Genomic DNA, 57,671 nt, shown 5'->3' on the forward strand with positions numbered 1-57,671 from the left:
GTGTGGAGCGTGGGACCTGATTCCGTAGTAGTCAAGCGATGGGGTGACGCAGGAAGGCAGCTCTGCCAGGCGATGGTTGTCCTGGTGTAAGCGTGTAGGCCGNNANNNAGGCAAATCCGNNTNNCANNAGGCTGAGACGTGATGCGTAGCCGTTTGAGGTGAAGCGAGTGATCCTATGCTGCCGAGAAAAGCCTCTAGTGAGTGCATGCACGGCCCGTACCCCAAACCAACACAGGTGGTCAGGTAGAGAATACCAAGGCGATCGGGTGAACTGTGGTTAAGGAACTCGGCAAAATGCCCCCGTAACTTCGGGAGAAGGGGGGCCAAGCGCGGTGATACCCCTTTGCGGGTGGAGCTGTGGTTGGCCGCAGAGACCAGCGGAAAGCGACTGTTTACTAAAAACACAGGTCCATGCGAAGTCGCAAGACGATGTATATGGACTGACGCCTGCCCGGTGCTGGAACGTTAAGAGGACCGGTTAACTCATTTCGGTGGGTGAAGCTGAGAATTTAAGCGCCAGTAAACGGCGGTGGTAACTATAACCATCCTAAGGTAGCGAAATTCCTTGTCGGGTAAGTTCCGACCTGCACGAATGGCGTAACGACTTTCCGGCTGTCTCGACCACAGGCCCGGCGAAATTGCATTACGAGTAAAGATGCTCGTTACGCGCGGCAGGACGGAAAGACCCCGGGACCTTTACTATAGTTTGGTATTGGTTTTCGGTTCGGCTTGTGTAGGATAGGTGGGAGACTGTGAAGCTCGGACGCTAGTTCGGGTGGAGTCGTTGTTGAAATACCACTCTGGTCGGATTGGGAATCTGAACCTCGGACCGTGATCCGGTTCAGGGACAGTGCCTGATGGGTAGTTTAACTGGGGCGGTTGCCTCCTAAAGAGTAACGGAGGCGCCCAAAGGTTCCCTCAGCCTGGTTGGCAATCAGGTGTCGAGTGCAAGTGCACAAGGGAGCTTGACTGTGAGACAGACATGTCGAGCAGGGACGAAAGTCGGGACTAGTGATCCGGCACCTCCTGGTGGAAGGGGTGTCGCTCAACGGATAAAAGGTACCCCGGGGATAACAGGCTGATCTTGCCCAAGAGTCCATATCGACGGCATGGTTTGGCACCTCGATGTCGGCTCGTCGCATCCTGGGGCCGGAGTAGGTCCCAAGGGTTGGGCTGTTCGCCCATTAAAGCGGCACGCGAGCTGGGTTTAGAACGTCGTGAGACAGTTCGGTCCCTATCCGCCGCGCGCGCAGGATACTTGAGGAAGGCTGTCCCTAGTACGAGAGGACCGGGACGGACGGACCTCTGGTGTGCCAGTTGTCACGCCAGTGGCATGGCTGGTTGGCTATGTTCGGAAGGGATAACCGCTGAAGGCATCTAAGCGGGAAGCCTGTTCCAAGATGAGGTATCCCACCCCTTTGTGGGTTAAGGCCCCCAAGAGACGATTGGGTTGATAGGCCAGAGATGGAAGCACAGTAATGTGTTGTCGAGTCGACTGGTACTAATAGGCCGAGGACTTGCCTACGAAGATGTTGCGCATCCACTCTACGGTTCTGAAACACCACACCGGCTGTCACCGGATACCGGGTGGCGGGTGTGTGTTGTTTCGGAGTGTTTCGGTGGTTTTAGCGTCAGGGAAACGCCCGGTCCCATTCCGAACCCGGAAGCTAAGCCTGATTGCGCCGATGGTACTGCAACCGAAGGGTTGTGGGAGAGTAGGACACCGCCGAACTCAACCAACAGGCTGGGTCCCGGTCGAGAACCCCCAACAGGTTCTCCCGGGGCCCAGCTTTTTTTCGCATCCACGAAACAGTGGCTGAGCAGGCACAAGCCTGATTCAGAAGCCAACGACTGACCAGGTGCCGCCGTGCGGCGGGCACTGGACGGTACACGCATCCACGTGAATAAGCGAGGCCCGGCCCCAACTTGGGAGACCGGGCCTCAGTCGTCTTGGGCAGTTAGCCGGGAACCGCTCACCGTCGTCATAGGGGAGTCGGCCGGGAACCGCTCACCACTGTCCGAAGTGGACGGTCTCGGCGAGCGGCTTTCGCTTGCGGGTGGCCGGCGAGGCGCCTTCGGAGACCTTCGCGTCGGCGTCGTGCCCGATCGCGATCGCGCCGATCGGTACGTGGCTCTCGGGTACGCCGAACTCGGTGCGCAGCTTGCCGAAGTCCTCCTCGCCGATGCCGAAGTACACCGCGCCGAGGCCCTCGTCTACGACCGTCTGGAGAATCAGCAGGACTGCCATTCCGGTGTCGATGTACCAGAACGGCACCGGCCAGTGTGCCTCGCTGCGGTCGGTCCAGCCCTTGTCCTTTTCGGCGTAGCGGTCCAGGTAGACGTCCTTGACCGCGAAGGGAATCACAACCACGGGCGCGTCCTTGGCGGTGTCGGACGTCCAGTACTGGACGGTGTCGGCGAACCGCTTCACGTCGTCGCCCTGCAGCACCAGGAACGCCTGGCCCTGCGAGAAGCCGGCGGATGGGCCGCGGAGAGCATTGCGCATAATGCGCTGGAGGCTTTCCTCGGACACCGATTCGTCGGTGAACTTCCGCACCATCCGCCTGCGCCGCACGACATCCTGGAACTCCACAGTGACCCCCTGTGTTCAGGTGTTTTCGGCGAGTGTATCTCGATCGGGTGGGGTGCCAACCCGTTCGCCAGGCAGTGCTCCGCTCCTGCGCCGGCCGGTGCTTCGCCGGCACCGATGATCGGGCGGCAGCAGCCGCGGCAGGTCGGGCGGTACCGGAGCTGCGCACCAGGCGGTCGTGACGCGGAAACCAGATCGCCAGATGGAAATACCCTGCCCGGCCGCTGTGGCGGAGCGGGGAAGGTCGGATTTTGTGAACGACGCGGCAACCGGGCACGGGCCGTGCCGTCGCCGCGGGGTGATGTGCCGGGGCTCGAGTGCGCGCCCGAACCTGCTAGCCCGCCTCGCCCGACTTCGCCGCCCAGATTCCCCGCACGTGCCCGATGTGCGCCCGCATCAACGCCTCGGCGCGGTCCGCGTCCCGGGCCTCGATCAGGTCCACCAGTACCGCGTGTTCGTGTGACGACGGGATCAGCTGGTCGTGTTCGGCGAGTGCCTTCAGCCCGTAGATCCGCGATCGCGCGCGCAGCGACTGGGCGATCTCCACCAGGTGCTCGTTCCCGGCGAGCCGCAGCAGCGTGGTGTGGAATTCCATGTCGATCGTGACGTGCGCGATGAAGTCGTGCTCGACGGCGGCGCGTTCGATGCCCTCGGCCAATTCGCGCAGCCGCTTCAGTGCGGCCGGGTCGGCTCCCCGTTCGGCGATCCGCCGGACGGTCGGGACTTCGATCAGGCTGCGGATCTCGGCGAAGTTGTCGAGTTCCTGGTCGCTCGGCTCGACGACCCGGAACCCCTTGTTGCGGATCGTCTCCACCAAGCCCTCTTTGACCAGGTCGAGCATCGCCTCGCGAACCGGGGTGGCGGACACGCCGAACTGTTCGCCCAGCGACGGCGCGGAGTACACCGTGCCAGGGCGCAGTTCGCCGGAAATTACTGCGCCGCGCAGGGTTTCGATGATCTCGTCGCGCATGTTCCGGCGTCCGCCGAAGGTGGGCAGGCCCGTCATCGCGCGGCCGTCCGCTGTCATTGTCGGTCCCCTTCAGCCGGTCTCGCCGGCGGTCGCGGTGTCGTTCGTCCTGCCCTGCGCGCGCCGCTCAGTACAATGTTACCGGCTGTTCGCGATGGCGCTCGGAAGCCCTTGCCCTATCAGTGCCATGTGACATACTACTGTGCATGGCACTCAGCGACGTCGTCGTGATCGGCGGCGGCATGGTCGGCGCCGCGTGCGCGTATTCCTGCGCTCGGGCCGGATTGCGGGTCACCGTCGTGGAACGGGGCAGCCCGGGCAGTGGAACCACCTCCGCGTGCGAGGGCAACATCCTGTTGTCGGACAAGGAACCTGGTCCCGAGCTGGACCTCGCTCTCTGGTCGTCCCGGCTGTGGCGGGAGCTGGCGGACCGGCACGGCGCGGACGCGTTCGAATACCAGGCCAAGGGCGGTGTCGTCGTCGCGACCACCGAAGCGTCCGCGGCCGGGTTGACCGGGCTGACGACCGGGCAACGCGCGTCCGGCGTGGAGGCGGTCGACGTGTCCGCGGCCGAGTTGCGCGAACTGGAACCGAACATCACGCCGGCCGCGGTCGGCGGGGCGTTTTACCCGCAAGACAGCCAGGTCCAGCCGATGCTCGCGGCGGCGCGGCTGCTGCAGCTCGTGCGGGCGCTGGGCGGACGGGTGCTGACCGGTGTGTCGGTGACCGGATTCCTCCGCGGGCCGGGCGACACGGTGCTGGGCGTGCGCACCGATTCGGCCGGGGACGTGCCCGGCAAGCACGTCGTGAACGCGGCGGGAACGTGGAGCGGGCAGGTCGCGGAGCTGGCCGGCACGCCGGTTCCGATCCTGCCGCGCAAGGGGTTCATCCTGGTGACCGAGCCGCTGCCGCGGGTCGTGCGGCACAAGGTGTACACCGCCGAGTATGTCGCGAACGTGGCCAGCAGCGACGAAGGACTGGAGACGTCAGTCGTCGTGGAGGGCACCCGGGCCGGCACGGTACTGATCGGAGCGAGCCGGGAACGCGTCGGGTTCGATCGGTCGTTTTCGCTGCCGGTGGTGCGCAAACTCGCCGCGCAGGCGATCGACGTGTTCCCGTTCCTGGAAGACGTCTCGCTGCTCCGCGCTTACCTCGGTTTCCGGCCGTACTGCCCGGATCACCTGCCCGTCATCGGGGCGGACCCGCGTGCGCCGGGGCTGTTCCACGCGACCGGCCACGAGGGGGCGGGAATCGGGCTGTCCCCGGCGACGGGGGAGCTGATCGCACAGCTGATCACCGGGGCGAGCCCGGAGATCGACCCGGCGCCGTTCCGTCCGCATCGGTTCGAGGAGGCAGCGGCATGAGCGTGCAGTTCCAGTTCGACGGCGAGGCGGTGACCGCTGAGCCTGGCCAGAGCGTCGGCGCCGCGCTGATCGCCGCCGGCCGTCGTTCGTGGCGCACGACGCGGCGGAGCGGGGAGCCGCGCGGGGTGTTCTGCGGCATCGGGATTTGCTTCGACTGCCTCGTCACCGTTAACGGGGAGCCGAACCGGCGGGCCTGTCTCACCGAGGCGCGCGCCGGTGACGTGGTCACACCTCAAGAAGGAGCTGGTCGTGCCGACCTCGCCTGCTGAACTTCGCTACGACGTCGTCGTGCTCGGCGCGGGCCCGGCAGGCCTCGCCGCGGCGGCGAGCGCGTCCCGGGCGGGGGCGCGGGTCGCGTTGCTCGACTCGGCGGCCCGGCCGGGCGGGCAGTACTGGCGGAACCGCGGTGGTGCCGACACCGGAAAGCTGCCTCACGACTGGTCCGTTTTCCTCGCGCTGCAAGAGGAAATCCGCGGCCAGGTCGACCAGTTCCCGGGGCATTCGGTCTGGCGGGCCGAGCCGGGTGTCTTGCGTGCGACCAGCGAGGGGACCGAACGGACCTTCCGCGCGGCGGCGCTGATCGTCGCGACTGGTGCCTACGATCGGCAGATTCCGTTCCCGGGCTGGACGCTTCCCGGCGTGTTCACCGCGGGCGGCGTGCAGGCGCTGCTCAAGGGGCACGGGGTAGTCGCCGGGCGGCGCATCGCGGTGGCCGGGACCGGGCCGTTCCTGCTCGCGGTCGCGGCGGGGCTGGCGGAGACCGGCGCGGACGTCGTCGGCGTGTACGAGGCGGGGCATCCGGGCGGATTCGCGCGGTTCCCCGGTGCACTCGCCCGCAATGCCGCGAAACTCACCGAAGGCGCGGGGTTCCTGGCGACCCTGGCGAAACACCGCATCCCGTACCACTGGCGCACGGCGGTCGTCGCGGCGCATGGAGAAGGAGAACTCCAGCACGTCACCACTGCCAAGCTGACAAACGACTGGCAGGTCATTCCCGGCACCGAGTCCGAAATGGACTGTGACACGCTCGCCGTCGGCTACGGGTTCACCCCACAGCTGGAGATTCCGCTGCAGCTGGGTTGCGAAACCCGGCTGGATGTCGACGGCAGTCTGGTCGCGGTCGCGGATGCACGTCAGCGAAGCACGACGGAGCGGGTCTACCTGGCCGGGGAAGTATGCGGAGTCGGGGGCGCGGCAGCCTCGGTGGCGGAGGGTCATCTCGCCGGTCTCGCCGCGGCGGAAGACGTCCTGGGCCGGGCACCGGAGCCGCAGCGGTTGCGGAGCCTGCTGCGGCAGCGCCGGGCGTTGCGGTCGTTCGCGCGCGCGATGCACTCGACCTTCCCCGTTCCGGCGGGCTGGACCGGCTGGATGACGCCGGACACGACGGTTTGCCGCTGCGAGGAAGTCGACGCCCGGACCGTCGACGCCGCGATCGCCGACCTCGGCGCGGCCGATCCGCGTGCGGTGAAGCTCTTCGCCCGGCCCGGGATGGGGCTGTGCCAGGGGCGAGTGTGCGGGTACGCGACGGCCTGCTTGGTCGCCGCACGTGCCGGCCGCGCACCGACGGAGAACGATCTGCGCTCGGTCGCCGCTCGTCCGATCGCCAGCCCGGTCACGCTCGGCATGATCGCCGCCGGGCGGGACGCTTGACCCGCTCGTGAACCCTGGCTGGCGCGCGACCGTCAGCCCCGGCGATCGAAGCACCAGCTCTGTACAATGTCACATTGCATATGGCATCCTGAGGGCGCTGCCAGTGCGGGCAGATACGCGAACTTGGAGGACAGATGACGACTCGACAGTCGCCGTGGCACGGCGTCCTGGTGGCGACCGCGCTGCCGTTGCGAGACCGCGGCGCCGCGACGCTGGAGATCGACTTCGACGGTTTCGCCGACCACGTGAAGTGGCTGGCGGACAACGGGTGTGACGGCGCCACGCCGAACGGCTCGCTGGGCGAGTACCACAACCTCACCGTCGAGGAGCGCGCCCGCGTCGTCACTACCGCGATCGAGGCCGCGCCGGAAGGCTTCACGGTGATGCCCGGCGTCGCGGCCTACGGCGCGGACGAGGCGACCCGCTGGGCCGCGCAGGCCGCCGAAGCCGGTGCGCCCGCGGTGATGCTCTTGCCGCCGAACGCCTACCGGGCCGACCGGCGTGCGGTGGTCGCGCACTACCGGCAGGTCGCCCAGGTCGGCGTGCCGGTCGTCGCCTACAACAACCCGCACGACACCAAGGTCGACCTGACCCCGGATCTGCTGGCCGAGCTCTACCAGGAGGGCCTGATCCAGGGCGTCAAGGAGTTCACCGGCGACGTCCGGCGCTACTACCAGATCCAGGAACTCGCACCCGGCCTCGACGTGCTGGCCGGCACCGACGACCTGGCGTTCGAGTTCGCCGTCGCCGGCTCGCCTGGCTGGATCTCCGGCTACCCGAACGCGCTGCCGAAGTCCTCGCTGCAGCTGTGGCGCAGCGCCGCCGACGGCGATCTGGCCACCGCGCTGCCGCTGTACCGGTCGCTGCACCCGTTGCTGCGCTGGGATTCCAAGACCGAGTTCGTGCAGGCGATCAAGCTCAGCATGGACGTGGTCGGCCGCTACGGCGGGCCGTGCCGTCCGCCGCGCGTGCCGCTGACCGCGGAGCAGGAGGCCCAGGTGCGCAAGGACACCGAGCGCGTCGTGGCCGAGGGCCTGGCCTGACATGCGGAGCAAGCGGGTCTTCCACGCGGTCGACTCCCACACCGAGGGGATGCCGACCCGGGTCGTGACCGGCGGCGTCGGGACGATCCCCGGTGCCACCATGTTCGACCGTCGCCGCTACTTCATGGCGAACCTGGACCACATCCGGCAGCTGCTGATGAACGAGCCGCGCGGGCATTCCGCGATGAGCGGCGCGATCCTGCAACCGCCGACCCGGCCGGACGCCGACTACGGCGTGCTCTACATCGAGGTGTCCGGCTGCCTGCCGATGTGCGGGCACGGCACCATCGGCGTGGCGACCGTGCTGGTCGAGACCGGAATGGTCGAGGTCGTCGAGCCGGTCACCACGATCTGGCTGGACACCCCGGCCGGGCTGGTGGTGGCCGAGGTGGCGGTCGAGGACGGGGTGGCGAAGAACGTCACGCTGACCAATGTGCCGTCGTTCGCGCTCGGGCTGGACCGGACCGTCGAGGTGCCCGGATGGGGCAGCGTCGGCTACGACCTGGCGTTCGGCGGGAACTTCTACGCGATCGTCGAGACCGAAAAGCTCGGCATCGCGTTCGACCGGGCCAACAAAACGCAGCTGCTCGACGCCGGGCTGGCGATCATGGCCGCGATCAACGAGCAGGACCGGCCGGTGCACCCGGGCAACCCGGAAATCGCCGGATGCCACCACGTGTACCTGCAGGCGCCCGGCTCCACCGCGGCGCACTCCCGGCACGCGATGGCGATCCACCCCGGCTGGTTCGACCGGTCGCCGTGCGGAACCGGGACCAGTGCGCGGATGGCGCAGCTGCACGCGCGCGGCGAGCTGGCGCTGAACACGGACTTCGTGAACGAGTCGTTCATCGGCACCCGGTTCGTCGGGCGGCTGATCGGCGAGGGCGAGCTGGCCGGGCTGACCACCGTCACGCCCACCGTGACCGGGCGTGCCTGGATCACCGGCACCGCGCAGTACCTGCTCGACCCGGAGGACCCGTTCCCGGCCGGTTTCGAGCTGTGAGACCGGAGCCGGGCGGCCGCCGTCCGCCCGGCTCCGCCGGATGTTTCCCCGATCCCCGCGGAGGGTGCCTGTGACGACCGTCGAGTTCGTGTCCGCCAAGGACATCGCCGAGACACTCAGCCCGGCCGGCGCGGTCGCCGCGCTCGAAGACGCGCTCCGTGCCGGGTTCGATCCGGCGGCCGACTTCCGCCGCGGCATTCTCGACGTCGCGGCCGGGCAGCTCTTGGTCATGCCGGCGCAGTCGCCGAGCGGGTGCGGGGTGAAGATCGCGAGCGTCGCGCCGGGCAATCCGGAACGAGGGCTGCCGCGGATCCAGGCGGTGTACGTCCTGTTCGACGGCGAGACACTCACGCCGCGCGCGTTGCTCGACGGGACCGCGTTGACCACCTTGCGTACGCCGGCGGTCTCGATCACCGCGGTCAAGCCGATCCTGCTGCAACGGACGGAACCCTTGCACGTCACCGTTTTCGGTGCCGGTCCGCAGGGGGCCGGACATGTCGCGACCATCGCGGACGTCCTGCGCCGGCCGTTCGCCTCGGTCACTCACGTCGTCCGGTCGCCTGAGGCGGTCACCGAAGAGCTGCACCCGCAGGCGCGGGTCGTCGCGGCCGGCTCGGCGGCGGCGGAGGACGCGGTGCGGCGGGCGCACGTGGTCGTCTGCGCCACCGGCTCCGCTGAACCGGTCTTCGATTCCGCGATGACCCGGCCCGGGGTCGTCGTACTTGCAGTGGGTTCGCACGAGCCCGACCGGCGCGAGGTGGACGCCGCGTTCCTCGGCCGCGCGCAGGTCGTGGTCGAGGACCGGGCCACGGCGGTCCGGGAAAGCGGGGACGTCGTCTTGGCGATCGCCGAAGGCGCGTTGAGCGAGGACGACCTGATCCCGATGGCCGACGTCGTAACCGGCCGGACCCAGCTGTCCGGACCGGTGCTGTTCAAGAGCTCCGGGATGTCCTGGGAAGACGTGGTGGTCGCCCAGGCCGTCGCGGACCGGCTCCAGCCCCCTTCCGAAAGGCAGCCATGAGCACCATCTCGGGGGTCGACCCCCGGACCGGGACGCCGCTGGCCCCGGTCGCCGAAGACACTTCCGCGGCCGCGGTCGCCCGGCACGCCGCGGCCGCCGCGGCATGCCCGGTTCCCGGCCGCGAGTTCCGGGCCGCGTTCCTGGACCGGATCGCCGACGAGGCCGAGCGGTCGCGTGCCGAGCTTGTCGCGATCGCGATGCGGGAGACCGGATTCGCCGACGCGAAGCTGCAGGGCGAGCTGACTCGAGCGGCGTTCCAGTTCCGGTTCTTCGCCGACGTCGTCCGCGAAGGCAGCTACCTCGAAGCCACTGTGGACCCGGCTGCCGACACTCCGATGGGACCGCGGCCGGACTTGCGCCGCATCCTGGTCCCGCTCGGTCCGGTGGCGGTGTTCGGGGCGAGCAACTTCCCGTTCGCGTTTTCCGTGCTGGGCGGCGACACCGCTTCCGCGCTCGCCGCGGGGAATCCGGTGATCCTGAAGGCGCACCCTTCGCACCCGGGCACCTCGCTGCTGTCGTACGAAGTGCTGCGGCGCGCGGTGACGGCGACCGGGGCGCCGGACGCGACGGTCGGCCTGGTGTTCGGCACCGAGGCCGGCGCGGCGCTGGTCGCGCAGCCGGAGATCAAGGCAGTCGGGTTCACCGGTTCGCTTTCCGGCGGACGGGCGCTGCTGGACGTCATCGCCGGCCGCGCCGAGCCGATCCCGTTCTACGGAGAACTGGCCAGCCTCAACCCGATCGCGGTCACCCCGGCCGCGGCCGCCGAACGGGCGGAAGAGATCGGCCGGGGACTGGTCGCGTCGATCACCGTCGGCGCGGGCCAGCTGTGCACGAAACCGGGCGTCGTGCTGGTGCCCGCCGGCGACGCGGGGGACCGGCTCGTGGCCGCCGCGCGCACGGCGATCGGCGAGGTACCCGGCCAGGTTTTGCTGAACGAGCGGATTTTCCGTTCCTACACCGAGGAAACCGAACGTTATGGCAGCGACGGCGGGATACGGGAGGCGGTCGGCAACTCGGCGGAAGGCGGGTTCGGCGTCGCCGCGCAGCTGTTCGAAACGACGGTCGCCGGGCTGGCACAGCATCCGGTCCAGGAGATCTTCGGTCCGGTCACCGTGATCGCCCGCTACGACGCTGCGAACGTGACCGGCGAAGTAGCGCGTGCGTTGGCTTCGCTGGGCAATTCGCTCACCGCGACGCTGCACACCGGCAGCGAGGAATCCGCGCTCGCCGCGGAGCTGACCGCAGCGGTGCAGCCCTATGCCGGCCGCATCGTGTACGACGGCTTTCCGACCGGCGTGGCGGTCTCCTGGGCGCAGCACCACGGCGGGCCCTGGCCGTCGACCAACTCGATCCACACGTCGGTGGGCGCCACCGCGATCCGGCGGTTCCTGCGGCCGGTGACCTACCAGAACGCGCCGGAATCCGTGCTGCCCGAGGAGCTGCGCGACGAATACCGCGGCATTCCGCGGCGGATCGACGGCGTGCTGCGCAGCGCCTGAGCGCAACCGAACAGCGGAGGAAGCCCACGAAGCGGCGGGCTTCCTCCGCGTCGTCGTGCGAGGGGACCGGGGCCGTGCTGGCTCGCGGTCCCTTCGGCATGCCGTCCACGGGGCCAGTCCGTGAAGGGAACCTTGAGGGAATCAGAGTCCCTCAAGGTTCCCTTCACGGAATCTGGGTCCCTCAAGGTTCCCTTCACGGACCGCTGGCGAGTTGCGAAAAGGGAGCTGTCCGCACCGCTTTCGTCGCTCAAAGTTGTCGTTGTCTTCTGCGTGTCAGGGTCGTAGCCTAGCCACTGCTATGTGACATTGCACAAACCGAGAACGGGCAACGGCGCCCGGGCCCAGGCCCCCGATCTCGCGAGGCAAGGGAAACACCCACCCCGGAAAACCAGCCGAGGCATCCTCGGCTGAGAGGAGCAGCGAGATGACCCTCCTTCGTCGTGGCGTCGCGGCAGCGGCCGCAGCGGTGCTCGGGTTCGGCCTCGCCGCCTGTGGCGGCAGCCTGTCCTCCGGCGGATCCGGCGGCGGCAACTCCGGCCCGGTCAAGCTCGGCATGCTCGCCCCGCTGACCGGCAGTTCGGCCGCGATCGGCCCGAACATGAAGAACGGCGCCCAGCTCGCGGTCGACGAGATCAACGCCAAGGGCGGGGTCAACGGCCGGAAGCTGGAGCTGACCGTCGAAGACGAGGCGTGCGACCCGAAGACCGCCGCGGCCGGTGCCGCGAAGCTGGTCACCGCGGGGATCGCGGTGTCGGTGGGCGGTTACTGCTCGTCGGCCACGCTGCCGACGCTGAGCATTTTCAACAAGGCGAACATTCCGATGATCATCCCGGCCGCGAACTCCGCCGACCTGGTCGCGCAGAAGCTGCCGAATGTCTTCCTGCTCAACGGAACCGGCATCCAGCAGGCCGAGTCCGCGGCGAAGTTCATCAAGGCGCAGGGGTCCAAGGCGGTCGCGCTGCTGGACGACAACACCTCCTACTCGACCGACATCGCCAAGCGCACCCAGCAGGACCTGCAGCAGGTCGGCGTCCCGGTCGTCAATCACCAGTCGGTGACCGCGGGCGAGTCGGACTACTCCGGCGCGGTCAACGCGGTCGTGCAGTCCAAGGCGGACTTCGTCTACTGGACCGGGTATTACCAGGAGGGCGGCCTGATCATCAAGCAGCTCAAGGCCGCCGGGTACCAGGGCAAGATCATGGTCGCGGACGGCTCGGTCGACCCGAAGCTGGTCGAGATCGCCGGGCAGCAGAACGCGCAGGGCGTGTTCGCGACGATGACCCAGACGCCGCAGACCATTCCCGGCGGCGAGGCGTGGGTCAAGAGCTACCAGGCGAAGTTCGGCGGCGCGCCCGGCCCGTACTCCACCCAGGCATACGACGCGGTCCGCGTCGCGGCGGAAGCGGTCAAGAACGCCGGCGGCACCGACGGCAAGGCCGTGATCAAGGCACTGGAAGGGATCAACGGATTCAAGATCTTCTCCGGCGACCTGAAGTTCACCCCGGAGCACACGCTGACCCAGGGCGGCTTCGACATCCTCGTGGTCAACGGCGCCGACTTCGCGCTGAACAAGTAACCCCGAACCGGGAAAGCGCATGGACTACTACCTCCAGCTCGTGCTGAACGGCTTGTTCGTCGGGTCGTTCTACGCCTTGGTGGCTCTCGGCTACTCGATGGTCTACGGGATCATCAAGCTGCTCAATTTCGCGCACGGCGACATCTACATGCTCGGCGCGTTCGTCGGCTTCACGGTGCTCAGCGTCGGAGCCGGCGCGCTCGGCGGCGGCTTCGTCGCGCTGATCGCGATCATGCTCGTGGCGATGCTCGCCACCGGCACCTTCGGCGTCGTGCTGGAGCGGGTGGCCTACCGCCCGCTCCGGCGCGCGCCGCGGCTCTCGGTGCTGATCACCGCGGTGGGCGCGAGTTTCGCGCTCGAGTACGGCATCGCGGTCGGCTTCGGGCCGAACCCGCAGGTGTACCCGATCGGCGTGGCCGGCGGGTCGATCAACGTTCTCGGCGGCCGGCTCACCTACGCGCAGCTGGCGATGATGGCGATCGCGGTGGCGCTGATGATCGCACTCGACACACTGGTCCGGAAAACCCGTTCCGGCCGGGCGATGCGGGCGATTTCGCAGGACCCGAAAGCCTGCCTGCTGATGGGCATCAACGTGGACCGGGTCATCTCGCGGACGTTCTTCATCGGCTCCGCGCTGGCCGGCGCGGCCGGCGTGATGGCGGGCGCCTACTACGGGAAGATCGACTTCCTGATGGGCTTCATCATCGGGCTCAAGGCGTTCACCGCGGCGGTCATCGGCGGCATCGGGAACCTGCGCGGAGCGGTGCTCGGCGCGATCGTGCTGGGCCTGCTCGAATCGTTCGGGGTCGCGTTCCTGGGCAGCCAGTGGCGGGACGTGTTCGCGTTCGGCTTCCTGATCGTTTTCCTGACCGTGCGGCCGACCGGGCTGCTGGGCGAGCGCGTGACGGAGCGTGTGTGATGAGCGAAGCGTCGTCCAGCCGTCCTGCCGAGGACGCCTCCGCCTACGTGCGGGCGGTCGAAGAGCGCGCCCCGGCGAACGTCGCGCTGGCCGGGAAGCCGGTGGGCAGCCCGAAGCCCGGCCGGCCGGCGATTTCCGAGGCGCTGTCCCGGTTCCTGTCCAGCAAATGGCTCGCGGCCGGGGTCGCGGTGCTCGCGCTCGCGTTGCCCTACCTCAATTCGAGCACCTACCTGATCCAGATCGCTACCGACGCACTGATCTTCGTCATGCTCTCGGTCGGGCTGAACGTCGTGGTCGGCTACTGCGGCCTGCTCGACCTCGGCTACGCGGCGTTCTTCGCCATCGGCGCCTACACCTCGGGCGTGCTGGCCACGAAGTTCAGCTGGCCGCTGCTGGCGACCATCCCGGTCGTCGTCGTCGCGGCCGTCGCGGGCGGCGTGGTGATCGGCGGCCCCACCCTGCGGCTGCGCAGCGACTACCTCGCCATCGTGACCCTCGGGTTCGGCGAGATCATCCGCATCACCGCGAACAATCTCGAGGTCACCGGCGGTCCGAACGGCCTCTACGGCATCCCGGACTTCGGCGACTTCGGGCTCCGCTCGGATGTCGCGATCTATTGGGTCACCGCGGTCGTCGTCTGCCTCGCCGTGCTGTTCTCCAGCCGGCTCGGACGCGGCCGGATGGGCCGGGCTTGGCGGTTCGTCCGCGAGGACGAGGACGCCGCCGAAGCGATGGGCATCCACACGTACAAGGTGAAGTTCGCCGCTTATATCGGCGGGGCGGTCTTCGGCGGCATCGCGGGCGTGCTGTTCGCGGCGCACCAGTCCGCGGTTTCTCCGCCGAGCTTCAACTTCCTGTGGTCGGCGCTGATCCTGATGGCGGTCGTGCTCGGCGGCATGGGCTCGACGCCGGGGGTGGTGGTCGGCGCGCTGGTGATCTCTCTGCTGCCGGAACTGTTGCGGGGCGCGGAAAACTGGCGCTATCTGATCTTCGGTGTGCTGCTGATCGTGATCATGGTGTTCCGGCCGCGGGGGCTGATCCCGTCCCGGGTGGGAGAACCGAGACGGCGCAAACGGCGTGCGTCGGCGACATCCGAGGGAGGTGCGTCGTGAGCGAGGTGCTGCTCGACGTGCGGGACATGGCGGTCTCGTTCGGCGGCGTGCGCGCCGTCGACGGGCTGAGCTTCCAGGTGCACGAGGGCGAAGTGCTGTCGGTGATCGGCCCGAACGGGGCCGGCAAGACGAGCGCGTTCAACTGCATCACCGGGTTCTACAAGCCGTCCGGGGGAACGGTGACGTTCGCCGGCGCCGAGATCACCGGGAAACGGCCCGCGGTGATCGCGGCGGCCGGCATCGCCCGGACCTTCCAGAACCTGCGGCTGTTCGGCGACCTGACAGTGCTGGACAATGTGCGGGCCGGGATGCATGTCCGGCTGCGGCAGAACGTTTTCGACGCGATGCTGCACACTCCGCGGTACTGGCGGGCGGAGGACCAGGCCACCGGCGAAGCCAACAAATGGCTCGATTTCGTCGACATGGAATACGACCGGACCGCGCAGGTGCGGAATCTGCCCTACGGCGAGCAGCGGCGGGTGGAGATCGCCCGGGCGCTGGCCCGCGAACCCAAGATGCTGCTGCTGGACGAGCCGGCCGCCGGGCTGAACCACGGCGAGAAGGCGCGGCTGCTGGACCTGCTGCGCCGGATCGCCGGTCTGGGCATCGCGGTGGTGCTGATCGAGCACGACATGGGCCTGGTGATGAAAGTGTCCGAGCGGATCGTGGTCCTGAGCTACGGCAAGGAGATCGCCGACGGCGCCCCGGCGGAGATCCGGGCCGATCCGGCGGTGATCGAGGCGTACCTCGGCGCCGAGGACGAGGACGCGCACGCCGAGGCGGAACGGATCGCCGCCACCCCGACGACGGAGGTACAGCCGTGAGCGCGGTGCTGGAAGTGCGCGGCCTGGAGGTCGCGTACGGCAAGGTGGAAGCGCTCACCGGGCTCGACTTGACGGTGGGGGAGAACGAGATCGTCGCGCTTCTCGGCAACAACGGCGCGGGCAAATCGACTACTGTCTCGGCGGTGTCCGGCGTGGTGCGGGCCCGAGCGGGCTCGATCACCGCGTACGGCGAGGACATCACCACCGCCAAGCCGTGGACGATCGTGGAACGCGGGATCGTCCAGGTGCCGGAAGGGCGGCGGATCTTCTCCCGGCTGACCGTGCACGAGAACCTCCAGCTCGGCGGCTACGCGGTGCGGGACAATTCGGTGATCGGCAAGCGGATCGACGAGGTCTACGACCTGTTCCCGCGGATGGCCGAACGCCGCGACCAGCAGGGCGGCACGCTGTCCGGCGGCGAACAGCAGATGCTCGCGATCGGCCGGGCGATGGTCGCCGGGCCGCGGCTGATCATGCTGGACGAACCGTCGATGGGGCTGGCCCCGCTGGTGGTGGCCCAGGTGATGGCGGCGGTCGTCGCGATCAACGAGGCCGGCACCTCGGTGCTGCTGATCGAGCAGAACGCACGGGCTGCGCTCAAGGTGGCGCACCGCGGGTACGTCATCGATGCCGGCCGGGTGACGGTGTCCGGGCCGGCCGCGCAGCTGAGCTCGGACCCGCAGGTCGTCGAGGCTTACCTCGGAGCGTGACCTCCGCAGGAGAACGAGGAGCAGGATGGACCCCATCGAGACGATTGACTGGCACACCGGCGGCGAGCCGTTCCGGATCGTGCCGACCGGTCCGCCCGCGGTGACCGGCGACGGGCTGACCGTCGCCGAACGGCGGGTGGTCGCGATCGGCGACGAGCAGGTGCAGTGGACCCGTGCGGTGTTGTGCAGCGAGCCGCGCGGGCACGCGGACATGTACGGCGGATTCCTGGTGCCGCCGGACGACGCCGGTGCGCACCTCGGGGTGCTGTTCTGGCACAAGGACGGGTTTTCCACCGCCTGCGGGCACGGCACGATCGCGCTGGGCGCGTGGGCGGTGGAGTCCGGACTGGTCGAAGCGCCGGAGGACGGGACGACGGACGTGGTGGTCGACGTCCCGTCCGGCCGGGTCTCGGCGCGGGTTCGCACAGCCGGCGGCGTCGTGCAGGACGTGACGTTCACGAACGTGGCCAGCTATGTGCACGCGCGGGGCGTGAAGGTGGAGACGTCGCGCGGGCCGGTGAGCGTGGACATCGCCTTCGGGGGCGCGATGTACGCGGTGCTGCCGGTGGCGTCGGTGGGCCTGCGGGTGCGGCCGCGGGACGTCACCGAGCTGATCGCGATCGGCCGCGAGATCCGCGACGCGCTCAACGCGGCGGACGCGGCGGTGCATCCGGACGACGAGCGGCTGTCCGGGATCTACGGGACCATCCTGACCGAGGAGGTCGAACCGCCGCGGACGCGCGCGGACGGGACCCGGCGGCTGAACCAGCGGAACATCACGGTGTTCTCCGACGGCGAGGTGGACCGGTCGCCGTGTGGTTCGGGGACTTCGGCGCGGGTCGCGTTGCTGGCCGGCACCGGCGAGCTGCGGCCCGGCGACGACCTGCGGCACGAGTCGGTGGTCGGGTCGGAATTTCGCGCGTGGATCGCGGAGCGGACCACGGTGCACGGGAAACCGGCGGTGGTGCCCGCGATGACCGGGACTGCCTACCAGGTGGGCACGTGCCGGTTCACCGTCGATCCGCGAGACCCGCTGGTTCCCGGGTTCGTGCTGCGATGACCGGCGAGGTGGGCCTGCCCGCGGTGCGGGGCCGGCAGTCGTTGCGCGAGCAGGTGCGGGAGTCGTTGCGGTCGTTGCTGATCGCCGGGCAGCTCTCGGCCGGCGAGGTCTACTCGGCGCCCGCGCTGGCCGCCGAGTTCGGCGTGTCGGCGACGCCGGTGCGGGAAGCGATGCTCGACCTGGTCCGCGAAGGGCTGGTCGAGACGGTGCGGAACAAGGGGTTCCGGGTCACCGAGGTCAGCGACGCGGAGCTGGACGCGATGACCGAGATCCGCGCGCTGATCGAGATCCCGACGATGGCGGCGGTCGCCCGGGCGTGCAGCGGCCAAGTCGCGGCGGGCGTGGCGGCGCTGCGCCCGCTCGCCGAGGAGATGGTGGAGGCGGCGGCCGCCGGCGACCTCGGCCGGTACATCACCCTGGACACGAACTACCACCTGGCGTTTCTGGCCCTGCACGGCAATTCGGCGCTGGTCGAGGTGGTGCGGAGCCTGCGGGCGCGAGCCCGGCTGTACGGGCTGCGTGCGCTGGCCGACGAGGGCACGTTGCCGCAGAACGCCGCCGAGCACCTGGACATCCTGCAGGCCGCGGTCGATCGCGACGGCGAGGAGATGACCCGGATCATGAGTGTCCATATCGGACACGTGCGGCGGCTGTGGGCGGCTCGGCCGTGACCGGGCTGGCGCTCAGCGCCGAGGAACAGGGGATGCTGGACGGGGCGGACGGGCCCGCGGTCGCGCTGGCGATGCGGGTGGTCGTCGCGCTGGCTCGGGCGCGCGGCGCGGAGCGGCTGGTCGAGGTCGTCCACGCGCACATCGACTCCTGCCTCTATCACGGGCCGGTCGGGCTGGACTTCGTACACCGGCTGCGGGAGCTGGGCGGGCGGGTGCGGGTGCCGACCACGCTCAATGTCGGCGCCGTCGACCTGGTGCATCCGGAGCTGGTCGAGCACGCGGCGGCGCGGGAGTTGATGGTCGCGTACGCCGACCTCGGGGCGGCGCCGACTTACACCTGCGCGCCGTATCAGCGGGAGGCTCGGCCCGGGTTCGGCCAGCACATCGCCTGGGCGGAGTCCAACGCGATCGCGTTCGCCAACACCGTGCTGGGCGCGCGCACTGACCGATACGGCGACTTCCTCGACATCAGCGCCGCGCTGACCGGGCGGGCGCCCTACGCCGGTCTGCACCTGTCTTCGGAGCGAGCGGCGCGACTGGTCCTGGACTGCTCGGCGCTGTCGGACGTCGACGAGCTGACCGCGGCGGGGCTCGGTGCGTTGCTGGGCCGGGTGGCCGGTACCGAGGTCGCTGCCATCGTCGGGTTGCCCGGCGACATGCCGGAGGACCGGCTCAAGGCGTTGTGCGCGACGGCCGCCTCGACCGGGTCGGTGGCGCTCGTGCACGTCGTGGGGCGCACTCCGGAGGCTCCGACGCTGGACGACGCGTTGCAGGGCGGCACTCCGGAACGCGTGGTCACCGTGACCCGAGCGGACCTCGAGCGGGAGCTGGACCGGCTGTCCACGGCGTCGGCCGGGCCGGTGGACGCGGTCTGCGTCGGCACTCCACACGCCAGCTTGGCCGAACTGGGGGAGCTCGCGCGTCTCACGGCGGAAGGCCCTGGGGTGCGGGACGGCGTGCGCGCGGTGGTCAACACGTCTCGGGGGACGTGGGCATTGGCTCGGGAATCGGGGGTGCTGGACGTGTTGTCTTCGGCGGGATGGACAGTGCTGACCGACACGTGCTCGTATCTGGCACCGGTGCTGCCTCCGGACACGCGCGTGGTGGCCACCAACTCCGGCAAGTGGGCGGCGTACGCGCCGGCGAATCTCGGGGTGGATGTGGTGCTGACCTCCACCGAGGGCTGCGTTCGGGCGGCTCGGACGGGAGTGGTCGGACATGGGTGAGCGGGCGGCGGCGGTCGGCCAGGTGTCCGGTGCGGCCGAAGGCGAAGTCGTGCGCCTGCGCGAACCGGTGTCTTTTTGGGGCGGCGTGGACGAGAACGGGGCGGTGAGCGACGTCCGGCACCCGGATCGGGGTACCAGCCTGGCCGGTCGAGTGCTCGCGATGGAGTCCGGGCGCGGATCTTCTTCGTCTTCTTCGGTGCTCGCGGAGCTGATTCATGCCGGTGCCGGCCCGGCGGCGGTAGTGACTTCGGCGGCGGATCCGATTCTGGTGCTGGGAGCGGTGGTTCCTGCGCTGCTTTACGGCGAGCGGGTGCCGGTCGTCGTGGTTTCCCGGGAGACGTTGGGCAGGTTGCGCACCGGGGACCGGGTTCGGGTGGTCGCCCGGGAACGGGAGGGCTGGGTGGAATTCTTGTGACGCCCAGTGTCTCGTTCGTCTGGACGGGCGCTGACCCAGGGCCGTGAAGGGCCCCTTGAGGGAATCTGGGTCCGGTAAGGGGCCCTTCACGGCAGTTCCGCCGTAAAGCGGACAGCATCACGTGACGGCTAGGCGAGCGGCGAGGGGCGGGATTGTGCTCTGGCGAACGCGTTCCGCAGGATTTGCTGGATGACCGGGTCGGTCCGGATCGCGCCGTTGAAGGTCAGCGACGACGCGCTGAACACGAAGCCGCCGGTGGGAAGTTCTTTGCAGGTCATGGCTGCGCCGCCGTTGGGGGCGGGGTTGGTGCCCCGGGCGATGACCTCGGCGGGCGAGGCTTCTCCGTCCAGGCCCTGCAGCGTGTCGAATTCCCAAGCGCTCGCCGCGCCGTTCTTGCCTTGGGCGCCGAATTTGTCGCCTGCCGACAACCCGGTTCCGGCCAGGAACGGGTGGTCGTTCTGCACCTGGTAGGGCGCGAACGTCATCCAGCCGTTGCCGTCGTAGCTCACGCCCATCACCTGCGCTTCCGGCAGGTCGTAGTGGTCCAGGTAGATGTCTCGGCTGCCGTCCGCGGCGCGGAAGACCAGCGCGGTTCCGTCCGGGGTGAACTCGGCTCGTTCGTAGATCTGGTTGCCGCCGGTGCCGAAGATGCTGCCGCCCGCGGACAGGTAGTCGACCAGCTTCGTGCGCATGGTCATCGAGAAGTACTCGGGGTGTCCGCCCAGGACCACGGCGCTGTATGAGTCGAGCCAGCCTCCGGTGTGCAGGTCCTTGTCGGTGTAGCAGTCGAAGGCGATGTTCTCGCTGCTGAGCCAGCGCAGCAGTTCCAGATCGCTGTAGAGCTCCAGGTCGTACTGGCCCTTCGGGGCGATGAGCCAGTTGTAGCTCGGCCGCAGGAAGGTGATGGTGCGCTGGACGCCGGCCTGTCCTTCCGAGTACTGGTCGTGGCCGCCCCAGCCGTTGTAGGCGTGGTAGGTGTTCGTCGGCAGCACCACGGCGATCTTGTGCGCGGGAGCGGCCGGACGGACGACGAACGGAATGTGCTGCACGCGGTTGTAGCGCCCGGTGAAGCGGGCGGCGTAGACCCCGGACGGCCAGCTGGCGGGGATGGTGGCGGCGTAGCTTTCCGCCCAGCCGCAACCTGAGGAGCGGTAGCTCGACGAGGCGAGCAGCTGCAGGCCGCCGGTCACGGTGGTGGTTCCGCCGACCGGCGTAGGGGTGTCGCCGCCGGGGGCGACTTGGACGAGCTGGGCGGTGACGGAGGAGAAAGCGGTCGACAAGGCGATGGAGACGCGGCCGCCCGCGGGCACGCTTTGCTGCTGCGGGTAGCCCTGCAAGCCGGCGCTTCGTTCGACCGTGAAACCCTGGCCGACGAGCTGACCGGTGGCGTAGTTGATCCACTGCGCTCCTCCGTCGGAATCGACGGTCTGGAAGTTCGTCATGCGCAGTTCGACGAGATCGCCGTCGTCGCCGGGGACGGTGGAATGGTCGATGCGGATCAGGTAGATCGCGCCGTTGCCGACGCCGGCGAACAGGTCCCGGCGGAACAGTTCGAACCAGTCGTTGTCGCCGATGGTGATGGCCGTGCCGTAGTTCGCCCAGCCGATGCCGTCCCGGTAGCGGTACCAGGTCAGCGAACCGGTGCCGCTCACCGCGTAGATGACGTTTCCGGTGTCGGAGAAGAGATATCGGGCGACATTGAAGCCGTTGCCGAGCGCCTGCGGCGTCTCGAACGTGCCGTTGATCCGGCGGGAGCGGTAAAGCAGGCCGTTGGCGTCGACGCACCAGATGACCCCGCCCGGACCGCCGAAGATCCGCGGGAAGGCGTTGAATCCGGTGCCCACGACGACCCCGGTGCCGTTGTTGGCCCAGTAGCCCGCCCCAGTGTCCATATTGGACACGATGCGCTGGTAGTACAGCACGGTCCCGTCCCCGCGCACGCCGTACAGCACACCGTTCGTGTCGCCGAGCACGGTGACGAAGTCCTGCCACCCGGACCCGATCTGCACCCCGGTTCCCCAGTTCGCCCACTGGTAGGCGGCGGTGGACCAGCCGGTGTGCCGGTACCAGTAGAGAGCGCCGTCCGCTTGGACGGCATAAATGATCCCGTCGCCTCCGCCGACCAGCCGGCTCCACCGCTGATGTGGGTCGAAAGCTGCGGTGGCGGCCGTTGCCGCGGGCGCGTAGCCCTCGGGCACCTCGGTCTCGGTGATCGGCAGTTCTTCGCGTCCGGTGAGAATTCCCATGATCTCCCCTGCGTCGGGTGCGGGTTGCCGCGTACAGCGCCAACCGGATGACGCTCGACGGGTGCCCGGCCGTTTACCCGGCACAGCGAAAATCGCCCGAACAGACCAATTGGCGGCACGAGTTGATCATTGGTCGCTCCGAGGACGCTTTGCTGATCAATTTCGAGAAAGCGATCAAGGCCGCGCAGTGCTCGGATTGTAGTGAATACTAACCTGGATTCCAGTGAATACGGTGAGGGGTTGACTGACCCGGAGCGGGGGGCTGCTGGATTTCGCTCCCACTGGGAATCCTTGCGCTTGGCGAGACCGAGCGCTGCTCCGCCGGCAACCGCATCCGCAGAGCAGGCTCCCGTTGCCCGCCGGCCGGCCCGATCAGCAGGGAAGAGCCGGTCCGAGCCTGCGCGCACTTCCGACCGCTTGGTGCCGCTTCTTCACTCCTGCCCCGCCGGACCTTAGAGTCCGGGGCATGGACGCCGTTTACATCAAGGATCTCGAAGGCCCGTCGACCGTCGCCGTCGCCGAGGCCGAACCGCCTGTCCGCTCCGCCGACCAGGTGCTGATCGACGTGCGCGCGGCGGGGGTGTCGTTCCCGGACGTCCTGCAGACGCGCGGGCTCTACCAGGTCAAGCCGGAACTTCCGTTCGTCCCCGGGGCCGAGGTCGCCGGCATCGTCGCGGAAGCGCCGGCCGGCGCGCACGTGCGCGCCGGCGACCGGGTGGCCGCGCTGCCGTTCCTGGGCGGATTCGCCGAGCAGGCGGTCTGCGCTGCGGACGCGGTGTTCCCGATCCCGGATTCGCTGACCTTCGAGCAGGCCGCCGCGATCCCGTTCAACTACCTGACCGCGCACTTCGCGTTGTGCCGCCGCGGCCGCCTCGCCGAAGGCGAGACGGTGCTCGTGCACGGTGCGGCGGGCGGCGTCGGCACGGCGGTCATCCAGGTCGCCAAGGCGTTCGGCGCGGGCAGGGTGATCGGTGTCGTGTCGACCCCGGAGAAAGGTGCGGTGGCAGTCGAGGCGGGCGCGGACGAATACGTCCTCGCGGACGGGTTCAAGGACGCGGTGAAAGCGGCGACGGGCGGCCGGGGCGTCGACGTGATCGCTGACGTGGTCGGCGGGGACCGCTTCACGGACTCGTTGCGCTGCCTCGCCCCGGACGGCCGGATTCTGGTCATCGGGTTCACTGCCGGGTCGATTCCGGAGGTGAAGGTGAACCGGTTGCTGCTGAACAACCTGGACGTCGTCGGCGTCGGCTGGGGCGCGTACGCGATGGGCCGCCCAGGCTACCTGCTGGGCCAGTGGGAAGAACTTCTGCCGAAGCTCGCCGAGGGCGCGATCGTGCCCCCGGTGAGCGGCAGCTACCCGCTCGCGGACGTGCGGGACGCACTGTCGGCGATCGACAACCGGACCGCGGTGGGCAAGCTCGTCCTGCGGGTGGGGGAGTAGCCGCCTGAGGTCTGCTGGTCCGTGAAGGGCCCCTTGCGGGACTTCCATTCCCTCAAGGGGCCCTTCACGGACTTCTAGTCCCGGATGGGGTCCTTCACGGACTGCCGTGGGGCGCGGAGCTGCCGGGAAAGCGTGCCAGGCGCACCCTCACCGCCAGTCCACTTTGAACACCCAAGCGTGCTTCCCGGCCGCCCGGGCGGCCGCGGGCACGTCGATCACCAGCCGTCCGTTGTTCTGCGTCCAGTGCAGCATCCCGCCGTAGCCGAGCATCGACACCTGATCGCCCGGCCGGATCGGCACCGGTGCGTCCACCACCACCTGCGCTCCCGGCGCGACCAGCGACGTGATGTAGAACGCCGAATTCGGCTGCATCGTGAACCGCAGGTCGCCGAGCTGGGCCATGCGCGACCAGTACGTCGAACCGTAGATCGCTTCGCCGTTGGTCCGCAGCCACTCCCCGGTTTCGCGCAGCCGCTGCTGCATCACCGCAGGGATGGTGCCGTCGAAGTCGGGGCCGATGTCCAGCAGGAAGTTGCCGTTCTTCGACACCACGTCGACCAGGGTGTGCACGACGTCGTCGGTGGTCATGTACCGGTCGTCCGGCGTCGCGCGGTTGTAGCCGTAGGAGAACGGGTCCAGGCCGCGGCTCGACTCCCACTTCGCGACGACCGTGTTCGGGTACGTCGTGTACTCGGGCGTGGTGAAGTCGTGGTCCGGGATGCCGCCGCGGTCGTTGTAGGTGACGTCCTTGGCCCGGCGGCGGTTCTTGGCCCGGTTGAAGTACTCGGTGAGCACGTCCCGGCTGTCGTTGACGCCGCCGATGTCGAACCAGAGCACGTCCGGGTCGAAGCCGGAGACCAGCTCCAGCACCTGCGGCGCCTGGAGGTCCTTCACGAAATCGCGGCCGGCGGTGTAGCCGGTGTAGGGCACCGGCGCGCCGGTGTACGGGTTGACCGGCGCGTGGCCCATCCACGGGTTGTCCGGGTTGTACCACTCGGGCAGCGAGAAGTACAAACCGTTGCGCAGACCCGGGGTATAGCGCCGCGATGCGGCGAAGAGGTCCGCGACGAGGTCCCGCTTCGGCCCGAGCTTCTTCGCGTTGCGGCCGCTGACTTTGGTGTCCCACAACGCGAAACCGTCGTGATGCTTGGACGTGAGCACGTAGTACTTCGCGCCCGCGTCCTCGATCAGGCGCACCCACGAACGCGGGTCGAAGTTCGCGGCGGTGAACTTCGGGATGAAGTCGTCGTAGACGAAAGATTCGCCGTAGGTCTTGGCGTGGTAGGCATAAGTGGCGCCGTGCGGGTCCTGCTGGTTGTTCCAGTACCACTCGGCGTACTGCTGCCCGACCGGTGCCCACGCGGGCACCGAGTACACGCCCCAGTGGATGAAGATGCCGAATTTGGCGTCGTTGAACCAATACGGCGCCCGGTGGGTGGACAGGGACGCGTCGGTCGGCCGGAAGTCCGGGATGCCCAGCGGCACCGGCAGCGACCGGGTAGCGATCGTCGACCGGTCGGCGAGCACCCGGATCTGGCCGGTCGCGGGCGTTCCCGCGGGCACACCGCGATCGGGCGTGAGGCCGAGCCGCACGACGGCCTGCTCGCCCGGGGCCAGCCGGGTGATCGGCGCGGGCGTGCGCACGCGGCCGCCGGGGACTTCCAGCGTGACGGTGATCCGGTCGCGCGCTTCGAGCCAGACCGTGCCGGTGTTGACGATCGTCGCCTCCACCGCCTGCGGGCCGCCGTCCTGCACCAGGTTCGCGGTGGCCCGGCTGTCCAGGACGGTCGCCGAACGGCCCTGCGCGACCGGCTGCAGCGTCAACGCGAACACGTGCAGGCTGGACACGCCCGGCGCGGGCTGGGCGGTCTTCGGCAAGGTCACCGCGACCGCTTCCCGCGCCGGATCGGCCCACAGCTGCGAGGTCCCGATCGAAACCGGGTTCTGGTCGACCGCGCCGCCCGGCCCGTAGCGGAACGTCGAGCTGATCGCGCCGCCGGAGCCCCACCAGTCCGCTCCGGCCAGCGTCGCTGTGCTGGTGCTGCCGTCGGCGTAGTGGACGGTCGCGTCGCCGCCGGTGCCGCCGTAGCTGCACGAGGTGAGGAAGGCGATGTTGTAGTACTGGCCTTTAGGCAGGTCTATCCGCTGGCCGAGGGCGATGACGTTGTTCTTCGCCCCAGCGGCCGCCGAACCCAGCAGGAACGGGATTCCGCCCGCGGTCACCGTGGTACCGGCCGGGATCTGCTCGGCCGGGAACGTGTAGCCGGAGCCGTCGAAGTCGCCGTCGTGCGCGCTCGCGCTGTCGATGGCGTCGTTGTCGAACCACGCGTCGAGCGACACCGGCACCGGCGGAGGCGGCGGCACGACTGGCGTGCCCGCCCCGCCGGAGACCACCGGCTGCACGGCCGGCCCGCCCGCCGCCGAAGCGGTGCCGGGCAGTCCGAGCAGCACCGCGCCGCCGAGCGCCATGCCGAGCGCGTGCCGACGAGGATAAGTCGTCATGGAGCCTCCACAGTGAAGTCCAATGGTCAGATGCCTGACCGGTATTGGCCTCGCAGAAGGAGGCCAGGTGGGGAAATCCGGGGAAGACATCTGATGAATCATCGTCGAGGTGTGCTGGGGTGGTGTCAAGGCGACTGCTCCGGGCGGACGCGCGGTGTCCCGCTCAGCGGGTCAGCACGGCTACTGGTCCGTGAAGGACCCCTTGCGGGAATCTGATTCCCTCAAGGGGCCCTTCACGGACCGTCGATCGGCCAGGATCTCTCCCGCCGCGTCCCGGGTAGGGTGGAATTCGTGAGCGGAGCCGGGCCGGTCGACGGGCATTACGCCATTCTCGTCGTCGACATCAAGGAATTCAGCCGGTTTCCGACCCGGCCCGCGCAGATCGAGGCGCGGGAAGGCGTTTACCGGGCGCTCGAAACGGCGTTCGAGCGGTCCGGCGTTCCCTGGCGGCAATGCCCGCGCGAGGACCGCGGCGACGGCGTGCTGATGCTGATTCCCGGCCAGTTCTCCAAGAATCCGCTCGCCGCGCTGCTGCCGGACGAGCTGGCGCGCGCGCTCGGCGAGCGCAACGGCGGGCTGCCCGAACGGGATTGGATCCAGTTGCGTGTCGCATTGCACGCGGGCGAGGTCGCCGCGGACAGCCACGGCTACACCGGTACTGCCATCAATCTGGCGTTCCGGCTGGTCAACTCGGCACCGCTGCGCGGGGCGCTGGACAAGTCGTCCGGGGCGGTCGCGCTCGCGGTGTCGACCTGGTTCTACGAGGAGGTCGTGCAGCACGCCGCCGCGGCCCGGCCGAAGTCCTACCGGCGGGTGCGGGTGGAGAACAAAGAAACTCGCATCGACGCATGGATCAGCCGGCCGGACGATTCCTATCCGGACCGGCTCGCCGATTCCGACCCGATTCCGGACCGCAATTTCCAGGAACGCTACGTCGATTTCGTCCGCGAGGACAACTCGGGATTCGAACTGTTCAAGGTCGCCCGGCGGCGCGGCCCGGCCGGCTATTCCTTCGACAAGTACTACGTCGTCCCGCCGGTCACCCGCCGCCAGGCAGCCTCGCTCGACCCGGAGCTGACCGGCGCGGGCACGGACTCGGCCAGCGCCATCGCGGACGCGCGCCGCGTGCTGCTGCTCGGCGGCGCGGGCGCGGGCAAGACGACCTTCCTGACCTGGCTGGCCAATGACGTCGCGCGGCGGCACGACCAGGAGGGGCCCTGGCAGGGCGTCGTGCCCTTCCCGATCTCGCTGCGCCGGTTCGCCTCGACCGACCTGCCGACGGACCCGGAGCTGCTGCTGGCCGCCGTCGCGCCCGGGCTCGCCGACGAGAAGCCGGACGGCTGGGTGACCGGACTGTTCGCGTCCGGCCGGGCGATGCTGCTGGTGGACGGACTGGACGAGCTGGTCGCGGACCGGCGCGCGCGGGCCCGCGGCTGGGTCGAGTCGCTGGTGCGCGCCTACCCGGACGCGCGGTACGTGGTGACCACCCGGCCATCGGCCGTTGAGGAACAGTGGTTCGTCGACACCGAGAACGAGGTCGGCCTGGAGCGGTTCGAACTGCCGGAACTCAGCAGGCTCGGCCTCGGCCGGGTGATCGACCGCTGGTTCGCCGCGGCGGCGGACCAGGAACCGAGCGCCGGACCGCGGGAGCTGTTGAAGACTTGGCCGGAGCGGCTGCGCACCGAGCTGGACACCCGCCCGAACCTGCGCGGCCTGGTGTCCAGCCCGCTGATGGCCGGGCTGCTGTGCGCGCTGTACCGGGAGGACCAGTACCTGCCGCGCACCCGCCGGGAACTGCTCGACCAGGCGCTCGACCTGCTGCTCACCCGCTGGGACGACACCGCGCACGGCGGCATGGCGGTGGTCGACGGGCTCGGCCTCGGCAAGGCGGAAAAGCAGATCCTGCTGGAGCGGCTCGCTTCGTCGATGGTGCGGCGCAACGAACTGCTGGTGGCCGGTCCGGAAGCGCTGGTCCGGCTGGACGCGGCGAAGAAGGGGCTGCGCGCGGAGAGCATCGATGCCGCGCCGCTGCTGCAGCACCTGCTGGAGCGGTCCGTGCTGCGGGAAAGCGCCGCGGACGGCCAGATCCAGTTCATCCACCGCACCTTCCGCGACTACCTGGCCGCGGCCGATCTCGTGAAGCGCGGCCAGCTGGACGAGCTGGCCGGCCACGCACACGAGGACTCCTGGTACGAGGTCGTCTTCATGGCCGCGGCGCGGGCGCGGGAAGGCGAGGTCGCCCAGCTGCTCGACAAGCTCCTGCAGCGGGCGAGGCACAGCACGGACCAGGCCGTCGCGGACCGGTTGAAGCTGGTCGCCGCTGCCTGCCTGGAGTACGCCGACGTGGTGGATCCGCACAGCCGGCGGATCGAGGCGGAGGACGCGGCCCGCCAGCTGGTGCCGCCGCGCGACGTGCAGCAAGCGGAGATGCTGGCGAAGGCCGGACGGTTCGTCGTCGCCCTGCTGCCCGGTCCGGACGAGCTGACCGGGCCGAACCGGGACACCGCGGCGGCCGCCGTGTTGCGGACGCTCGCCTTGATCGGCGGCGAGGAAGCCTGGCAGAAGATCCGGCCGTTCACCGCGATGCATCAGTCCACCGTCGTCAACGAGTTGCTGCGCGGGTGGCGGGCGTTCGACTTCGCCGAGGCGTACGCCGCCGAGCTGCTGTCCCGGGTCGACTTCGGCGACCTGGTGCTGAACGTGCACCGGTGGGGGATGCTGCCCCCGCTGCGCCACCTGACCACGCTGAGCGCGGTGAAGCTGATCGGCGACATCGCGCTGGTCAGCGAACGCGACGGCGTGCGCCCGCTCGCCGCCTTGCCGAGGTTGCGGCGGCTGGAGATCGCGTCCAACGAAATAGTCCGCGACCTGCGCCCGCTCGCGGAGTGCCGGGCGCTGCGCGTGCTGACCGTCGCCGCGTACAGCTCGCTGCGGGACCTGTCCGGGCTGGCCGGTTCGTCGGTGGAGAAGCTGCGCCTGCTCACGATCGGCAAGACAGTGCGGAGCTATCCCGCGCTCGAGACGCTGGCCGGCACCCCGCTGCGCTCGCTGTCGCTGCGCCATCCCGGGCTGGCGGACGGCCTGCACCCGATCCCGGCCGAGCTGGCGCTGACCGAGCTGGCGGTCCACAACCGCGCCGAGAACCGGTCCCTGCGCGGCATCGAGCGGCTGCCGCTGCTGGAGAAGGTGACGGTCAACGGCGTGCTGCTGCCGGAGGACGTCGCGGCGCTGGCGGAGTTGCCCGCGTTGCGCCGTCTGGTGCTGCACGATCCGTACCCGCTCGCCGACCTGGCCCGGCTGCGGCCGCTGGCCGGCCGGCTGCAGGTCCTGGAGCTGCGCGGGGTGGACGAGCCGGACCTGCTGCTCGCGGCTAAGACGGTCGGCGAGGAACTGGCGGCGAAGCTGCGCGCCGGATAGCCGGGAATGAAACCGGATAGTTGAACGTTTGACGAGGCGTGAAGAAGATAGGCTTCCTCTCGTTCGGCCACTGGTCGGAGAGCGCGCATTCGCAGACCCGGTCGGCCGCCGACTTCCTGCATCAGTCGATCGACCTCGCCGTCGCCGCCGAGGAGCTCGGTGTGGACGGCGCTTACTTCCGCGTGCACCACTTCGCGCGGCAGGCGGGCAGCCCGTTCCCGCTGCTCGCCGCCATCGGCGCGCGGACGTCGAAGATCGAGATCGGCACCGGCGTGATCGACATGCGCTACGAGAACCCGTTGTACATGATCGAGGACGCCGGCGCGGCGGACCTGATTTCGGGCGGCAGGCTCCAGCTCGGGGTGAGCCGGGGGTCCCCCGAGCAGGTCATCGACGGCTGGCGCTACTTCGGCTACGCCCCGGCCGAGGGCGAGACCGAGGCGGACATGGCCCGCGAGCGCGTCGAGGTCTTCCTGAAGCTGCTCGAGGGCGAAGGCTTCGCGAAGCCGAACCCGCGTCCGATGTTCGCCAACCCGCCCGGCCTGCTGCGCCTGGAACCGCACTCCGAGGGCCTGCGCGACCGGATCTGGTGGGGTTCGGGCTCGAACGCGACCGCGGTCTGGGCCGCCAAGCTGGGCATGAACCTGCAGAGCTCCACGCTCAAGGACGACGAGACCGGCGAGCCGCTGCACGTCCAGCAGCGCAAGCAGATCGAGGCGTACCGCGAAGCGTGGAAGGAGGCCGGGCACGAGCGCGAGCCGCGCGTGTCGGTGAGCCGCAGCATCTTCGCGCTGACCAACGACCTGGACCGGGCCTACTTCGGCAGCGACCGCAACTCGCGCGACCAGATCGGCATGATCGACGAGAACACCCGGGCGATCTTCGGCCGCTCGTATGCCGCCGAGCCGGACGAGCTGGTCCGGCAGCTCAAGGAGGACGAGGCGGTCCAGGCGGCGGACACGCTGCTGCTGACAGTGCCGAACCAGCTCGGTGTCGAGTACAACGCGCACGTGCTGGAGAGCATCCTGACGCACGTGGCCCCGGAGCTCGGCTGGCGCTGAAGCACGGCTCGCGGTCCCGGGCGGCTTCGGCCGAATAGGTCTAGACAATTTTAGTAATGGTCTAGCTGAGCCTGGTAAGCGGCTAGTGTCGCGGTCCAGGCACCTCCTCCCATTGATGCCGGGACCGCTTGCCGTGGCTCGTGCCTGTTCCGCTTGCAGACGGGTGGCACGAAGAACCGGGCGGTAACGGGCTTGGGCTGAGTAATCCTGCTTAGACCGCCCTAAGCAGAGTTCCGCGTTTTTCCAGGTAGATGGCCTGTCCGCGGGTGGCGGTCGTTGAATTCGGCGTTGTTGGTCCCGTAGTGTGACCGGGTGACTACGGGAGGGGAGTCATGGGGTTCACGACGGTGCCCGAGGCGCTGCGGGCTGCGTGCCGATCGGCAGGGGAGAAGGTGGCCAAGCTGCGCGGTGCGGACTGTGCTGAGCCAGTCGGGCGGGTGGCCGGCGCGGTTCGGGGTGGGAAAGCGACGGTCGCGGCCGGGCAGTGCCGGGACGCGTTGGCGGCGACACCGGATGCGCGCTGAGCCACGACGCGCCGGTCCAGGACGCGATGCTGTTCGGTTCCCCCGGGCAAGGCGCGGAGCACTTGAAAGTCCCGCAGGGTCACCTGTACGCCGCCCAAGACGCCGGGGACACCCTCGTGCCCAACTACGGCAACACCGGCGCGCTCGGACCCAGCCCCTACTTCAGCCCGGACGCGAATAACTACCACCAGATGTCCACCGATGCCAGCGTGACCGAAGCGGGCCCGCTCAACGCCACGAAGGACCACGGCGGCTACCTCGACGCCCAGTCGACCAGCCTCTACAACATGGCCGCCATCACGACCGGACACGGTGCCGATCTTGCCCAGTACAAGGGCACCGTCGTCGCGGACGGTCCCCGATGACCCGGCCCAGCCGCCTGAAAGCGGCGCTCGCCGTAGCCCTGGCCGCCGCAGCCCTGACTGCGTGCAGCGTCGAAAAGTCGCCTTTCCCAGGAGACAACGTGGACCGAGACCCGGCAGAAGTCTGGGCCGCCTTGATGCGGCTGCCCGACACCGACCAAGCCCGCCAGCAATACCAGCAACTCGACACCGAACTCCGCCAAGCCCTCACCGCCGCCATCCCCAAACTGGGGCCTTGGAAACCTAGTGAGAACGCCACCGGCTCGCGAGCAGGATGTGGCGCACGGTTCCCCGGCGTCGGCAACGACGGCGAGCAGGCAAGCTTGGGCGACCACGTGGTGCCCGGGAACCTGCCGGACGCCGACTACGAGAAAGCCCTCGCCGTCATCGGGACCATCGCCAAGCGCTATGGATTCGACCCGCAGCCCCAGCGGTTGCACGACGCACCCGGATCACACGACGCCGTGTTCCACAACAGGACCGACGAAGGGGAAATTTCCTTCGGCACTGCGGTAAATACCAGCCTTCAGCTAAGCCTCAGCTGCCATCTATTCCCCGCTGCCAAAAAGCGCGGCACACCCTCCAGCACACCCTAACCGGGGCAGCGACCGGTCCGGCAGCACCCAGCCGCAAGAACCCGCCGCGCCTTCCTCTCGGCTGCACGGCGGGGCGGTTTTGAGACCGCATCAGGTACTGCGAACGCAGGTCCACACCGCAAATCCGTGGGAGAATCGACTGGCAGCTCCTGGCTTCCCGGGTCCGACTCGCCGATCGCCATGGGAAACATCATCGTGGGAAACAAGCCATGACCCGCTCCACGGCGAGAAGAACTAACGACGACTGGCGGCACCGCGACGGCTATCCTCCTCGCCTTGACCGCATGCGGAGGTCCGCCCATGGAACTCACTGTCTCGGCCGAACAGGCACGACAAAACGGGCCCTCTTTGTTCAGTTGTCGGGGAAACAGCAGTAGTGATTGATCGCGAGGGCCACGGCGTCTGCTTGCTGCGGCGTGGGTGCCGAAACCCCTTTCTGGTGCCCACAAAGGGGTAATCCGGTGCTTTGACCTACCACACGATGGGCAGCGCGGACTTCCTGATCGCGATGACCGACATGCTGCGCTCCGGCTTCCAGGTCGCCAACACCGGTCAGACCTTCCCCGGCCTGCGCGACGACCAGATCGCGGTGGGCGTGCCCGCGGCGGTCAGCGCCGGCAACGGGTTCGTTTCCCCGGACGACGTGCACACCGCGCTGACCTGCCTCGCGCACGGCACCGGCTGCGGCTCGTACGCCTTGCGCGGCGGCCCGTCGCCGGCCCTGCGCGGGCTGATGACCTGGTCGGTGAACTGGGACCACTACTACGACTGGGCTTTCCAGAATGCGCATCGGCCGTTCCTGAACGCATTGGGATAGGCGTTCCGCGACGGTTCTCTGACCAGCTGTCACCATTCCGCGGAGTCCGGGAAGGGAACATTGAGGGAATCAGACCTCGATCCACCGATGTGAGTTTGTGTTGGTGTTGGTGGTGGGGTGTGGGTCGTGTCTTGTGGGGTGGGCGCGTTGGTGTGGCTGGCGTCGCACCAGCGTGTCCACTGCGGGTTCTCCGGTCGGGGGTGGGCGGGGGTCAGGTTGTGCGGGGTTTTCGGCGGGCGGGGTCGGGTTGGTGGGTGGCGGTGAAGAGGCCGAGGTAGCTGTCGGCGCGGGGCCAGTGCTGGGGCAGGTGCAGGGTGGTGGTGCGGGCGGTGCGGGCGAGTCGGGCGGCGACGGCGACGAGGTGGGCGCGGATGGTGGCGGTGCGGGCGTTGGCGTGGAAGCGGCTGGCGAGGGATCCGGCGGCGCGCAGCAGGTTGTGGGCGAGGGCGGCGAGGGCGAGCCAGGCGGCGTTGGCGGCGAAGCGTCCGGAGGGGAAGTGGGCGAGGGCGGAGTCGTTGAGGTCGGCGAAGATCTGCTCGATGGTCCCGGCGCGGCCGCGGTGGTGGGTTTCGGCGGTGACGGTGTCGAATCCGGTGTTGGTGAACACGGCCTGGTAGCGGTAGGCGGGGAACAGTTCGCCGGTCGCGTCGCGGGCGGTGTCGCGGACGCGGCGGACGACGAGGCGGGCGGTGATGCGCTGGCCGTTGCGGGTGGGGTTGGCGAACGCGGTGCAGGGGATTTCCGCGACGTCGGCGGCGCGGACCCAGGTCCGGCTGTCCTGGTCGTAGACCGGGCGGGCGTAGGCGATCGGCTGCCACGCGTTCTCGCCGATGCCGGCGATCGCGGCGCGGACGGAGGGGTTCTGCGGTGCGGTGACGGAGAACCGGGCGCCGGCCTCGGTGATCGCGGCCAGGATTTCCCCGTGGTAGAAACCGGAATCGAGCCGGACCACCAGCGTCCCGGTCGCGCCGCAGGCGCGGGCGGTCGCGAGGTTGGCGCGCACGAACGACACCGCGTTGCGGGCGGAGTGGGCCTGCCCGCCGCGCAGCCGGGTCCCGGTGATCACCGGTGCGCAGACCGGCGAGGACAGGCAGCCGGCGAGGAAGTTCAGCCCGCGGACCTTCGTGTAGCCGAACGCGGCGCCGTCCTTGCCCGCCCCGAACACCCGGGTGATCTTGGAGTCGATGTCGAGGAACGCCAGCTCGCCGGCCCCGCCCAGCAGCCGAGGGTCGTGCGCGGCCAGCTTCGCCAGCACCCCGGTCGCGACGTTCTGCAGCTGGGCCACGTGGCCGAGGGCGAAACCGCGCAGGAACGTGCCCAGCGTCGAGGGCGCCCGCGCGCCCGCGAACAGCCGCGGCATCGCGCCGTGGCGGACGATGTCCAGATCGTCGATCGAGTCCGCGCCCGCCGCCATCCCGGCCACGATCGTCGACACCTTCGCCCCGGCGTTGGCCCCCGCCGTGGTCCCCAGCGTGAGCAGCTCGTCGGCCAGCCCGCCCAAACCGGCACGCTCGGCCAGCCGCATCACCGGCACCAGCCCCGCATGCGACACGAGATTCGGATCGTCGAACCTCGCCGACACCGCCCCGGCAGTATGCAATGATCGCATCCAGCAGATGCCCTCTCCCTCGGTGACAATTGCTCTGTCGCAAGAACAATCATCCCAGGCCAGAGGGCATCTGCGCGTCCAGACACGACCTACACCACCACAAACACCGGTGGATCCAGGTCAGAGTCCCTCAATGTTCCCTTCCCGGACCGTGGTGCCGCCGCGTCGGGCGTCCCGCTAGCATCACGGGACTTCAGCGGGGTGGATCAGAGGGGAACCGAACGTGGGCACGGGGATTTTGCGCGGGCCGGTGCTGCCCGGACGGGTGGTGGACGGCGGACGAAGACCGGAGGTCTTCCGGCCGGACATCCAGGCGCTGCGCGCCGTGGCGGTCGGGCTGGTCGTGCTGAACCATCTCTGGCCCGCCCGGCTCACCGGCGGATATGTCGGGGTCGACGTCTTCTTCGTCATCTCCGGGTTCCTGATCAATTCGCATCTGCTGCGCGAGCACGCCGGCACCGGCCGGATCCGGCTGGCGAAGTTCTACGCCCGTCGCGTGCGCCGCCTTCTCCCCGCCGCGTTCCTGGTACTGGCCGTCGTCGTGTCGGCCGCCTGCTTCCTGATGCCGTTCCCGCGCTGGGAATCCACCGCCCACGAGGCCATCGCGAGCGCGCTGTACTGGGAGAACTGGCTGCTCGCCGCGAACTCCGTCGACTATTCGGCGCTGACCCAGTCGGCGAGCCTGACCCAGCACTACTGGTCGCTGTCGGTCGAGGAGCAGTTCTACCTGTTCTGGCCGCTGCTGCTCCTGCTGCTGTTCAAGATCCGCGTGCGCCGCGCCCGGCTGATCGGCATCGCGGTCGTCGGCCTGGCGTCGCTCGGCTTCAGCGTGTGGTTCACCGAGGCGGCCAAGAGCCAGGCGTACTTCGTGACCCCGGGCCGGGTGTGGGAGTTCGCGATCGGCGCGCTGCTGGCGTTCGCCGGCGCGAAAGCCGTGCTGCCGAAGATCGCGGCGAACCTGGCGTCGCTGGCCGGTCTGGCCGCGATCGTCGGCGCCGCGCTCCTGTTCGACGACCAGACCGCGTTCCCGGGGGCGACCGCGCTGCTCCCGGCCGTGGGCACCGGACTGGTCATCCTGGCCGGCGCCGGGCAGTCGCGGCAGTGGCACACGCCGCTGTCTTCGTCGCCGCCGGTGCAATGGCTGGGGAACGTCAGCTACTCGCTGTACCTGTGGCACTGGCCGCTGATCGTGCTGGCCCCGTTCGCGTTCCCGCGCGCATCGGACGCCGGGATGCTGACCTGGCCGCTGAAGGTCGGGGTCGTGGCCGCGGCACTGGCCGCGGCGTACCTGTCGAAGCGGTTCGTCGAGGACCCGACCCGCAACCTGCCGCTGCTGAGCCGCACCACCGGCCGGACGTTCGCCGCGATGGCGGCCGGGATGATCGTGGTCTGCGGCGCGGCAGGCGGCCTGACCTGGACCTACCAGCGGCACGCCGACGAAGCCGCCCGCGACGTCGCCGCCGAGTCCGCCAGTCCGTGCCACGCCGCCTCCGCGCTGGCGCCGGGCAACGCGTGCGCCGACCGGTTCGGCCCTGCTCGCACGGTCGCGATGGGCCCGGCGAACCGGTACTACGCTCCGCCCGAGGACTGCCCGCCGCCGCTGGCGCAGTACGCGACGAGCGACGGCACGAAGACCACCACCCGGTGCGACTTCAGCGGGGGAGCGCCCGCCCCGACCGTGGTGTGGCTCGTCGGCGATTCGCACGCTCAGCAATGGCAGGCCCCGGTGCTGAGCATCGCCCGCAAGAACCATTGGCTGCTGTACACGAGTTACCTGGGCGGCTGCCCGTTCGCCGAGGTCAAAGCCACCGGATACGACAAGCCGCTGCCCGGCGGCGACCGCCGGTGCACCGCCTGGACGAAGTCGATGACCGGCGCTATCGCGCAAACCCGGCCCGCGTACGTGTTCACGTCGTTCTTCGGCCGCCACGAACCGGCGGACGACCACTCCGGCCGGTCCCAGACCGAGCAGTACCGCGACGGGCTGAACTCCTACTGGTCCCAGTGGACCGCCGCGGGCGCGAAGGTGCTCGTGCTGGCCGACCCGCCGCTGAACGGCCTGGTCCGCTCGCCGGACTGCGTGGTGCTGAACCCGAACGACCCGCAGCCGTGCGCGGTGCCCCGGTCGGTCGCACAGCCGGAGGACCCGCTCGCGGCGGCGGCCCGGGCGAGCGCCGACCCGAATGTCCTGCTGATCGACCTGACGGATTACTTCTGCGACCGGGAACAGTGTTACGCGGTGGTGGGCAAGGTCAGCGTCTATTACGACTCGACGCACCTGAATCAGGAATACAGCTTGAGCCTGGAGCCGATGATCACCGCCGCGGCTGGGATACCGGGTTAGCGCGCCGCCAGCCCTGCCCGCCCGCTGCGCCCCGGGTTTCAGTCCGTGAAGGGCCCCTTGAGGGAATTAGATTCCGTCAAGGGGCCCTTCACGGACGGTGGGCGCAGTGGGCGTCAGCGCTGTCCGTCGAAGCCCGGCAGGACCGGGGTGTCTTCGGCGCGCACCGCCTGCAGCGCCCGCGGATCCAGGTGCAGCAACCGCAGGATGGTCGGCGCGATCTGCGTCGTTTCGACCGGTGCCGGGATCCGCCGGCCGTCGCCGCCGCTCACCACGATCGGCACCGAGCGGTCGTCCGCCGCCGCGCCGCCGTGTTCGGCGATCTTCTTCTTGCCGCCGGTGTAGACCACGCCGTGCTGTGCGATGCCGATCAGATCCGGCACTCGCGCATCACCGGGCTTGACGCCGAAGTACTTCGCCGCGTCCGCGCCCGCGTGCACCGCGGTCAGGCCCGACTTGGTGAACGGCTTGGCGGCACCGGTGATGCCATTGCCCGTACCGGATTGCCCGAGCAGGTAGTCCTTCGCGAAGGCGGCGGCGGCCGCCGAGTGGTCGGAGAACCACAGCAGCATTCCGTCGTCGTCGGTCGACTGCACGACCAGATCCGCCGCGCCCGGGTGGGCGGTCTTCCACGCGGCGTTGAGGCCGTCGAGGAGCTTGCCGTCGTCGATGCGGGTAAGCGCGGCCGGGTCGATCGGCGACTGGCCGTGCTTCGCGGACAGGATGACCGTGGTGGACCGGTCCAGGTGCTGCTTCTTCAGTTCCGCGGTGACCGCGCCGACCTGGTGGTCGATATAGTCCAAAGCGGACTGCAGCAGCGGGCCGGGCGTGCCGTTGGCCTGGTAGCCGCCGGTCTTGCCGTCCGACGCCGGCAGTTTCTGGGCGGTCGACACGCTCTGGAAGTTCATTCCGAACACACCGGGCGTGCCGGTCTTCGTCCGTCCACTGTGGTCGAAGCCGTCGATCTCGTTGAGCACCGCCTTGACCTTGTACGAGTCGTACTGCTGGGTGGACGCGTTATCGCTCGTCCAGTCCCCGCCCGCTGGGGCGGTGCCGTTGATCTCCGGGGTGAACAGATCCTCGATGCCGGTGCCGGACGGGCCGCTGAGCATTTCGTAAGCCGGGTGCTTGTCCGACCACGCGGTCCGGTATCCGGCCTCGCGGGCGACCTCGAAGACGGTGTTCGCCTTCAGATACTGGTGCGGGTAGACCGGCTTGCAAGTCTTCGGGTCGACCGGCAGCGCGGCCGGATCGAGCAGGGTCTGCGGGGAACCGGTCATCGCGAGGACGCCGCCGGGCAGGCCGGGCAGCCCCTGACCCGCGTCGATGCTGGCCTTGTTCCGATCGAGGTCTTCGGTGTAGTCGACGATCGCGCCCGGCTTCGCACCCGCGCAGGTGGTGGTGCCTGCGGGCAGCAGTGCCCGGTTGTAGGTGGCGTCGTAGTAGATCCCGGTGGTCTTCGGATTGCCGCCGGTCACCTGGGCGACCATGCCGGGGAACGAGTCCGACGGCACCGGCGTGCTCGCGTGCGAGTAGTCGGTGCCGTGCGCGGCGAGCGCGGCCAGCGCCGAACGCGGATGGGTCGCGGTGTACCAGTCCAGGTCGGACTGGTGCAGGCCGTCGACCGAAAGCAGCAGCACGTGCTGGCCGGTCGCGGGCTGCGCCGCCAGGGCAGGCACCGCCGCCGCCACGGTCCCCGCGGCCGCCAGTGCAGCCGCCACGCGCAAGCGAATTCTCGACACGGGTGTCCTCCTCGTCGTCCGGCGCATTCGCGCCGCCCGCCGAATTCCAGGCTGCGCACAAAGACAACGGCGAACACCGGGCAGAACAGGAGATGAACGGTTTTCCGGGCCGGACTTCTGGCGGCAATACCGGCGGTTCCGGCATTTGCCGCGCAACCGCGCGGATCGCCGGCGAACAGGGCCGGATGTCGTGAAGGGAACCTTGAGGAACTCAGCGTCCCTCAAGGTTCCCTTCACGCGTTCGCCGCAGTCGGGTGGGTCAGTGCGCGGCCTGCACGAACTTGTCCGTGTAGGTCTTGCTCAGGTCGATCTGCTTGCCCTTCACGTCCGGGTTGAACGCCTGCAGCACCGACAGGTCGGTCTTCGGCCCGTCCGGCGGCATGATCCCGGTCGCGTTGTAGATGCCCTTTTCGTTGTCGAATGCCTTCGCGTAAGCAGCTTTGCCGGGGCCGGCGTAATAGTCGGCGGGCATCACGTCGGCGACCTGTTGCCCGTTGTGTCCCTGGATCCACTTGAGCGTCTTGACGTAGGCGTTGACCAGTTTCTGCACGACGTCCTGGTGGCTGTTGACATAGCTGGTCGCCATGTACAGCGAAGTGGCCGGGTATTCGCCGCCGAGCTGCTGTTTCGTACTGGCCGCGGTGCGCATGTCCAGCAGAATGTAGGCGGCGCCCTGCGCGAGCGCGGTGGACACGGTCGGCTCCGTGGTCATCGCGCAGTCGACGTTCCCGTGCTGGAGCGCGCCGATGAGGGTCGCGCCGGACTGCACGCCCACCCGGTGGATCTTGGTCGGGTCGACGCCGTTCTTCTGCGCCAGGTACTGGGTGAGGAAGTCGGTCGACGAGCCGAGGTCGGTGACGCCGAGGTTGCGCCCGGACCAGTCCGCGGGGGAGTGGACCTGGCCCTTGACCTCGTTGCGGCACAGCTCGACCTCGCCCGGCGTGGTCAGCATCGACACCACCGATTCCAGCTGCTGGCCGAGGCCCTGCATGGCGATCGTGTGGTCGTAGAAGCCGCCGACCCCGTCGATCTTGCCCGCCACCATGTTCGTGGTCGCGTCGACGCCCGCGCCCTCGTCCTGGAGCGTGACGTTGAGTCCCTCCTGCTGGTAGTAGCCCAGCCGCTGGGCCAGCATGAACGGCAGATAGATCTGCTTGTTCAAGCCGCCGACCATGATGCTGACCGGGGCGCCGGTGCCGCCGGTCGAGCTGGTGCCGGCGTTCTGGCTCGCGGTCGACGCGCAGCCGGCGACTCCGAGCAGTGCGGCCGCGAGCGCGGCCGCCAGTTTCTTCGCGGACAACGGATTCTCCTCTTCTGGGGGCGGGAACTCTGGGGCGGGAGTACGGGTCAGAGATCGGGGCCGGAGAGCTGGGCCGGCCGCCAGCGCAGCAGCCGGCGTTCCAGCCGGGTGATGAGCCATTCGGCGATCAGCGCGACGATCGCCATGATCACCATCGCGGCCCAGACGCCGCTGGCGTCGAAGGTGCCCTGCGCGTTCTTGATCAGCACGCCGAGACCCGCGTAGCCGCCGAGGAACTCGCCGACGATCGCGCCGATCAGCGCGAACCCGAAACTGATGTGCAGGCTGGCGATGATCCAGCTGAACGCCGAGGGCAGCACGACCTGACGGGTCACCTGCCAGCGCGAGGCGCCGAGGATGCTCGCGTTCGCGATGAACGTGCGGTCGACCTCGCGGGTGCCCTGGAAGGCGTTGAAGAACACGCCGAAGAACACCAGGACGATCACCAGCAGGATCTTCGATTCCAGGCCGAGGCCGAAGGCCAGCACGAACACCGAGCCGAGCACGATCCGCGGGATCGCGTTGAGCACCTTGATGAACGGGCCGAACACCTCGGACAGGAACCGGATCCGCCCCAGCGCGATGCCGCACACGATGCCGAGCACGGTGCCGATCGCGAAGCCGATCAGCGCCTCTTCGAGCGTGGTCCAGATCTGCGCGCCGAGCGAGCCGATCGCGGTGCCTTCGGCGAACCAGGTCTTGAGCCGGTCCAGGATGCCCGACGGCAGGCCGTACAGCACGATCGCGTGCTGGTCGCCCTGCACTAGCAGCTGCCAGCCGCCGAGGATCACCACCAGCACGGCGACCTGCGTGCCATGCACCAATGCGCGGTGCCGACGGCGGCGGGACCGCGCCGGGGCGGCGGGCGGCGTTTCGACCGCGGGCTGGACTTCGGTCATCATGACGCCTCCTTCGCGCGGGTCGTCTGCGCGTAGGCGACGTCGACCTCGGCACGCAGCGCTTCCCAGATCTGCTGGTAGAGATCGACGAACCGGCGGTCGAAGCGGATCTCCTGGACGACCCGCGGGCGCGGCAGGTCGATCCGGTACTTCGCCTTGACGGTCGCTGCCGGGCCGGCGGTGAGCACCACGACGGTGTCCGCGAGCGCGATCGCCTCTTCCAGGTCGTGGGTCACGAAGACCACGGCCGGGCGGTTGAGTTCCCACAGTGACAGCAGTTCGTCGGACATCTTCGCCCGGGTCTGCACGTCCAGCGCGCTGAACGGCTCGTCCATCAGGATGATCCGCGGTTCGTTGATGAGGTTCTGCGCGAGCGCGACGCGTTTGCGCATCCCGCCGGACAGCTGGTGCGGGTAGCGGTCCTCGAAGCCGCTCAGGCCGACCCGGCGGATCCAGTCGCGGGCGTCGGCGATCGCCGTGCGCTTGTCGACGCCGCGGAAGCGCGGGCCGGCGGAAACGTTGTCCAGCACGGTTTTCCACGGCAGGATCGCGTCGGTCTGGAACATGAAGCCGACGCCGGGCGTGATGCCTTCGACCCGTTTGCCGTGCACCTCGGCGACGCCGACGGTCGGCCGTTCGAGCCCGGAGACGAGGGTCAGCGTGGTCGATTTCCCGCAGCCGGTCGGCCCGACCACAGCGCAGAACTCGCCAGGGGCGACTTCGAGGTCCAGGTCGCGCAGCGCGGTGTAGGGCTCGGCTCCGTCGGCGGCGAACCGTTTCGTGACTCCCCGCAAGGAGATCGCGGGCGGTGCCCCGGGGCCCGATGTGTCCACTGTGTCCACTGTGGCGTCCTCTCGCCTGGGGTGCGGTGCTGGGGGAGGACGGTAAGAACCGGCGGGGCGGCGGCGGAACGTTGTGCGCGATACCCGTGGTTCTGTTCATAAAGTTCGCCCCGGACCGGACGAACCGGGCGCGCGGCTTGGCATCGGCGGATCCGCGTGGTGTCATGCGAAACGCCCCTACGAGCAGTGGCAGAGCGGAGCGGACCATGTGGCGGTCACGGCCCTTGGCCTCCCAGATACTGGTCGCGGTGCTCGGCATCCTGGTCGCCACCGTCGCGGCGGGCGGGCTGCTCTACGCCAAGCTCACCGGCCAGACGCTCGACACCCAGTACGAGCAGCGCTCGCTCGGTGTCGCGAACGCCGTGGCGCAGATGCCCGCGATCCGCGACGCGGTGTCCCGCCGCGATCCCGGGCACACGATCCAGCCGCTCGCCGAACAGATCCGGCGGGCCACCGGCGCGTCCTACGTCGTGGTCACCGACCGGACCGGGCTGCGCTTCTCGCATCCGAACCCGGTGCTGATCGGGCAGCGGATCGAGGAGGCGGTGGTGGCGCTCGACGGACAGGGCCACGTCGGCATCAACCCGGGCAGCCTCGGCCGCTCGGCGAACGGCCGCGCCCCCATTCCCGGCGCGGACGGTTTGGTGCTCGGCGAGGTGTCCGTCGGCATTCTCGAAGAGCAGGTGACCAGCGCGTTGCTCAGCGACATCCCGTGGATCGCGCTGTACTCCGGGCTCGCGCTGGCCCTCGGCGCGGTCGCGTCCTGGCTGCTCGCCGCGCGGATCAAGCGAGCGACGTTCGGGCTGGAGGTGTCCGAGATCGTCGCGCTGCTGCAGGAGCGCGAAGCGATGCTGCACGGGATCCGCGAGGGCATGGTCGGGCTGGACCGGGACGGGCGGATCGTGGTGGTCAACGACGAAGCCCGGCGGCTGCTCGGCCTCCCGGTCGCCGCCCGCGGCCGGCTCCTGGCCGACCTGGCGCCGGCCGGCCGGCTGCGGACCCTGCTGGCCGCCCCCGCGGCGGACGACGAGGTCGTGCTCACCGATCAGTTCCTGTTGGTGGTCAACAAGATGCCGGTGGTGCTCGCCGGTCGCGACGCCGGTTCCGTGCTGACTTTGCGCGACCGCACGGAAATCGAGGGACTGGTCCGCGAGCTGCACGCGGTCACCGGGCTGACGACCGCGTTGCGCGCGCAGGAACACGAGTTCGCCAACCGGCTGCATGTCCTTTCCGGACTTCTCGGTCTCGGCGAAATCGACGAAGCCGGCCGCTACCTGACCGAGATCTCGCACGGCCCGGCCGCCCAGGCCACCGATCTGCGGGCCCGGTTCTCGCCGCCGGAGATCGCCGCCCTGCTGTCGGCGAAAGTGACCATCGCCGCCGAACGCGGCGTTCGGCTGGTCGTCGATCCGGCCTCCGGCCTCGACCTGGTCCCGGACGACGCCGGCGCGCTGGTCACCGTGCTGGGCAACCTGATCGACAACGCGGTCGACGCACTGTCCGGGCGGCCGGGCGAACGCCGGGTCGACGTGCTGGTGCGGCACGACGGCGACGCGGTGCGGATGGTGGTGTCCGACACCGGCCCGGGGATTCCGGCCGAGGCGCTGCACGAGATTTTCGTGGACGGGTACACCACGAAGTCCGCCCGGGTCGGGATGCGGCGGGGGCTGGGGCTGGCACTGGTTTACCGGCTGGTGCGCCACGCCGGCGGGACGATCGACGTCCGCGGCGACGCGGGCGCCCGGTTCGAGCTGACGATGCCGGTCGCTCGGAAGCTGGAGCTCGCATGACGATCCGGACCCTCGTCGTGGACGACGACTACCGGGTGGCGGCCATCCACGCGGCGAGCATCGACCGGGTGCCGGGCTTTGCCTGCGTCGGCAGGGCGCACACGGCCTCGGAGGCCCGCGCGGCGGTCGCCGAACTGGCACCGGAACTGTTGCTGCTCGACGTGTACTTGCCGGACGACGACGGGCTGTCGCTGTTGCGGGACTTGCACACGGCGGCCGAGGCGCCCGGGTGCATCGTGATCACCGCCTCGCGGGATCTGGACACCGTACGGACCGCGATGCGGCTGGGTGCGGCGTACTACCTGGTGAAGCCGTTCGGCTTCGCACAGTTGCGGGATCAGCTGGACGCGTATCGGAGTTGGCGGGACCGGACCGCGGGCTCCGGCGAGGTCGACCAGGACACGGTGGACAGTCTGTACAGTCTGCTGCGCGGTTCGGAGGCGACTTCGCGCACCGGTGCGCTGCCGCCGACGATGCGGAAGGTCCTGGACACCTTGCGGGCCGCGGAACGGCCATTGGGCGCGGGGGAGCTGGCGCGGGCGATGGGAATCAGCCGTCCGACGGCGCAGCGGTACTTGAGCGAGCTGCACCGGCGGGGCGCGATCGGGTTGGAGCTGGAGTACGGGAGCACCGGGCGGCCGGCGCACCGGTACACGATCGCATCTCGGGCCTAGGGCCGCTCGTCAAGCCGAGCCTCAACCACCTCCCCACGCCTTCACATGGTGGGCTCGGCGGCGTTCCCTACGGCGAAGTGCCGCTGCTGCGACCGCTTCGCGACCGTCGCCGTGAACGCGAGCGCACTGGCGGCGACGAGCGACAGGGCGGCCAGCCCGAGAGCGTAGGAGCCGAGCCCGCCGTACAGCGCGCCCATCACCAACGGCGGAATGAATCCGCCCAGTCCGCCGGCGGCGCCGACGATGCCGGTCACCGAACCCACTTTGTTCGCCGGCGTGAGCAGCGCGACGAGCGCGAACACCGCGCCGCTGCCCGCGCCGAGCGCGGCGGCCATGGTGAGGAACGCGATCGTGCCCAGCGGCATCAGGCTCGGGCTGAACGCTTGCACAGCGGCGCTTGCCGTGACGATCGCGAACACCCCGCTGAGGACTCGTACCGGTCCGAGCCGGTCGGAGAGCCAGCCGCCGATCGGGCGAAGGACCACGGCGAGGAGCACGAAGCCGGCCATCCGGTTGGCGGCGTCGGCTTGCGCCAGGCCGTAACCGGTCTTGAGGTAGGCGGGAAGGTAAACCGAAAACGCGACGTAGCCGCCGAACGCGATCGCGTAGAGCGCCGACGCTTGCCACGTGACGGCGAGCCGGAGGGTGTCGCGCAACCGGCGCGCGAGCGGTTCCGTCGGCACGGCGCGATGCGGCGCGTCCCGCAGCAGCAGCGCCGCGAGGATCGCGTACGCGACGAGGCCGGCAGCGGTGATGATGAACGGCGTCGCGACCGTTCCGGCTTTCGCCAGCGGCACGGTCGTCAACGCGCTGATCGCGGTGCCGCCCATCCCCGCGCCGAAGATGCCGAGCGCCAGCCCGCGCCGCTCCGGCGGGAACCAGGCGTTGACGAACGGGACGCCGATCGCGAACGAGGTGCCGCCCAGACCGAGGAAGAAGCCGCCGATCAGGAGCGCGGCCAGCGACGAGTGCCCGAGCAGGCCCAGGAACAGCACGGGCAGCGCGGTCAGCGCGGAGAGCGCCGGGAACATGACCCGGCCGCCGTAGCGGTCGGTGAGCGCCCCGACCGGGATCCGCCCGAGCGAACCGACCACCACCGGCACCGCGACCAGCAGGGCCTGCTCGAACGCGGTCAGCTTCAGGCTGTCCTTGAACAACGGGCCGAGCGGGCTGAGCAAGGCCCAGGCCCAGAAGTTGACCGCGAACCCGGCGGTGGCCAGGCTCAGCATGAGCGTCCGCCGGCCGGTGGTGGCCGGGCGGTCCGGGGTGGAAGTCATCGACGCCTCATTCGTCTCGGAGGGCGGGGACCCGTCCAGGGTCCAGCCCGGACCGGCGGCGCGGACAGAGCCGAACTCCCTCGTCAGGAGGTCGAAGGTCCTCGCCGTCCACTCCGGACAGAAGAAAGAAAACCCAGCTATGGCAGGCAGAATCGGCCGGTCCGCGGAACCAGGAGACGGTGTCAGCGGTCCGCGGCCCGCGCGGCCACGTCGGCGTCGCTGCAGAACCCGGTCCGGCGGCGTTTGAGGCACAGCAGGCCGATCAGCATCCCGTCGTCGTCCACTACGGCCAGCCGCCGTTGCCCGCGGTCGAGCAAGAGCAGCCTCGCGTCCTCCGCGGGCAGATCAGCCGGAACCGTCCGGTCTGTCAGGCTCGCATAGGCGAGCGCGGGTCCGCGCGCGTCCTCGCCCAGGTCGTCGCGCACGAGCGTGCCCAGCAGGCGTCCGGACTCGGTGAGCAGGAGCAGGTGGACGTGGTCGTCGGCGAAACAAGCCCGGGCCTCGGCGACCGAGACTCCGGCCGGCAGGGTCTTCGGCAACCGCACCACCACGTCGGCGACCGTCAGTCGTGGTTCAGGCAAAGGTTTCCCTTTCCCCGACCTCCCGGTCCCGCACCGCGGCCGGGCTGGGCATCGGCGCCCGCGGGGCGCCGCGGCGCGCGCGGTAGACGACGTACGGGCGCCACAGGTAGGCCAGTGGCGCGGACCACACGTGCACCAGCCGGGTGAACGGCCACAGCGCGAGGAACAGGAACCCGCCGACGGCGTGCAGCTGGTAGATCACCGGCGCGTCGATCATCAGCCGGCTTTGCGGGGAGAACCAGAAGACGCTGCGGAACCAGACGGCGATGGTCTCGCGGTAGTCGTAGCCGTGCCCGATCAGGTTGGTGCCGACGGTGGCTGTCATGCCGAGCACCACCATCGCGGCGAGCGCCGCGTAAAGCACCTTGTCCATGGTGGTCGTGGCACGGCGGACCCGGCCGTTGACCACCCGGCGGGCGATCAGCAGCACCACTCCGGCGACCAGCACGGCTCCGGAGACCGTGCCGCCCCACACCGCCGTGGCGTGGTACAGCCCTTCCGGAATGCCGAGCGCGCTCGTCAGCGAAGCGGGCACGAGCAAGCCGACCGCGTGCCCGGCGATCACGCCGAACGCTCCGAGGTGGAACAGCGGCGAGGCCCAGCGGAGAATGCGGCTTTCCAGCAGCTGGCTGGTGTGCGTGGTCCAGCCGAACTGGTCGTGGCGCCAGCGCCAGACGTGGCCGAGCACGAACACCGCCAGGCAGGCGTAGGGCAGGACGATCCAGAGGAACGTGGTCACGGGGCACCCTCCAGTGCGGGGCAAGAGCCGGAAGCGAGGTCCGGGCCGAAGCCGATGTCGGCGACGTCGCTGCCGTAGGCCGCGAGCCCGACCGACTCCACCGGCGGGCCGTCGACGGCGAGTGCCGCGACCGCGGCCCGGTCGTCGGGGGTAAGCGGCGGCAGCGCGGCGACGACGGCGTCGAGCACGTGCCGGTACGGCGACTCGGCCTCCTCCAACGCGCATCGCAGCAGCTCCAGGCCGCGGCGGTGCTGGCGCAGCGGGGCCTCGCCGTCGCCTGGCCCGGCGACCGCGGCGAACTCCAGCACGACTGGCAGCAGGTCGGGCAGCTCGCCGTCGGCCAGCCGCAGCCCGTGCGCGCGGTAGCGCTGTTTCAGCGTCAGCAGGGCGATGCCGCGCTTGCGGGTGTCGCCGTGCAGGTAGTAGGTCAGGTACAGCCCGCTGCGCCGGCGCAGGTCGAACGTGCGCACGTAGTGGGTTTCGACGTCCAGCGGTTCGGCCGTGAGCAGCCAGCCGAGGAACGCCGAGAGCCGGTCGCGCACCTCAGGGTGGCTGATTTCCCCGACCGCGGCACGGAGTTCTTCCGCCGCCTCGGACAGCCGGGCGTCCGGGTAGGCGAGCAGGACCGAGGCGAGGCCGAACAACCGCGCCCGGTCCGCGGCAGGCACCGTCATGACACGCCGCCCGCGGGATCGATGGACAGCCCGAGCCGGCCGTCGGAGCGCCGGCTGAACAGACCGCGCCGGCCCGGGCGGACGCGTTCGTCCTCGGCCACCAGGTGGAACCGCTCGGTGGTGGCGGCCTGGTCGGTCATCCCCGGCCCGCCCGCGCAGTCCAGCGAACAGTCCGAAGTGGACGCTGCCTGCGCTTCGAGCGCCGCGGCGTCCTTGTCGTAGGCCGTGGGAACGACGTAGCGCTCGTCGTACTTGGCGACGGCCAGCAACCGGTACATCGCTTCGATCTGCTCGCCCGGCATCCCGACCGCGTCGCACAGTTCCTCGGCGACCGTGCCGTCGAGCGTGCGGGCCCGCATGTAGGAGCGCATCGCGGCGAGCTTCATGAGCACCCCGGCCACCGCGTCGGCGTCGCCGGCGGTGAACAGCTCCGCCAGGTACTCCACCGGGATCCGCAGATCGCGAATGGTGTGGAAGACGTCGTCGGCGTCGGCGTCGTCGCGCCCGGCCGCACCGGCCGCGTCCAGCACCGGGGACAGCGGCGGGACGTACCAGACCATCGGCAAGGTGCGGTACTCCGGGTGCAGCGGCAACGCGATCCGGTACTCGCTGATCAACCGCCACACCGGCGACGCCTGCGCGGCCAGCACCCACTCCTCGGGCAGGCCGGCCTCATAGGCCAGGCGGACTGTCTCCGGGTCGTGCGGGTCCAGGAACACCGCTCGCTGTGCTTCGAGCAGTTCGCGTTCGTCCTCGACCGAGGCGGCGGCCAGCACCGCGTCCTCGTCGTAGAAGACCAGCCCGAGATAGCGCAGCCGTCCGACGCACGTTTCGGAGCAGATGGTGGGCTGGCCGGCTTCGATGCGCGGGAAGCAGAACGTGCACTTCTCGGCCTTGCCGGTGGAATGGTTGACGTAGACCTTCTTGTACGGGCAGGCGCTCACGCACATCCGCCAGCCGCGGCACCGTTTCTGGTCGACCAGCACGATCCCGTCCTCTTCGCGCTTGTACATCGCGCCGGAAGGACAGGCCGAGACGCAGGCCGGGTTCAGGCAGTGCTCGCAGATCCGCGGCAGGTGGAACATGAAGGTCTTCTCGAACTCGAACTTCACTCGTGCGGCGGCTTCCGGGTCCATCGCCGCGATGTTCGGGTCGGTGCCGGCCCGCTCGGGCGCGCCGCCGAGGCTGTCTTCCCAGTTGGCGCCCCACTCCAGGCTCATCGGCTCGCCGGTGAGCGCCGAACGCGGCTGCTTGACCGGAGTGTCGGCCAAGCCGGCCGGGGCGGCGGCGAGCAGGTCTTTGTCGAAGGTCGCGGGCTCGTAGTAGTCCTCGAGCGCCGGCAGGTCCGGGTTGGCGAAGATGCGCGAGAGCCGCTTGGCGCGCCCGCCGGAGCGGAGCACGAGCCGGCCCTTCGCGTCGAGCTGCCAGCCGCCTTTCCAGCGCTCCTGGTCCTCGTAGTGCTTCGGGTAGCCGATGCCGGGTTTCGTCTCGACGTTGTTGAACCAGACGTATTCGGTGCCCTCGCGGTTGGTCCAGGTCTGTTTGCAGGTGACCGAGCAAGTGTGGCAGCCGATGCACTTGTCGAGGTTCATCACCATCGCCACTTGAGCGCGGATGCGCATGTCAGTACTCCACTTCCTGGCTGCGCCGCCGGACGACGGTGATCTCGTCGCGTTGGCTGCCGATCGGGCCGTAGTAGTTGAAGGCGTAGGTCAGCTGGGCGTGCCCGCCGGCGAGGTGCGTCGGCTTGACCAGCAGCCGGGTCATCGAGTTGTGGTAGCCGCCGCGCTTTCCCTTGCCCGCACCGCTCTTCTCGGTCTTCGGGACGTTCACGGTGCGCTCGGGCGAGTGGTACTGGAACACCGTGCCCTCGGGCATCCGGTGGCTGACCACGGCTCGCGCGACGATCACGCCGTTGCGGTTGACCGCTTCGATCCAGTCGTTGTCGGAGACGCCGATCTTGGCCGCGTCCTCGACGCTCATCCAGAGCACCGGTCCGCCGCGGGACAGCGCGAGCATCAGCTCGTTGTCGTGGTACATCGAGTGGATCGACCACTTCGCGTGCGGCGTGAGGAACCGGACGGTGACGCCGCCGTCGGCGAGATCGCCGGGTTTTCCGAAGTGCCGGGCCATGTTCAGCGGCGGCCGGTAGCCGGGCAAGTGCTCGCCCAGTTCGGCGATCCAGTCGTGCTCGACGAAGAAGTGCTGCCGCCCGGTGAGGGTGTGCCACGGCTTGCGTCGTTCGACGTTGACGGTGAACGGGGAATAGCGGCGCCCGCCCTTTTCCGAGCCGGACCACTCCGGGCTGGTGAGCACCGGCTGCGGCGCCTGTTGCGTGGCCGCGTAGGTGATGTGGTCGGTTTCGTGGCCTGCGATCAGGTCGGTGAACTGCTGCCCGGTCCGCTTTTCCAGCTGCAGGAAGCCTTCGTGCGCCACGCGTCCGTTCGTCGTGCCGGACAGCGCGAGGATCGCCTCGCACATCCGGTCCGCTGTGGACAGCGACGGGCGGTCGGCGAACGCGCCCACGGACACGGTTCCGTTGCGGCGGCGCAGGTATTCCAGTTCCGGGGTGACGTCGACGGTGATGCCCTTGGTCGTGGTGCCGAGCTGGTCCAGCAGCGGGCCGACGGCGCGCATCTTGGCGCCGATCAGGCGGTAGTCGCGTTCGATCTCGATCAGCTTCGGCATCGTCACGCCGGGAACCGGCTCGCACTCGCCGCGGCCCCAGTCGCGCACCCGCCCGGACGGGGTCGCCAGCTCGTCGGGAGTGTCGTGCTGCAGCGGCGCGGCCAGCACGTCGCGGCGAGTGCCGAGATGGGCGACCGCGAGTTCGCTGACCTTGTCCGCCAGCGCGAGGAACGCGTCGTAGTCGGTGCGCACCTCCCCGGGCGGGGCGACCGCCGGGGAGAACGCGTGCACGAACGGGTGCATGTCGGTGGTGGAGATGTCGTGCTTCTCGTACCAGGTCGCGGCCGGCAGCACGAGATCGGAATGCAGGCCGGTGTTGGTCATCCGGAAGTCGACGGTGGTGAGCAGGTCGAGCTTGCCGGTGGGGGCCTCGTCGCGCCACGTCACGTCACGCGGGCGTTCGCCGGGTCCGCATTCGTCGGCCGGGGCCAGCGAATCGACGCCGAGCAGGTGCTTCATGAAGAACTCGTTGCCCTTGCCGGACGAGCCGAGCAGGTTGGCGCGCCACAGGGTGAGGCAGCGCGGGAAGTTCGCCGGGTCGTCCGGGTCGTCGGCCACGGCCTTGAGCCGGCCGGCTTTCAGCTCGCCGACGACGTACTCGGCCGCGCTCATCCCGGCGGCCGCGGCCTCGTCGGCCAGGTCGAGCGGATTGCGGTCGAACGCGGGATGTCCGGGCGACCAGCCCATTCGCTGCGCGGTCGCGACGGTGTCGGCGAACGTCATCCCGGCCAGCTTGCCCTGCCCGAGCGGCGACGCCAGCTCGTCGGCGGGCACCTTTTCGTAGCGCCACTGGTCGGTGTGCAGATACCAGAACGGCGTGGCGGCCTGGTGGCGCATCGGCCGGTGCCAGTCGAAGCCGAAACTCAGCTGCTGCTGGCCGGTGACCGGCCGGGCCTTCTCCTGGCCGACGTAGTGCGCCCAGCCGCCGCCGTTGACGCCCTGGCAGCCGGTGAGGGTGACCAGCGTGATCAACGCGCGGTAGGTCAGGTCCGAGTGAAACCACTGGTTCGCGCCCGCGCCCATTGCGATCAGCGACCGGCCGCGGCTGCGCTCGGCGTTGCGCGCCAGCTCGCGCCCGATCCGGGCGGCCAGCGCCGCGGGCACGCCGGTGATCCGCTCCTGCCAGGCCGGTGTGTGCGGGGCGTCGGCATCGTCGTAGCCGGTCGGCCAATCGCCGGGCAGTTCGCCCCGCTGGACGCCGTACTGGGCCAGCAGCAGGTCGAAAACGCCGGTGACGAGATGGTCGCCGACGCGCACGACCGGCACGCCGCGGCGCATGGTGGTGCCGCCCTCGGTCTCGCCGATGTCGAACCGGGCGAGGTCGACGGGGACCTGGCCGGTGGCGTGGCCGAGCACGCCGAGCGCGGGCACCACGTCGCCGAGGTCGAGATTCCACCGGCCTTCGCCTTCGGCACCGTAGCGGAAGCCGAGGGATCCGTTGGGCACCACCGGTTTCCCGGTCTCGTCGTCGAGCAGGACGGTCTTGTGCCGCGCGGCCGGGTCGTCGTCGCCGAGGTCGGTGGCGGTGAGAAAGCGATCCGCGGCGTACACGCCCGGTTCGCGTTCCCGCAGCGTCACCAGGAACGGCAGATCGGTGTAGGAGCGCACGTAGTCGGTGAAGTACGGCACCTGGCGGTCGCGGAAGAACTCGGTGAGCACGACGTGGCCCATGGCCATCGCGAGCGCCCCGTCGGTGCCGGGGTGCGGAGCCAGCCAGTCGTCGGCGAACTTGACGTTGTCGGCGTAGTCGGGGCTGACCGCGACGACCTTGGCGCCGCGATAGCGCGCCTCGGTGAGGAAGTGCGCGTCCGGTGTGCGGGTGACCGGGATGTTCGAGCCCCACATGACGAGGTAGGTGGCGTTCCACCAGTCGCCGGCCTCCGGGACGTCGGTCTGGTCTCCCCAGATCTGCGGCGAGGCGACCGGGAGGTCGGCGTACCAGTCGTAGAACGACAGCAGCGTGCCGCCGAGCAGCGCGTGATAGCGGGTGCCCGCGGCGAAGGACGCCATCGACATCGCCGGGATGGGGGAGAACCCGACCACCCGGTCGGGTCCGACCGTCTTGGTGGTGTAGACATGCGCGGCCGCCACCATGGTCGTCGCCTCGTCGAAGGAGGCGCGCACGAATCCGCCGCGGCCGCGTTGTCCCTTGTACGCCTCCGCCTTGCGCGGGTCCTCGACGATGTCCGCCCACGCGGCGACCGGGTCGCCGAACCGCTTCAGGCCGGCCCGGAACATGGTGAGCAGCGAACCCCGCACATACGGGTGGCGCACCCGCGACGGCGAATACTCGTACCAGGAGAAGGACGCGCCCCGAGGGCAGCCGCGCGGCTCGTAGTCGGGGCTGTCCGGCCCGGTGCCCGGGTAGTCGGTCGCCTGGTGCTCCCAGGTGATCAGGTCGTCCTTGACGAAGACGTTCCACGAGCACGAACCGGTGCAGTTCACTCCGTGCGTGGACCGCACGACCCGGTCGTAGCTCCACCGGTCGCGGTAGAACGACTCCCATGCGTTCGAGTCGATCTGGTGCAGGGTGCGCCCGTGGTCGCCGACGGTCTCCTTGGTCAGGAACCGGCGCGCGGCGAGCAGCGGCCCGGAACCGGGAACGCGGTCGTTCGCGGGCAGGGGACGAGTAGGCAACGCGACTCCTTCGGGCCAGTCCGGCTCAGCCGGGCCGCCCCGACGCGACACCGCCCTGGTGCCAGCCGCATGCCCATCAGCTTCGGCGAAAACCGCCTGCCGATCATCGGGCGTACGTCACGCGTCGAAGTGACTTTCGGCCTCGGGGAAGGGGCCCGAGGCCGCGGCTCACCCCAGCGAGCAGGACCGCGCAAGCTCCGCCGCACTGGCTCCGGCCGGGCGGGCGATCGTCGCCGACGCCGGTGGCTGGACCCCGCGCAGCCAGCCGGCCAGTGCGTCGAACGCGGTCCGGAAGCACGGGCCCAGCGGCCGCAGCCGGTCCGGGTACTGGTCGACCAGCCCGTCGACGTGATTGCCGTCTTCCACGCGGTAGTACCGGTGCAGCGCGCCGCGGCCGGCGTCGGCGATCATCTTGTCGTAGACGTCGGAGTCGCGGGTGATCGGCAGCAGGCTGTCGAGCGTGCCGTGCAGGGTCAGCAGCGGCTTGCCGATCCGGCCGGTCAGCGAGATCCGTTCCACCGCGCGGGCGACCGAGGGCGGCCGGGAAGCGTAGTCGTAATCGGCGTCGCACGCCGGGGTGCCGCTGGCGCAGAACGGGGTCCCGGCTTGCGTCGCGCCGTCGAAGGACGGGTCGACTTCTTCCCGGTAGATCCGCTGGGTGAGGTCCCAGTAGACCTGGTAGTGATAGCCCCACAGGAATTCCGAGCCGGGTGCGAACCCCGCGTCCAGAATGGACTGGTGAGCGGCGGCTGATCCGGCGGCGTAGGCGGGGTACGCCTTCAGCGCGGGCGGGAGGAAGGTGAGCAGGTTCGGCCCGTCGGGCCGCCACAGCGTGCCTTCCCAGTCGACGCCGCCGTCATACAGCCATGGCCGGTTTTCCAGCTGCCAGCGCACGAGGTAGCCGCCGTTGGACAGGCCGGCGGCGAGCGTCCGCGCGGGCGGGCGGCCGTAGTGCTGGGACACCGCGGTCCGCGCGGCGACGGTCAGCTGCGTGACCCGGGCGTTCCACTCGGCGATAGCGTCGCCGGGGCGGACGCCGTCGGTGTAGAACTCCGCGCCGGTGTTGCCTTTGTCGGTCGCGGCGAACGCGTAGCCCTCGGCCAGCGCCTGGTCGCCGATCGCGCGGTCGTTGGCGTACTGGCGCCGAACGCCGGGCGAGCCGGAGACGACGAGGCCGCCGTTCCAGCGGTCCGGCAGGCGCAGCACGAACTGCGCGTCGTGGTTCCAGCCGTGGTTCGTGTTCGCCGTCGACGTGTCCGGGAAGTATCCGTCGACCTGGACGCCGGGGACGCCGCTCGGCGCGGGCAGCCCGGCCGAGGTAAGCCCGGCCCAGTCCGCTTGGACGGTGTGCCCGGACGCCAGCGTCCCGGTCGTCGTCAGGTCGTCGAGACAGACCGCGATCTGCTTTTCCGCACCCGGCACCCGGACCCGGCAGTGCGCGCCGGAAGCCGACGCCGACGCCGGGACCGTCGCGGCGAGTGCTCCCGCCAGAACCACCGCAAGCCAACTCCGCACGGTCCACCTCCGATTTCGACTGGGACTGAACCCAATCGCGACGCGGCCGCGACGGCCATCCCGGCGGCCACCACGAATCACCGCGGCGATGTGGTGGCTGGCCACATGGCTGCCGCCGCGGGCCGCCCCTAGCGTCGGGAACGGCTCTCTCATCGACGAGAAGGAGTTCCTGTGCGCAAGCTCGTCGCCGCCGGCCTCGCCGCGGCCGCTGCCGTCGTCCTGACCGCCACCGCGGTGGCCGCGTCCGCCGACCCGCCCGCCGCATCGCTCGTCCAGGTGCCGTCTTTCGGGGCCAATCCCGGGAATCTCGCGATGTACACCTACACGCCGGCCGGGCTGGCGCCCGGCCGCCCGGTCGTGGTGGCGCTGCACGGATGCACGCAGAGCGCCGCGGACTACTACGCCCATTCCGGCTGGCCGGAACTGGCTGACCGGTGGCAGTTCGAGGTCGTGTTCCCGCAGACTTCGTCCGCGAACAACTCGCTGAGCTGCTTCACCTGGTTCGATCCCGCCGACGACACCCGCGGCAACGGCGAGGCCGCGTCCGTGAAGTCCATGGTGGACAAAGCCGTCGCCGACCATGGTTCGGACCGTTCGCGGATATATGTCACCGGCCTGTCCGCGGGCGGCGGGATGACTGCCGATCTGCTTGCCGCGTACCCGGATGTCTTCGCCGGCGGCGGGATCAACGCCGGCCTGCCCGCCCAGTGCGCCACGAGCGTGACGCAGGCGACGAGCTGTCAGCAGAACGACCAGCACCTGACACCGGCGCAGTGGGCCTCCCGGGTGACCGCACAGAATCCCGGCTATACCGGACCGTGGCCGCGCGTCGCGATCTGGCAGGGCACCGGCGACTACACGGTCTATCCGGTGAACGGCACCGAGCTGCGCGACCAGTGGACAGCGGTGCACGGGATCTCCCAGACGCCGACGAGCACCCAGTCCCTGCCCGGCGGCACGACGCTGACCAGCTACGGCGACCAGGTCCAGTGGTACTCGGTCGCCGGCATGGGCCACGGCACGGCGGTCGACCCGGGCACCGGTGCGACGCAATGCGGCAGCACCGCGGCGTATTTCCTGGCCGGGATCTGTTCCAGCTACTACACCGCGGTGTTCTGGGGACTGGACAAGGATTCCGGCGGAACGACGACGTCCGCTCCGCCGACGACCTCCGCCACTTCGGTGCCGGGCGCCTGCGTGACGGCGAGCAACTACGCCCACACCCAGGAAGGCCGGGCGCACCAGACCAGTGGCGAGGTCTATGCGAACGGTTCAGGGCAGGATATGGGACTGTGGAACGTTTTTGTCACGCATACGTTGCGCGAGACTTCACCGGCGTACTGGGTGATCGCGGACGGGCAGTGTTAGCCGGGCAGTGTTTAGCCGGGCGGTGTTAGAGCGTGTCTCAATTGGCTGGCGTGCCGAGATCGCGAGCGGATGTCCGTGAAGGGCCCCTTGAGGGACTTGGATTCCCTCTAAAACTGCGGGACATGGTTGACACCCGGACTTGTTGATCATAGGGAGTTCGGGTGAGTGAGCCCCAGTTGGACCGCGAGGCGCGTCGGCGTCTCGCGGTCCTGCGTCATGTCGAGGAAGTGTCCGGGAACGTCGCGCTGACTTGCCGGTACTACGGGATCAGCAGGCCGACGTACTACCGGTGGCTGCGCCGCTACGAGACCGAGGGCGTAGACGGGCTGCGGGAGCGGTCGAGGCGGCCGCGGACCAGTCCGAACGCGACCCGGGCCGAGGTGGTCGACAAGATCGTCCATCTGCGGCGCAACTACCACTTCGGGCCCGAGAAGATCGCGATGTACCTGCGGCGCTATCACGACGTCACGATCAGCCGATCGACCGTGTGGCGGATCCTGTGCCGCCTGGACTTGGGCAGGCTGCCCGCGTCGCAGCGGTATCGCCGCCACGACCGCCGGTGGAAACGGTACGAGAAGCAGCGCCCGGGGCACCAGGTGCAGATCGACGTCAAGTTCGTCGAACCGCTGCCCCCGGCCGGCAAGGCGGGGGTGACGCTGAAGCCGGTCGGGCGGCGGGGGAAGTTCTACCAGTTCACCGCAATCGACGACTGCACGCGCCTGCGGATCCTGAAGATCTACTCGACGCTCAACCAGAAAACCGCGATCCAGTTCCTCGACTACGTGCTGTCCCAACTGCCGTTCGCCGTCGAGAAGATCCAGACCGACAACGGCACCGAGTTCGGCACCCAGTTCCACTGGCACGTCCTCGACAAAGGCATCGGGCACGTCTACATCAAGCCCCGCACGCCCCACCTGAACGGCAAGGTGGAGCGCTCCCACCGCATCGACGCCGAGGAGTTCTACCGCCTCCTCGACGGCGTCGTCATCGACGATGTGAACGTCTTCAACAGCCGCCTCAAGGAATGGCAGGACTACTACAACTACGACCGGCCCCACGGTGGACTCTACGGCCAAACACCCTATGAGAGACTCCGGCAGAAGACCCAAACCACGTCGTCCGAGTGACACCGATCTTCCGCAGTTGCACAAGGACTCAGAGTCCCTCAATGTTCCCTTCACGGACGCGGGTTGCGGCGTCTTGACGGCGAGCTGGGTTCGGAGCCGTCCGCGCCGTCCACACCGTCCGCGCCGTCCGCGCCGTCCGCATCGAGCCAGAGCGTTCAATTGTGTTCTTTGTTGTTCGATTTCCCGTCCCGTCGAGCGGGCTCCTCTGTCCGGCTCAGTCCCGGCCGCGATCGCCATCTCGACTGGGCTTTCCTAGGCCATCCGCGTGTTCCGGTCAACGGTGCACCGGTCGCCGGCTGGGGCCGTACCCTCCGTTAGTCGTGCGGCATCCGTGTGCATTTGTGTGCAGTGCAGTTTGCCCGTGTTTGATCTGCTGATCTACTCGGAAGGAGGCACGCGAGGAACTCACAGCGAGGTGATGAGATGCGTCGAATCTTGGCCGGGCTCCTGTCGGGCGTCGTGCTCTCGGCTCTGGCCGCGGCAGTCGGCCCGCCGGCCTCCGCCGTGCCGGGGCAGAACCTGCTGCCCGCTCCGCCGATGGGCTGGAACAGCTGGAACAAGTTCGGCTGCGCGATCGACGAAAACCTGATCCGCCAGACCGCCGATGCCATGGTCGCGCACGGGATGCGCGACGCCGGTTACCGGTATCTCAACATCGACGACTGCTGGATGGCGCCCGCGCGCGACGCTAACGGCGACCTGCAGCCTGATCCGAAACGCTTCCCGCACGGCATCGCGGCGCTCGCCGATTACGCGCACGCCCGCGGGCTCAAGCTCGGCATCTATTCTTCGGCGGGAACCAAGACCTGCGCGGGATTCCCGGCGAGCCTCGACCACGAGACCGCCGACGCGCGCAAGTTCGCGCAGTGGGGCGTGGACTATCTGAAGTACGACAACTGCAACAACGAAGGCCGCCCGGCGACCGAGCGCTATCAGGCGATGTCGGACGCGCTGCGGGCGACCGGCCGGCCGATCGTCCTGTCGCTCTGCGAGTGGGGCGAGAACGAGCCGTGGCTGTGGGGTGCGCGGTACGGGGAACTCTGGCGCACGACCGGCGACATCAGCGACAACTGGAACAGCTTCACGAAGATTCTGGACGAGCAGGTCGGCCTTGAGCAGTACTCCGGACCGAACGCGTGGAACGACCCGGACATGCTCGAGGTCGGCAACGGCGGCATGACCGACGCCGAGTACCGCGCGCACTTCTCGCTGTGGGCACTGCTGAACGCACCGCTGATCGCGGGCAACGACC

At 69.5% G+C, this 57,671-nt stretch carries 45 protein-coding genes and 2 rRNA genes (2 of these 47 cut by a window edge); 31 read left to right on the top strand and 16 right to left on the bottom strand.

From position 1 onward, the window contains the following. A 23S ribosomal RNA gene (locus AMYBE_RS0107625) occupies positions 1-1,525 on the top strand (it extends 1,598 nt beyond the left edge of the window). Positions 1,526-1,615: 90 nt separating this feature from the next. Next, a 5S ribosomal RNA gene (gene rrf / locus AMYBE_RS0107630) occupies positions 1,616-1,732 on the top strand. A gap of 276 nt (positions 1,733-2,008) precedes the next feature. On the opposite strand, the gene AMYBE_RS0107635 is transcribed toward rrf, so the two are convergent. Next, the gene (locus AMYBE_RS0107635) at positions 2,009-2,593 is read right to left on the bottom strand and encodes a nitroreductase family protein (protein ID WP_027927462.1); all 585 of its coding nucleotides are present in this window, start codon (positions 2,591-2,593) and stop codon (positions 2,009-2,011) included. Positions 2,594-2,924: 331 nt separating this feature from the next. Then, entirely contained in the window at positions 2,925-3,617 is a 693-nt protein-coding gene (locus tag AMYBE_RS0107640; RefSeq protein WP_020658764.1) for a GntR family transcriptional regulator, read from the bottom strand. A 146-nt stretch (positions 3,618-3,763) separates the two neighbouring features. Between AMYBE_RS0107640 and AMYBE_RS0107645 the strand changes: the two genes are divergently transcribed. The 16 genes from AMYBE_RS0107645 (at position 3,764) to AMYBE_RS0107720 (ending at position 19,650) form a co-directional block, all read left to right on the top strand. Next, the gene (locus AMYBE_RS0107645; RefSeq protein ID WP_020658765.1) at positions 3,764-4,921 is read left to right on the top strand and encodes an NAD(P)/FAD-dependent oxidoreductase; all 1,158 of its coding nucleotides are present in this window, start codon (positions 3,764-3,766) and stop codon (positions 4,919-4,921) included. Then, positions 4,918-5,190, top strand: a complete 273-nt coding sequence (locus AMYBE_RS0107650; RefSeq protein ID WP_020658766.1) for a (2Fe-2S)-binding protein — start codon at positions 4,918-4,920, stop codon at positions 5,188-5,190. The genes AMYBE_RS0107645 and AMYBE_RS0107650 overlap by 4 nt, the downstream gene beginning before the upstream one ends. Further along, on the top strand, positions 5,138-6,571 hold the full coding sequence (locus AMYBE_RS46605) for an FAD/NAD(P)-dependent oxidoreductase (protein WP_211226803.1): 1,434 nt from the start codon (positions 5,138-5,140) through the stop codon (positions 6,569-6,571). The genes AMYBE_RS0107650 and AMYBE_RS46605 overlap by 53 nt, the downstream gene beginning before the upstream one ends. A 134-nt stretch (positions 6,572-6,705) precedes the next feature. Then, on the top strand, positions 6,706-7,614 hold the full coding sequence (locus AMYBE_RS0107660; RefSeq protein WP_020658768.1) for a dihydrodipicolinate synthase family protein: 909 nt from the start codon (positions 6,706-6,708) through the stop codon (positions 7,612-7,614). 1 nt (position 7,615) lies between these two features. Continuing rightward, a complete protein-coding gene (locus AMYBE_RS0107665) occupies positions 7,616-8,617 on the top strand; it encodes a proline racemase family protein (protein WP_020658769.1) in 1,002 nt (333 codons plus the stop codon). A gap of 70 nt (positions 8,618-8,687) precedes the next feature. Next, positions 8,688-9,638 (top strand): ornithine cyclodeaminase family protein, encoded by a 951-nt coding sequence (locus tag AMYBE_RS0107670; protein WP_020658770.1) that lies wholly within the window; start codon positions 8,688-8,690, stop codon positions 9,636-9,638. Next, positions 9,635-11,137: an aldehyde dehydrogenase (NADP(+)) gene (locus tag AMYBE_RS0107675; protein ID WP_020658771.1), complete on the top strand. Its 1,503-nt coding sequence runs from the start codon at positions 9,635-9,637 to the stop codon at positions 11,135-11,137. The genes AMYBE_RS0107670 and AMYBE_RS0107675 overlap by 4 nt, the downstream gene beginning before the upstream one ends. Before the next feature lie 424 nt (positions 11,138-11,561). Further along, a complete protein-coding gene (locus AMYBE_RS0107680) occupies positions 11,562-12,713 on the top strand; it encodes a branched-chain amino acid ABC transporter substrate-binding protein (protein ID WP_020658772.1) in 1,152 nt (383 codons plus the stop codon). A gap of 19 nt (positions 12,714-12,732) precedes the next feature. Then, positions 12,733-13,632 (top strand): branched-chain amino acid ABC transporter permease, encoded by a 900-nt coding sequence (locus tag AMYBE_RS0107685; protein WP_020658773.1) that lies wholly within the window; start codon positions 12,733-12,735, stop codon positions 13,630-13,632. Continuing rightward, the gene (locus tag AMYBE_RS41030) at positions 13,632-14,744 is read left to right on the top strand and encodes a branched-chain amino acid ABC transporter permease (protein WP_020658774.1); all 1,113 of its coding nucleotides are present in this window, start codon (positions 13,632-13,634) and stop codon (positions 14,742-14,744) included. Before AMYBE_RS0107685 ends, AMYBE_RS41030 begins: the two co-directional genes overlap by 1 nt. Further along, complete coding sequence (locus tag AMYBE_RS0107695) at positions 14,741-15,568, top strand: ABC transporter ATP-binding protein (protein WP_020658775.1); 828 nt, start codon at positions 14,741-14,743, stop codon at positions 15,566-15,568. The genes AMYBE_RS41030 and AMYBE_RS0107695 overlap by 4 nt, the downstream gene beginning before the upstream one ends. Beyond that, positions 15,565-16,278, top strand: coding sequence for an ABC transporter ATP-binding protein (locus tag AMYBE_RS0107700; RefSeq protein WP_020658776.1), 714 nt, complete (start codon positions 15,565-15,567; stop codon positions 16,276-16,278). The genes AMYBE_RS0107695 and AMYBE_RS0107700 overlap by 4 nt, the downstream gene beginning before the upstream one ends. 25 nt (positions 16,279-16,303) lie before the next feature. Then, positions 16,304-17,338, top strand: a complete 1,035-nt coding sequence (locus tag AMYBE_RS0107705) for a proline racemase family protein (protein WP_020658777.1) — start codon at positions 16,304-16,306, stop codon at positions 17,336-17,338. After that, positions 17,335-18,009, top strand: coding sequence for a GntR family transcriptional regulator (locus AMYBE_RS0107710; protein WP_020658778.1), 675 nt, complete (start codon positions 17,335-17,337; stop codon positions 18,007-18,009). Before AMYBE_RS0107705 ends, AMYBE_RS0107710 begins: the two co-directional genes overlap by 4 nt. Further along, positions 17,991-19,235 carry an aconitase X gene (locus AMYBE_RS0107715; protein WP_020658779.1) on the top strand — a complete coding sequence of 415 codons (1,245 nt, stop codon included), beginning with the start codon at positions 17,991-17,993 and terminating at the stop codon, positions 19,233-19,235. Before AMYBE_RS0107710 ends, AMYBE_RS0107715 begins: the two co-directional genes overlap by 19 nt. Then, complete coding sequence (locus tag AMYBE_RS0107720; protein ID WP_020658780.1) at positions 19,228-19,650, top strand: aconitase X swivel domain-containing protein; 423 nt, start codon at positions 19,228-19,230, stop codon at positions 19,648-19,650. The genes AMYBE_RS0107715 and AMYBE_RS0107720 overlap by 8 nt, the downstream gene beginning before the upstream one ends. 128 nt (positions 19,651-19,778) lie before the next feature. Here the strand turns inward: AMYBE_RS0107720 and AMYBE_RS0107725 are convergent, their stop codons facing one another. Next, positions 19,779-21,896, bottom strand: a complete 2,118-nt coding sequence (locus tag AMYBE_RS0107725) for a N,N-dimethylformamidase beta subunit family domain-containing protein (protein WP_020658781.1) — start codon at positions 21,894-21,896, stop codon at positions 19,779-19,781. Positions 21,897-22,362: 466 nt separating this feature from the next. Between AMYBE_RS0107725 and AMYBE_RS0107735 the strand changes: the two genes are divergently transcribed. After that, a complete protein-coding gene (locus tag AMYBE_RS0107735; RefSeq protein ID WP_020658783.1) occupies positions 22,363-23,337 on the top strand; it encodes an NADPH:quinone oxidoreductase family protein in 975 nt (324 codons plus the stop codon). Positions 23,338-23,484: 147 nt separating this feature from the next. Here AMYBE_RS0107735 and AMYBE_RS0107740 read toward each other — a convergent pair whose 3' ends face one another. Next, positions 23,485-25,839, bottom strand: coding sequence for an alpha-L-fucosidase (locus tag AMYBE_RS0107740; RefSeq protein WP_020658784.1), 2,355 nt, complete (start codon positions 25,837-25,839; stop codon positions 23,485-23,487). A 291-nt stretch (positions 25,840-26,130) separates the two neighbouring features. On the opposite strand from AMYBE_RS0107740, the gene AMYBE_RS0107745 reads away from it, so the two are divergent. The 5 genes from AMYBE_RS0107745 to AMYBE_RS0107765 all read left to right on the top strand — a co-directional run bounded on the left by AMYBE_RS0107745 (position 26,131) and on the right by AMYBE_RS0107765 (position 32,616). Continuing rightward, a complete protein-coding gene (locus tag AMYBE_RS0107745; protein ID WP_154676142.1) occupies positions 26,131-29,256 on the top strand; it encodes an NACHT domain-containing protein in 3,126 nt (1,041 codons plus the stop codon). Positions 29,257-29,294: 38 nt separating this feature from the next. After that, entirely contained in the window at positions 29,295-30,317 is a 1,023-nt protein-coding gene (locus AMYBE_RS0107750; protein ID WP_020658786.1) for an LLM class flavin-dependent oxidoreductase, read from the top strand. Positions 30,318-30,801: 484 nt separating this feature from the next. Beyond that, positions 30,802-31,206, top strand: coding sequence for a hypothetical protein (locus AMYBE_RS0107755; RefSeq protein WP_020658787.1), 405 nt, complete (start codon positions 30,802-30,804; stop codon positions 31,204-31,206). Then, positions 31,203-31,799 (top strand): LppA family lipoprotein, encoded by a 597-nt coding sequence (locus tag AMYBE_RS0107760; RefSeq protein ID WP_027927466.1) that lies wholly within the window; start codon positions 31,203-31,205, stop codon positions 31,797-31,799. The genes AMYBE_RS0107755 and AMYBE_RS0107760 overlap by 4 nt, the downstream gene beginning before the upstream one ends. A 466-nt stretch (positions 31,800-32,265) precedes the next feature. Then, a complete protein-coding gene (locus AMYBE_RS0107765) occupies positions 32,266-32,616 on the top strand; it encodes a hypothetical protein (RefSeq protein WP_020658789.1) in 351 nt (116 codons plus the stop codon). A gap of 211 nt (positions 32,617-32,827) precedes the next feature. Here AMYBE_RS0107765 and AMYBE_RS0107770 read toward each other — a convergent pair whose 3' ends face one another. After that, positions 32,828-34,225 carry an IS1380 family transposase gene (locus tag AMYBE_RS0107770; protein ID WP_027927467.1) on the bottom strand — a complete coding sequence of 466 codons (1,398 nt, stop codon included), beginning with the start codon at positions 34,223-34,225 and terminating at the stop codon, positions 32,828-32,830. A 223-nt stretch (positions 34,226-34,448) separates the two neighbouring features. Between AMYBE_RS0107770 and AMYBE_RS0107775 the strand changes: the two genes are divergently transcribed. Continuing rightward, on the top strand, positions 34,449-36,569 hold the full coding sequence (locus AMYBE_RS0107775; RefSeq protein WP_020658791.1) for an acyltransferase family protein: 2,121 nt from the start codon (positions 34,449-34,451) through the stop codon (positions 36,567-36,569). Positions 36,570-36,682: 113 nt separating this feature from the next. Here the strand turns inward: AMYBE_RS0107775 and AMYBE_RS0107780 are convergent, their stop codons facing one another. Further along, positions 36,683-38,308: an alkaline phosphatase family protein gene (locus AMYBE_RS0107780; RefSeq protein WP_027927468.1), complete on the bottom strand. Its 1,626-nt coding sequence runs from the start codon at positions 38,306-38,308 to the stop codon at positions 36,683-36,685. Between the two features lie 2 nt (positions 38,309-38,310). Here AMYBE_RS0107780 and AMYBE_RS0107785 point away from each other — a divergent pair, with 2 nt between their 5' ends. After that, positions 38,311-38,502, top strand: coding sequence for a hypothetical protein (locus tag AMYBE_RS0107785; RefSeq protein ID WP_020658793.1), 192 nt, complete (start codon positions 38,311-38,313; stop codon positions 38,500-38,502). A gap of 65 nt (positions 38,503-38,567) precedes the next feature. Here the strand turns inward: AMYBE_RS0107785 and AMYBE_RS0107790 are convergent, their stop codons facing one another. From AMYBE_RS0107790 to AMYBE_RS0107800, 3 genes are read right to left on the bottom strand one after another with little or no spacing between them, the layout of a single operon-like run. Continuing rightward, positions 38,568-39,608, bottom strand: a complete 1,041-nt coding sequence (locus AMYBE_RS0107790; protein ID WP_020658794.1) for an ABC transporter substrate-binding protein — start codon at positions 39,606-39,608, stop codon at positions 38,568-38,570. Positions 39,609-39,655: 47 nt separating this feature from the next. Further along, positions 39,656-40,510 carry an ABC transporter permease gene (locus AMYBE_RS0107795; protein WP_154676143.1) on the bottom strand — a complete coding sequence of 285 codons (855 nt, stop codon included), beginning with the start codon at positions 40,508-40,510 and terminating at the stop codon, positions 39,656-39,658. Continuing rightward, the gene (locus tag AMYBE_RS0107800) at positions 40,507-41,349 is read right to left on the bottom strand and encodes an ABC transporter ATP-binding protein (protein ID WP_020658796.1); all 843 of its coding nucleotides are present in this window, start codon (positions 41,347-41,349) and stop codon (positions 40,507-40,509) included. Before AMYBE_RS0107800 ends, AMYBE_RS0107795 begins: the two co-directional genes overlap by 4 nt. 224 nt (positions 41,350-41,573) lie before the next feature. Here AMYBE_RS0107800 and AMYBE_RS41035 point away from each other — a divergent pair, with 224 nt between their 5' ends. Together AMYBE_RS41035 and AMYBE_RS0107810 are read left to right on the top strand one after the other, a co-directional pair. Beyond that, complete coding sequence (locus AMYBE_RS41035; RefSeq protein ID WP_020658797.1) at positions 41,574-43,139, top strand: ATP-binding protein; 1,566 nt, start codon at positions 41,574-41,576, stop codon at positions 43,137-43,139. Then, positions 43,136-43,813: a response regulator gene (locus tag AMYBE_RS0107810; RefSeq protein ID WP_020658798.1), complete on the top strand. Its 678-nt coding sequence runs from the start codon at positions 43,136-43,138 to the stop codon at positions 43,811-43,813. Before AMYBE_RS41035 ends, AMYBE_RS0107810 begins: the two co-directional genes overlap by 4 nt. Positions 43,814-43,854: 41 nt before the next feature. Here the strand turns inward: AMYBE_RS0107810 and AMYBE_RS0107815 are convergent, their stop codons facing one another. The 7 genes from AMYBE_RS0107815 to AMYBE_RS0107845 all read right to left on the bottom strand — a co-directional run bounded on the left by AMYBE_RS0107815 (position 43,855) and on the right by AMYBE_RS0107845 (position 53,906). Next, complete coding sequence (locus AMYBE_RS0107815) at positions 43,855-45,090, bottom strand: MFS transporter (protein WP_020658799.1); 1,236 nt, start codon at positions 45,088-45,090, stop codon at positions 43,855-43,857. Positions 45,091-45,272: 182 nt separating this feature from the next. Further along, a complete protein-coding gene (locus AMYBE_RS0107820) occupies positions 45,273-45,671 on the bottom strand; it encodes a CBS domain-containing protein (RefSeq protein WP_084469891.1) in 399 nt (132 codons plus the stop codon). Continuing rightward, positions 45,664-46,410, bottom strand: coding sequence for a respiratory nitrate reductase subunit gamma (gene narI / locus AMYBE_RS0107825; RefSeq protein ID WP_020658801.1), 747 nt, complete (start codon positions 46,408-46,410; stop codon positions 45,664-45,666). The genes AMYBE_RS0107820 and narI overlap by 8 nt, the downstream gene beginning before the upstream one ends. Further along, complete coding sequence (narJ, locus tag AMYBE_RS0107830; RefSeq protein ID WP_020658802.1) at positions 46,407-47,084, bottom strand: nitrate reductase molybdenum cofactor assembly chaperone; 678 nt, start codon at positions 47,082-47,084, stop codon at positions 46,407-46,409. The genes narI and narJ overlap by 4 nt, the downstream gene beginning before the upstream one ends. Then, entirely contained in the window at positions 47,081-48,706 is a 1,626-nt protein-coding gene (narH, locus tag AMYBE_RS0107835; RefSeq protein ID WP_020658803.1) for a nitrate reductase subunit beta, read from the bottom strand. The genes narJ and narH overlap by 4 nt, the downstream gene beginning before the upstream one ends. A 1-nt stretch (position 48,707) precedes the next feature. Continuing rightward, the gene (locus AMYBE_RS0107840) at positions 48,708-52,409 is read right to left on the bottom strand and encodes a nitrate reductase subunit alpha (protein WP_020658804.1); all 3,702 of its coding nucleotides are present in this window, start codon (positions 52,407-52,409) and stop codon (positions 48,708-48,710) included. Between the two features lie 168 nt (positions 52,410-52,577). Next, on the bottom strand, positions 52,578-53,906 hold the full coding sequence (locus AMYBE_RS0107845; protein WP_020658805.1) for a 3-hydroxybutyrate oligomer hydrolase family protein: 1,329 nt from the start codon (positions 53,904-53,906) through the stop codon (positions 52,578-52,580). 189 nt (positions 53,907-54,095) lie between these two features. Between AMYBE_RS0107845 and AMYBE_RS0107850 the strand changes: the two genes are divergently transcribed. From AMYBE_RS0107850 to AMYBE_RS0107860, 3 genes are all read left to right on the top strand, one after another. After that, positions 54,096-55,292, top strand: a complete 1,197-nt coding sequence (locus tag AMYBE_RS0107850) for an extracellular catalytic domain type 1 short-chain-length polyhydroxyalkanoate depolymerase (RefSeq protein ID WP_020658806.1) — start codon at positions 54,096-54,098, stop codon at positions 55,290-55,292. Positions 55,293-55,468: 176 nt separating this feature from the next. Further along, the gene (locus AMYBE_RS0107855) at positions 55,469-56,419 is read left to right on the top strand and encodes an IS481 family transposase (protein ID WP_051124647.1); all 951 of its coding nucleotides are present in this window, start codon (positions 55,469-55,471) and stop codon (positions 56,417-56,419) included. 423 nt (positions 56,420-56,842) lie between these two features. After that, positions 56,843-57,671, top strand: the beginning of a protein-coding gene (locus tag AMYBE_RS0107860; protein ID WP_020658808.1) for an NPCBM/NEW2 domain-containing protein. The gene runs 1,118 nt beyond the window's last position; the window shows 829 of its 1,947 coding nt (coding positions 1-829); it begins with the start codon at positions 56,843-56,845; its stop codon lies off the right edge, out of view.

Source organism: Amycolatopsis benzoatilytica AK 16/65, from assembly GCF_000383915.1.
GTDB classification, from domain to species: Bacteria; Actinomycetota; Actinomycetes; order Mycobacteriales; family Pseudonocardiaceae; genus Amycolatopsis; species Amycolatopsis benzoatilytica.

What these genes read in the sequence shown, in the direction of transcription:
- AMYBE_RS0107675 (WP_020658771.1), top strand. Translation starts at nt 9,635, where the DNA reads ATGAGCACCATCTCGGGGGTCGACCCCCGGACCGGGACGCCGCTGGCC.
- AMYBE_RS41030 (WP_020658774.1), top strand. Translation starts at nt 13,632, where the DNA reads ATGAGCGAAGCGTCGTCCAGCCGTCCTGCCGAGGACGCCTCCGCCTAC.
- AMYBE_RS0107650 (WP_020658766.1), top strand. Translation starts at nt 4,918, where the DNA reads ATGAGCGTGCAGTTCCAGTTCGACGGCGAGGCGGTGACCGCTGAGCCT.
- AMYBE_RS0107665 (WP_020658769.1), top strand. Translation starts at nt 7,616, where the DNA reads ATGCGGAGCAAGCGGGTCTTCCACGCGGTCGACTCCCACACCGAGGGG.
- AMYBE_RS0107640 (WP_020658764.1), bottom strand. Translation starts at nt 3,617, where the DNA reads ATGACAGCGGACGGCCGCGCGATGACGGGCCTGCCCACCTTCGGCGGA.
- AMYBE_RS0107645 (WP_020658765.1), top strand. Translation starts at nt 3,764, where the DNA reads ATGGCACTCAGCGACGTCGTCGTGATCGGCGGCGGCATGGTCGGCGCC.
- AMYBE_RS0107735 (WP_020658783.1), top strand. Translation starts at nt 22,363, where the DNA reads ATGGACGCCGTTTACATCAAGGATCTCGAAGGCCCGTCGACCGTCGCC.
- AMYBE_RS0107760 (WP_027927466.1), top strand. Translation starts at nt 31,203, where the DNA reads ATGACCCGGCCCAGCCGCCTGAAAGCGGCGCTCGCCGTAGCCCTGGCC.
- AMYBE_RS0107725 (WP_020658781.1), bottom strand. Translation starts at nt 21,896, where the DNA reads ATGGGAATTCTCACCGGACGCGAAGAACTGCCGATCACCGAGACCGAG.
- AMYBE_RS0107810 (WP_020658798.1), top strand. Translation starts at nt 43,136, where the DNA reads ATGACGATCCGGACCCTCGTCGTGGACGACGACTACCGGGTGGCGGCC.
- AMYBE_RS0107660 (WP_020658768.1), top strand. Translation starts at nt 6,706, where the DNA reads ATGACGACTCGACAGTCGCCGTGGCACGGCGTCCTGGTGGCGACCGCG.
- AMYBE_RS0107685 (WP_020658773.1), top strand. Translation starts at nt 12,733, where the DNA reads ATGGACTACTACCTCCAGCTCGTGCTGAACGGCTTGTTCGTCGGGTCG.
- AMYBE_RS0107770 (WP_027927467.1), bottom strand. Translation starts at nt 34,225, where the DNA reads ATGCGATCATTGCATACTGCCGGGGCGGTGTCGGCGAGGTTCGACGAT.
- AMYBE_RS0107705 (WP_020658777.1), top strand. Translation starts at nt 16,304, where the DNA reads ATGGACCCCATCGAGACGATTGACTGGCACACCGGCGGCGAGCCGTTC.
- AMYBE_RS0107795 (WP_154676143.1), bottom strand. Translation starts at nt 40,510, where the DNA reads ATGATGACCGAAGTCCAGCCCGCGGTCGAAACGCCGCCCGCCGCCCCG.
- narH (WP_020658803.1), bottom strand. Translation starts at nt 48,706, where the DNA reads ATGCGCATCCGCGCTCAAGTGGCGATGGTGATGAACCTCGACAAGTGC.
- AMYBE_RS0107740 (WP_020658784.1), bottom strand. Translation starts at nt 25,839, where the DNA reads ATGACGACTTATCCTCGTCGGCACGCGCTCGGCATGGCGCTCGGCGGC.
- AMYBE_RS0107710 (WP_020658778.1), top strand. Translation starts at nt 17,335, where the DNA reads ATGACCGGCGAGGTGGGCCTGCCCGCGGTGCGGGGCCGGCAGTCGTTG.
- AMYBE_RS0107815 (WP_020658799.1), bottom strand. Translation starts at nt 45,090, where the DNA reads ATGACTTCCACCCCGGACCGCCCGGCCACCACCGGCCGGCGGACGCTC.
- narJ (WP_020658802.1), bottom strand. Translation starts at nt 47,084, where the DNA reads ATGACGGTGCCTGCCGCGGACCGGGCGCGGTTGTTCGGCCTCGCCTCG.
- AMYBE_RS0107720 (WP_020658780.1), top strand. Translation starts at nt 19,228, where the DNA reads ATGGGTGAGCGGGCGGCGGCGGTCGGCCAGGTGTCCGGTGCGGCCGAA.
- AMYBE_RS0107680 (WP_020658772.1), top strand. Translation starts at nt 11,562, where the DNA reads ATGACCCTCCTTCGTCGTGGCGTCGCGGCAGCGGCCGCAGCGGTGCTC.